Annotated in this window: 48 protein-coding genes (1 of these 48 running past the window's edge); 12 read left to right on the forward strand and 36 right to left on the reverse strand. The window is 29.8% G+C overall.

Annotated elements, in window-relative coordinates; genetic code table 11:
* Window positions 1-196: 196 nt before the first annotated feature.
* Window positions 197-577: a PAS domain-containing protein gene (locus tag B5E75_RS01830; RefSeq protein WP_087357093.1), complete on the reverse strand. Its 381-nt coding sequence runs from the start codon at window positions 575-577 to the stop codon at window positions 197-199.
* Window positions 561-1712: an MFS transporter gene (locus B5E75_RS01835; RefSeq protein ID WP_162607616.1), complete on the reverse strand. Its 1152-nt coding sequence runs from the start codon at window positions 1710-1712 to the stop codon at window positions 561-563. The genes B5E75_RS01830 and B5E75_RS01835 overlap by 17 nt, the downstream gene beginning before the upstream one ends.
* A 215-nt stretch (window positions 1713-1927) precedes the next feature.
* On the opposite strand from B5E75_RS01835, the gene B5E75_RS01840 reads away from it, so the two are divergent.
* Both B5E75_RS01840 and B5E75_RS01845 read left to right on the forward strand, forming a co-directional pair.
* Complete coding sequence (locus B5E75_RS01840) at window positions 1928-4606, forward strand: PD-(D/E)XK nuclease family protein (protein WP_087357095.1); 2679 nt, start codon at window positions 1928-1930, stop codon at window positions 4604-4606.
* Complete coding sequence (locus B5E75_RS01845) at window positions 4596-8204, forward strand: UvrD-helicase domain-containing protein (RefSeq protein WP_087357096.1); 3609 nt, start codon at window positions 4596-4598, stop codon at window positions 8202-8204. Before B5E75_RS01840 ends, B5E75_RS01845 begins: the two co-directional genes overlap by 11 nt.
* A gap of 21 nt (window positions 8205-8225) precedes the next feature.
* Here B5E75_RS01845 and B5E75_RS01850 read toward each other — a convergent pair whose 3' ends face one another.
* The 5 genes from B5E75_RS01850 to B5E75_RS01870 form a co-directional block, all read right to left on the reverse strand.
* Entirely contained in the window at window positions 8226-8603 is a 378-nt protein-coding gene (locus tag B5E75_RS01850) for a hypothetical protein (RefSeq protein ID WP_087357097.1), read from the reverse strand.
* 623 nt (window positions 8604-9226) lie between these two features.
* A complete protein-coding gene (locus B5E75_RS14510; RefSeq protein WP_162607617.1) occupies window positions 9227-9400 on the reverse strand; it encodes a hypothetical protein in 174 nt (57 codons plus the stop codon).
* Window positions 9401-9629: 229 nt separating this feature from the next.
* Window positions 9630-9929, reverse strand: coding sequence for a hypothetical protein (locus B5E75_RS01860; protein WP_087357099.1), 300 nt, complete (start codon window positions 9927-9929; stop codon window positions 9630-9632).
* Window positions 9930-10059: 130 nt separating this feature from the next.
* Window positions 10060-11916: a sensor histidine kinase gene (locus B5E75_RS01865; protein ID WP_087357100.1), complete on the reverse strand. Its 1857-nt coding sequence runs from the start codon at window positions 11914-11916 to the stop codon at window positions 10060-10062.
* On the reverse strand, window positions 11900-12583 hold the full coding sequence (locus tag B5E75_RS01870) for a response regulator transcription factor (protein ID WP_087357101.1): 684 nt from the start codon (window positions 12581-12583) through the stop codon (window positions 11900-11902). Before B5E75_RS01870 ends, B5E75_RS01865 begins: the two co-directional genes overlap by 17 nt.
* A 147-nt stretch (window positions 12584-12730) precedes the next feature.
* Here B5E75_RS01870 and B5E75_RS01875 point away from each other — a divergent pair, with 147 nt between their 5' ends.
* Window positions 12731-14143, forward strand: coding sequence for a uracil-xanthine permease family protein (locus B5E75_RS01875; RefSeq protein WP_087357102.1), 1413 nt, complete (start codon window positions 12731-12733; stop codon window positions 14141-14143).
* Between the two features lie 32 nt (window positions 14144-14175).
* Here the strand turns inward: B5E75_RS01875 and B5E75_RS01880 are convergent, their stop codons facing one another.
* From B5E75_RS01880 to B5E75_RS01890, 3 genes are all read right to left on the reverse strand, one after another.
* Window positions 14176-15909 carry a HAMP domain-containing sensor histidine kinase gene (locus B5E75_RS01880; protein ID WP_162607618.1) on the reverse strand — a complete coding sequence of 578 codons (1734 nt, stop codon included), beginning with the start codon at window positions 15907-15909 and terminating at the stop codon, window positions 14176-14178.
* On the reverse strand, window positions 15893-16576 hold the full coding sequence (locus tag B5E75_RS01885; protein ID WP_087357104.1) for a response regulator transcription factor: 684 nt from the start codon (window positions 16574-16576) through the stop codon (window positions 15893-15895). Before B5E75_RS01885 ends, B5E75_RS01880 begins: the two co-directional genes overlap by 17 nt.
* Before the next feature lie 108 nt (window positions 16577-16684).
* Window positions 16685-17257: a flavodoxin family protein gene (locus B5E75_RS01890; RefSeq protein ID WP_087357105.1), complete on the reverse strand. Its 573-nt coding sequence runs from the start codon at window positions 17255-17257 to the stop codon at window positions 16685-16687.
* A 97-nt stretch (window positions 17258-17354) separates the two neighbouring features.
* Here B5E75_RS01890 and B5E75_RS01895 point away from each other — a divergent pair, with 97 nt between their 5' ends.
* Window positions 17355-18245, forward strand: a complete 891-nt coding sequence (locus B5E75_RS01895) for a LysR family transcriptional regulator (protein ID WP_087296900.1) — start codon at window positions 17355-17357, stop codon at window positions 18243-18245.
* Between the two features lie 55 nt (window positions 18246-18300).
* Here B5E75_RS01895 and B5E75_RS01900 read toward each other — a convergent pair whose 3' ends face one another.
* From B5E75_RS01900 to B5E75_RS02005, 22 genes are all read right to left on the reverse strand, one after another.
* On the reverse strand, window positions 18301-19047 hold the full coding sequence (locus tag B5E75_RS01900) for an alpha/beta hydrolase (protein WP_087357106.1): 747 nt from the start codon (window positions 19045-19047) through the stop codon (window positions 18301-18303).
* A 20-nt stretch (window positions 19048-19067) separates the two neighbouring features.
* On the reverse strand, window positions 19068-19871 hold the full coding sequence (locus tag B5E75_RS01905; RefSeq protein ID WP_087357107.1) for a Cof-type HAD-IIB family hydrolase: 804 nt from the start codon (window positions 19869-19871) through the stop codon (window positions 19068-19070).
* A gap of 80 nt (window positions 19872-19951) precedes the next feature.
* On the reverse strand, window positions 19952-20635 hold the full coding sequence (locus B5E75_RS01910; RefSeq protein ID WP_275086198.1) for a NifB/NifX family molybdenum-iron cluster-binding protein: 684 nt from the start codon (window positions 20633-20635) through the stop codon (window positions 19952-19954).
* Between the two features lie 91 nt (window positions 20636-20726).
* On the reverse strand, window positions 20727-21770 hold the full coding sequence (locus tag B5E75_RS01915; RefSeq protein ID WP_087357108.1) for an MORN repeat-containing protein: 1044 nt from the start codon (window positions 21768-21770) through the stop codon (window positions 20727-20729).
* A 110-nt stretch (window positions 21771-21880) separates the two neighbouring features.
* Entirely contained in the window at window positions 21881-22969 is a 1089-nt protein-coding gene (locus B5E75_RS01920) for a transglutaminase domain-containing protein (RefSeq protein WP_087357109.1), read from the reverse strand.
* Between the two features lie 8 nt (window positions 22970-22977).
* A complete protein-coding gene (locus B5E75_RS01925; RefSeq protein WP_087357110.1) occupies window positions 22978-23409 on the reverse strand; it encodes an immunity protein YezG family protein in 432 nt (143 codons plus the stop codon).
* 2 nt (window positions 23410-23411) lie between these two features.
* The gene (locus tag B5E75_RS01930; RefSeq protein ID WP_087357111.1) at window positions 23412-23924 is read right to left on the reverse strand and encodes a DNA/RNA non-specific endonuclease; all 513 of its coding nucleotides are present in this window, start codon (window positions 23922-23924) and stop codon (window positions 23412-23414) included.
* A 6-nt stretch (window positions 23925-23930) separates the two neighbouring features.
* Window positions 23931-27353, reverse strand: coding sequence for an ATP-binding protein (locus B5E75_RS01935; RefSeq protein ID WP_087357112.1), 3423 nt, complete (start codon window positions 27351-27353; stop codon window positions 23931-23933).
* Between the two features lie 12 nt (window positions 27354-27365).
* Window positions 27366-27584, reverse strand: a complete 219-nt coding sequence (locus tag B5E75_RS01940) for a hypothetical protein (RefSeq protein WP_087357113.1) — start codon at window positions 27582-27584, stop codon at window positions 27366-27368.
* Window positions 27585-27593: 9 nt separating this feature from the next.
* Entirely contained in the window at window positions 27594-27884 is a 291-nt protein-coding gene (locus B5E75_RS01945) for a hypothetical protein (protein ID WP_087357114.1), read from the reverse strand.
* Window positions 27885-27901: 17 nt separating this feature from the next.
* A complete protein-coding gene (locus tag B5E75_RS01950) occupies window positions 27902-30595 on the reverse strand; it encodes a GAP1-M domain-containing protein (RefSeq protein WP_087357115.1) in 2694 nt (897 codons plus the stop codon).
* Window positions 30596-30604: 9 nt separating this feature from the next.
* Window positions 30605-31705 (reverse strand): TRAFAC clade GTPase domain-containing protein, encoded by a 1101-nt coding sequence (locus B5E75_RS01955; protein WP_087357116.1) that lies wholly within the window; start codon window positions 31703-31705, stop codon window positions 30605-30607.
* 19 nt (window positions 31706-31724) lie between these two features.
* Window positions 31725-34808 carry a hypothetical protein gene (locus tag B5E75_RS01960; RefSeq protein WP_087357117.1) on the reverse strand — a complete coding sequence of 1028 codons (3084 nt, stop codon included), beginning with the start codon at window positions 34806-34808 and terminating at the stop codon, window positions 31725-31727.
* 11 nt (window positions 34809-34819) lie between these two features.
* A complete protein-coding gene (locus B5E75_RS01965) occupies window positions 34820-36994 on the reverse strand; it encodes an Hsp70 family protein (RefSeq protein ID WP_087357118.1) in 2175 nt (724 codons plus the stop codon).
* 63 nt (window positions 36995-37057) lie between these two features.
* Window positions 37058-38746, reverse strand: coding sequence for an Hsp70 family protein (locus tag B5E75_RS01970; protein WP_087357119.1), 1689 nt, complete (start codon window positions 38744-38746; stop codon window positions 37058-37060).
* A 2-nt stretch (window positions 38747-38748) separates the two neighbouring features.
* Entirely contained in the window at window positions 38749-39690 is a 942-nt protein-coding gene (locus B5E75_RS01975) for a hypothetical protein (RefSeq protein ID WP_087357120.1), read from the reverse strand.
* A gap of 11 nt (window positions 39691-39701) precedes the next feature.
* A complete protein-coding gene (locus B5E75_RS01980; protein ID WP_087357121.1) occupies window positions 39702-41345 on the reverse strand; it encodes a TRAFAC clade GTPase domain-containing protein in 1644 nt (547 codons plus the stop codon).
* A gap of 1268 nt (window positions 41346-42613) precedes the next feature.
* Window positions 42614-43270 carry an RloB family protein gene (locus B5E75_RS01985; protein ID WP_087357122.1) on the reverse strand — a complete coding sequence of 219 codons (657 nt, stop codon included), beginning with the start codon at window positions 43268-43270 and terminating at the stop codon, window positions 42614-42616.
* Between the two features lies 1 nt (window position 43271).
* Window positions 43272-44597, reverse strand: a complete 1326-nt coding sequence (locus tag B5E75_RS01990) for an AAA family ATPase (protein ID WP_087357123.1) — start codon at window positions 44595-44597, stop codon at window positions 43272-43274.
* Between the two features lie 679 nt (window positions 44598-45276).
* On the reverse strand, window positions 45277-46971 hold the full coding sequence (locus B5E75_RS01995) for a phospho-sugar mutase (RefSeq protein ID WP_087357124.1): 1695 nt from the start codon (window positions 46969-46971) through the stop codon (window positions 45277-45279).
* Window positions 46972-47123: 152 nt separating this feature from the next.
* Window positions 47124-47672, reverse strand: coding sequence for a DUF4351 domain-containing protein (locus B5E75_RS02000; RefSeq protein WP_087357125.1), 549 nt, complete (start codon window positions 47670-47672; stop codon window positions 47124-47126).
* 18 nt (window positions 47673-47690) lie between these two features.
* Complete coding sequence (locus tag B5E75_RS02005) at window positions 47691-48035, reverse strand: hypothetical protein (protein ID WP_087357126.1); 345 nt, start codon at window positions 48033-48035, stop codon at window positions 47691-47693.
* A gap of 231 nt (window positions 48036-48266) precedes the next feature.
* On the opposite strand from B5E75_RS02005, the gene B5E75_RS02010 reads away from it, so the two are divergent.
* Window positions 48267-48989, forward strand: coding sequence for a metallophosphoesterase family protein (locus B5E75_RS02010; RefSeq protein ID WP_087357127.1), 723 nt, complete (start codon window positions 48267-48269; stop codon window positions 48987-48989).
* A gap of 11 nt (window positions 48990-49000) precedes the next feature.
* On the opposite strand, the gene ybaK is transcribed toward B5E75_RS02010, so the two are convergent.
* Complete coding sequence (gene ybaK, locus B5E75_RS02015) at window positions 49001-49471, reverse strand: Cys-tRNA(Pro) deacylase (protein WP_241146603.1); 471 nt, start codon at window positions 49469-49471, stop codon at window positions 49001-49003.
* A gap of 95 nt (window positions 49472-49566) precedes the next feature.
* On the opposite strand from ybaK, the gene B5E75_RS02020 reads away from it, so the two are divergent.
* The 5 genes from B5E75_RS02020 to B5E75_RS02040 all read left to right on the forward strand — a co-directional run bounded on the left by B5E75_RS02020 (window position 49567) and on the right by B5E75_RS02040 (window position 54357).
* Window positions 49567-50157, forward strand: a complete 591-nt coding sequence (locus tag B5E75_RS02020) for a hydrolase (RefSeq protein WP_087357129.1) — start codon at window positions 49567-49569, stop codon at window positions 50155-50157.
* A gap of 103 nt (window positions 50158-50260) precedes the next feature.
* Window positions 50261-50950, forward strand: a complete 690-nt coding sequence (locus tag B5E75_RS02025; protein WP_241146604.1) for a TVP38/TMEM64 family protein — start codon at window positions 50261-50263, stop codon at window positions 50948-50950.
* A gap of 75 nt (window positions 50951-51025) precedes the next feature.
* Window positions 51026-51739 (forward strand): response regulator transcription factor, encoded by a 714-nt coding sequence (locus tag B5E75_RS02030; protein WP_087357130.1) that lies wholly within the window; start codon window positions 51026-51028, stop codon window positions 51737-51739.
* Entirely contained in the window at window positions 51736-53847 is a 2112-nt protein-coding gene (locus B5E75_RS02035) for a sensor histidine kinase (RefSeq protein WP_087357131.1), read from the forward strand. The genes B5E75_RS02030 and B5E75_RS02035 overlap by 4 nt, the downstream gene beginning before the upstream one ends.
* Window positions 53848-53937: 90 nt before the next feature.
* Window positions 53938-54357 (forward strand): DUF2871 domain-containing protein, encoded by a 420-nt coding sequence (locus B5E75_RS02040; RefSeq protein WP_087357132.1) that lies wholly within the window; start codon window positions 53938-53940, stop codon window positions 54355-54357.
* 10 nt (window positions 54358-54367) lie between these two features.
* Here B5E75_RS02040 and B5E75_RS02045 read toward each other — a convergent pair whose 3' ends face one another.
* Window positions 54368-55375, reverse strand: coding sequence for a YeiH family protein (locus tag B5E75_RS02045; protein WP_087357133.1), 1008 nt, complete (start codon window positions 55373-55375; stop codon window positions 54368-54370).
* Between the two features lie 108 nt (window positions 55376-55483).
* On the opposite strand from B5E75_RS02045, the gene B5E75_RS02050 reads away from it, so the two are divergent.
* Window positions 55484-56350: a LysR family transcriptional regulator gene (locus B5E75_RS02050; RefSeq protein WP_087357134.1), complete on the forward strand. Its 867-nt coding sequence runs from the start codon at window positions 55484-55486 to the stop codon at window positions 56348-56350.
* A gap of 11 nt (window positions 56351-56361) precedes the next feature.
* On the forward strand, window positions 56362-56640 hold the full coding sequence (locus B5E75_RS02055; protein ID WP_087357135.1) for a DUF1294 domain-containing protein: 279 nt from the start codon (window positions 56362-56364) through the stop codon (window positions 56638-56640).
* Here B5E75_RS02055 and B5E75_RS02060 read toward each other — a convergent pair.
* Both B5E75_RS02060 and B5E75_RS02065 read right to left on the reverse strand, forming a co-directional pair.
* Entirely contained in the window at window positions 56595-57164 is a 570-nt protein-coding gene (locus tag B5E75_RS02060; RefSeq protein ID WP_087357136.1) for a GrpB family protein, read from the reverse strand. The genes B5E75_RS02055 and B5E75_RS02060 overlap by 46 nt on opposite strands.
* A gap of 71 nt (window positions 57165-57235) precedes the next feature.
* Window positions 57236-57671 carry the 3' portion of an RDD family protein gene (locus tag B5E75_RS02065; protein WP_087357137.1) on the reverse strand. The gene runs 155 nt beyond the window's last position, so 436 of the gene's 591 nt are visible here — the last part of the coding sequence; the start codon falls outside the window, past its right edge; the stop codon is at window positions 57236-57238.

Here is a 57671-nt window from a genome sequence, read left to right on the forward strand (position 1 = left end):
CAACTTATCTTGTTGAAGTTCAGCAAGAAGATGTTCAAGTTTTCAATGAACAGATTGTCATAGAAATGAGTTCAGGAACTTCAATGGGATATTTTAAAGAAGCAAAATTAGAAGAAATAAACCTATAATCAAATAGACAATCTTTTTTGCTTTTAACATTTTCATCCCTCTTTATCTACATCATACTTAACAATTCTTATATACGATTTTTCCAATATTGCACTACTGAAACTTCAGGATGTTCATGATCCCAATGAGCTTCATGTCTTTCAAAATAACCAATAACTTGTCCCTTGACTCTTACAGGTACAAAAAACTCTCTTTCTCCAGTTTTCTGATTGAGTGTTTCAAACATTTCATCTTCCCCTTGATCAGCTCTTTGTAGAAAAGCTTCAATCTTTTGACGAGAATTTTCATTATGACAACAAAATAAACTTTGTCCAACTTGTACACGTCCAGCATATCTTTCTTTAGCCACTTTATTCATATATCGTACAATATGATGGCGGTCAACAAAAACAACCTCGTAAGCGTAGGCATCTAAAATACCAGCTAAAATATCAAATGTGATTTCCATTTTTCTTTTCTCCTTTCATATGCTTCCAATAACATAACAAACTAACCAGACTAAACAAAGCCCCTAACAACATAACCCACTCAATTTTTTGATTTCCGGCAACTCCAAAACTCATATTTGTAAAAACACCAACCATATTCATAATCATCGAATAAATAGAAAGCATAGTGACTCTTAAATGACTCTCAACCATGTGATTCATTATAGATTGTGACAAGGGTGTATACAACGCTTCTACAAAAGTTAGTATAAACACACCTGCAATGGATAACCATGCAATATGATAAAATCCCATCACTAGACACGATAAGAAACAAAGACTTATTAATCCCATCATTAATTGTTTTTCTTGAATATATTGAGCAAGTTTTCCAAGTATTGCACTACAAAACGGAATAAAATTCATTAATATAGCTAACCAGCCAAAATAAATCATAGGAATATGACTTGCTTTCCATTGGATTTGATTATAAAAAACACTTATTGTATGTGTTGTTTCTAATATAAAAGCAGTAGAAATCAAAAATAATATGATTCTCTTTTGTTTCCATAAATCTGAAAATAAACTTCTCAAATGATGTGAATTTCCTTGCTTTTCTACCGGTATATCATTCAAGAAAAAAGATAAACCAAAAGCTATCAAATAAGGAAAAATGGTCAAAAACGCTGCTTTTTCTACATCTTGAATCCACAATGAAAAAGTCAGTGATGCTATCATCATACCAGCAACACCACAGGCATGATAATAACCAAAGATACGTGGATTCTCCATTTTTCCAGTTGATAAATATAAAAATGCACTGTCACAACCCGAAAGTCCAGAAACTGTTAATGCAAGTAAAATTCTTTCTAATAAAAACATCCAAAAGCTATAAGCCTGATAAAAGATGATTTTAGATACAAAATACAATCCATAACATGATATAAGTGTTTTCTTATAGCCAAAACGATCACCTATATATCCCATAGGGATTTCTAATATAAAAACAAAAATTGAAAAAAAGCTTTCAATCAGTCCCATTTCCACTAAAGACAAACCATGACTCTGTCTATATAAAGTGGCTATAGAACCATAAAAAACCATTCCTTGCAGCCATTCAATCGTAAACAAGAGATAGATATTTCTTTTATTCATAAATAAAATAGTCCTTTCTTCATATGATAAAAACATCTACATAAAAATGTAGAAAAATATAAATTTCATTTTGTTTTTATCAAATTAAAAAAAGCACCATCTCTATCCCTCCATATATTTTATTATAGTATAATCCAACATATCAAAGCAACAATTTTGCCATTTCAAAGACAACATTCTTTTTTTCATGTATAATAGAAAACGAGGTGAAAACAATGCAAATCATAACGGGTTTAAATCAACATTATAAACGCAATCATATCATTCAAAAATATGTTCAAAAAGCCAATCAACATCCTTTTCATCAATATATTTATATATGTGACAATCCCCATGTCATTGAACAATATTTTTTTCAATATACTCATTGCTTAGTCAATATTCAAATCATGACATGGAAGCAATATTTAAAACAACTTCAAGTGCAATACCATCTGACAAAACACCATCTTGTTTCTTCCATTGAAGCGACTTATCATTTAAGACGTATCTTAAAAGAAGAAAGTTTTCATTGTTTTGATATGGGTCATCCCCTTCCTTTTATTAAGGAACTCTTTCCACTCATCAAAGATTATGAACGTTATCAGATAAATTATCCAACAATAAATCATGAAAAAATTGATGATTTTATGCATATCTATCATTCATTTCTACAATCATTAGATAATGAAACACACCTGACAATAGAGAGTATCTTTAATCATGTAAATTTTACACATCATGATACTTTAATCATTGAAGCCGACTCCCTTTATATGACACAGTCCCAAAAACTGATTGAACGTCTATCCAAAACATGTGAAGTTATCTGTTTATATACTTATCAAGATGATGAACGTTTATTCAACTTACCCTATCAATCTTTCTGTCAAGACAGTCATATCATTGATCAGCCCAATATCTTGACTGACCATCTTTTTGATTATGAGCCTGTGCCTCAGCAGGACAATCATCATATGTATACATTTGTGGCAGGAACACCTTATCAGGAAATTCAACGTGTTGTTTATACTATTTATCAAAAAGTTGTAGATGAAAAGAAACACTTTCGTGATTTTACAATCATTTATCCTCAACAAAGCTACCGAGATGATTTACTTTATGTGTTAGATTCCCTACATATTCCTCATTCATTACCACATCAAAAACAACGTCAATATGAACATAGCTATCAATGTATTTTACAACAACTCCAACAATCTTCAAGTTCCTGCTTTCATGATATAGCGATGGAATTATTAACTTTAAATCTTGATGCTGATTATATCCATTATTTCAATGAAATTTCTGAATTAAAGGGACATATAACACCTGAAGAATTCAAAGAATTCTTTCAAATGACATTTCCTCAAACTATTCAAAGTTCAGAGAAAAAACAAGATGAAGTTCATGTCTGTATGATTGGTGAAGAAAGCTATTTTCCTCAAACCCACCTTTTTATATTAGGAATGAACGAAACCATTCTTCCTCAAAGTATAAAAGATACAGCCTTATTATTAGATGAAGATATTGAATTATTAAGAAAGCAGCAAATGTCTTCCCCTCTCACAACAAGTGAATTATTAGGAATTCATCAAAATCATATTTTGAAACTTCTTTCTACTCCTTATGATACATTAACCATTTCCTACCCTATGACATCTTTAACTGGAGAAACACTTTTACCATCTTCCCTCTATAAACAATTAACGAATATGTTTACTTTTCAAAAACTTCCTGCCTTAGAGTTTTTACCTATCGAAGACTTTTATGTACAGGGAGGACAAAGTTCTGATAAATATATCTTAAACAAGCATATTGCTCAATATCAGGCAACAAAAAATCAGCCTGTACAACTCCCTATAGATTTGGCACAAAATCTATATAGTTCCTATCTTTCTGTCAGTCAAATTGAAACATATAATAAATGTCCTTTTCTCTATTTTATTCAATATGGTTTAGGTGTTTTTCCACCACAGGAACAAAAATTAATGCCTAATGAATTAGGTTCGTTGATTCACTATGTTCTTTCTATGACGATTGATCAAGAAAAAGATATAAATCATCTTGTTGATCAATATATTCATGATCATGACATTCTCCAACAAAAAATCAGCCAGCAGCCATTAAATCAATTCTTTATTGAACAATTAACAGATGATTTACATATGACTTTAAAAGTTTTAAAATACTTTTTAAAAACTGGACATTTTCAAGTGGAATATAAGGAAAAGAAAGTTCAAGACCAGATTCATGATATTGCTTTTAAAGGGTTTGTTGACCGTATTGACACTTATGATCATTATGTTTCTATCATTGATTATAAGTCCAGTGCCAAAAATATAGATTTGAATCTTGCGATGCAGGGATTTCAAATTCAAATGCTTATCTATCTTGACATGGTCACAAAAATGACTCAAAAAGATCCCGGTGCTGTTTTATACTTCAATACCAAAAAACGTATTTTAAGTGTGCAACAAAATATGAATAAACCTATTGAAGAAGATGAATGGATGAAACAGTATCGCTATGGTGGTTATGTTATTGATGATGGAAGTCACCAAAGCTTATTAAATTTAGATCCCACTTTTGATAAACGTTCATCACTTATTCCTGTCACCTATGTCAAAAGTAAAGATGAGTATAAAGGACAGATATTAACGATAGAACAGCTACATATCTTATTTGATAAAATCAGTGAGCATATCTATGAACTGTATCAACATATGATGGAAGGACATATTGAAATTGCACCTAAGGGTAGTGATCAAAAAGCAACACATACCCTTGTTAATCCTTGTTTTTACTGCCCATATCATAGTGTTTGTAGCTTTGATGTCTTTTATAATGATTATCAGCTTGTTGAATTTTTAGATGTTGATTCCATACTTGGAGGTGAAGAAGATGCCATTTAATGCTGGTCAGTTAAAAGCAATCCAACAAAGAAATTCTTCAATATTAGTCAGTGCTCCCGCTGGAAGTGGAAAGACGAAGATTCTTGTCAGTCGTATTATCGAACTTTTAAAAGAAGGTTATGAAATTTCAGATTTTTTAGTTGTGACATTTACACAGGCTGCTGGTCATGAAATGAAGCAGCGATTAACTGAAGAACTCAATACGCTTGTATCTTCTCCTATTGATGAAAAATTAAAAACCCACTTACAAAAACAATTATTTGATCTTCCCCATGCTTATATTACGAATTTTCATGGTTTTTGTAATTTATTACTGATGAAATATGGTTATTTAATTGGCATTATGCCCGGTTTTGAAATCAATAGTGATCCGACAATGATCAAAAAAGAAGTCTTACAGGAATGTTTGAATCAATGGGTTCAAGACCAGCATATTCGTGATTTCCTGACACTTTATTTTCCCGGATATTCTTTAGATGATTTTCAAACATTACTCTTATCTATTGATAATATTTCACATTCCATTGATCATTTTTATGACTTTATTGATCAGATGAAAACTTCTTATTATGACAATTTGTCTTCTTTAGAAGATTGGCCTTTATTCCCTTATTTAAAAAATATTTTTTATGATGAATTAACCATGGCCATGAATAAATTAATTGAATTACAGATTTTCTGCGAAGACAATCAGCTCATCGACTTTTATGAAAGACCCGATGAACAAACAGAAAGAAATCAATTGTTAAAAGTGCCTTTTGAAGCCTACTATGATTATATAGATGAACGTCTACAGGCATTATCACATTCTATGACTTATGATACATTTGTATCTTTAATGAATGCCTCTATAGATAAATCTTATAATATGTCATGGAAAGAGGTTGATCCTCAAGTCAAAAAAGAATTTACGAAGATGAAAAGTGCTGTTTTATCTTCCTACCAAAAAGCCTGTCAGTCTTATTTAGAAGAAGATAGTCAAGACTTTATCAAAAAATTACAGATCAGCTCTCAAGTGATAGATATGTTGCTTTGTAAAGGTCAACTTCTAGACCAATTTCAACAGGCTTATCAACAAAGAAAAAAAGAACTTAATCAATTAGATTTTGCAGATTTGGAAAATTATACACATCAGTTACTTTTACCTGAATATGGTGTTGTTGATATTTTGTATCATCGTTTAAAAGAAATTATGATTGATGAATATCAGGATACCAATCAAATACAGGAGTCTTTAATTGCTTTAATTGCTCAATATCAAGAGCCATCCATTCCATTATTTATGGTTGGAGATATGAAACAATCTATTTATCGTTTTAGACAGGCTGATCCTCAAATCTTTTTAGATAAATATAATCGTTTTTCTTTATCAGATGAAGAATGTCTACAAAGTCAAACAAGAAGAATTGACCTTGTCTTTAATTATCGTTCTTCAAAGATTGTTTTAGATTCTATTAACTATATTTTTAATCAAATCATGGATAGTCAAATTGGTGGTTTAGAATACTATTTAGATGACAGTGCCCGTTTAAACTATGATTATGATGGAAAAGAAGGTGGTCATCAAAAAGAAGCACGAGAACGATTCTTTAAAGATGATATGAAAAAAACAGAAATATTAATTGATATTTATGATCCTGCATCATCTTTGGATAAAGATCAGTATGAAGCACATATGGTAGCACAAAAAATATTGAAATTAAAAGAATCAATGACTTTAGATGGTCGTTCTGTATCTTATAAAGATATGGTTGTTCTCATGCGTTCCACTGTTTCTTTCTTAACTTTTAAAAAGGTTTTTGACCAATATCACATTCCTAATCATATTGTATTATCACAAGGATTCTTAAATGCCAACGAAATAGAAAACATGTTAACATTTTTAAAGGCTATTGATAATCCCTATCATGATATTGCCTTATTAAGCGTCATTACACAGCCTTATACATGTTCTTATATTCCATTAGATAAAATTGCTCAGTTAAAGATTGACTACCCAGATCAATCTCTTTACGAAAGATTACAGCTTTGTGATGATGAACAGATTCAAAATTTCTTATCTATTTTTGAAGAATTAAGACGTTTTGCTTACGAAAATTCACCTTATGATATTTTAAGAAAGATATATGAATTGACAGATTATCCATTATTTGTTTGTCAGTTAATCAATGGTGAACAAAGAAAAGCCAATCTCCAGCTTTTATTAGAACTTGCGAAAAACGCTCAACAACAATATCCTTATCTTCATGATTTTATGGAAATGATGGAACAATCTTCAGATGTCGCTCCAGCTATTGTTGCATCGCAAAATGATGATTATGTTGAATTTATGACAATACATAAATCTAAAGGTCTTGAATTCCCTATTGTCTTTGTTTGTCAGACACATAAACAATTCAATACACAAGACAGTAAAGAACGTTTTATGATTGATAAACAGTTAGGAATTGCGATTAAGCCTAGAGTATATGTTTCAAACGAACAATTTGGGCAAATGACTGTCGAATATGATAATTGTTATCGTAATATGATTGCCAGACATCAGTTAGATGAATCAATTAATGAAGAAATGCGTATTTTATATGTCGCTTTAACACGTGCTTCACAAAAACTGATACTAACGGGTGTTTTAAAAAGTATAGATGAAATTAGAGATACGATGAACAAACTCATTATCAATGAACATCCCGATATTTATCATAAAAAAGGAGCCGAACATGTTTTACTTTATAATCGTATACGTAAAACAAATAATTATCTATCTTGGATATTAGCAGCTGTATGTCGCCATCCTCAAATTCTTCATCAATGTCTGGATATACCAGAATTAGCTGATTTAGCACAAAAGCTGCAAAAATATCATTTTGAAAAGTATCTGACTTTTGATTCTACAGAACACGCTATGTTTTCATTATCACTGACAACAGATCAGGAACTTGAAAAGAATATCATTTTGACAGCTCATCAGAAAAACAATCTTGATAATCAAACACAGCAATATTATCAAAATTTTCAATATCCTTATGATACAACCAACCCATTAACACTTGCTGTGACAAAACTTCCTCATGTTCATGACAATGATTATTCTATTATAGCTGATGAAAGTGAGAATATAACACTGAGTGCCAGTGACAAAGGAACACTCGTTCACTTGCTTTTAAGTTATCTGACTTTTGAACATGATGACATTAAAACATTGATACAACAGCTTTATGATGAAGCTTTAATTGATGAAACCGGTCGAGATATTTTATATGATTATCAAAAACAGATACAAGGATTTATTGATAGTCCATATTACCAAATGATTCAACAGGCAAGTCATATTTATAAAGAAAAACCATTTTCTTACTATGACGAAACACTCCAACAAATCATTCATGGTATTTTTGACCTTGTCTTTGTATATCATGATAAAATCTATGTTTTGGATTATAAGACAGATCGTATCAAGAAAGAAAGCACTAATCAACAACTGATTCAAAAACATCAAGTACAATTAGATTATTATAAAAAAGTTTTAAAAGATATGTATCATCAAGATGTTCAAGCCATTGTTTATTATTTACATATTGGACGTGGTGTTGAATTTTAAAGGGTCTGAATTTCAGACCCTTTAAAAATATCTTCTTCTTTTGTTTTTAAATGAATATTTGTATGTCATTGTATAACGGGGATGATTTTGGTAAAGCATATATAATCCTACACATTCTAAAGGAATAGACAATGCTAAAATGTTTGTTAAATCTGGTAAAATCAATAAATGTGGATTTAACATACCAAGCAAAAAACTAACAATAAAGATAAAGATTGTAAAAATCTTACCCAACTTCATTAAAACCGTTCCCTCAGCTTTTTTAAGATTCAAAAATTCTATTCCTATCAATAATCCTACTACAAAAGCTATCAAAGCCTTTTCAATCAATGCACTTTGCATAAAACCAACACAAACCAATATGATATAAGGTATCATCATTCCTAAAATTTTATTCATAAATAACATCCCGTCCTTTTTTATCATTATAATTGACATATCTTGTCGTTTCAAGTCAAAGATTGGAAAATATATAATACTGTTAAACAGACAAGGATAATTGACTGATTTCATTCACATTGAATCATTCATTTTTCATTGATATAATATGTATAGATATTACAATTTAATGGAGGAAATCAAGTATGAAAGATTCAAGTCTTATCACAATCATTGGTTTTATAATGTATATCATCTTATCTATAATAGATAAGTTTATATATACTGTTCCCAATATCATTTACATCCCTATTGGCATTTTAAGCATCATCTTTGTTTTAATGGGGTCTTTTATCAATCTAAAAAGTAAGTGAAAATAGAAAAGCGGTGGTTATTTCAATCAGCCGCTTTTGTATACTCAAATCAAGATTAACATCATTGTTTAAACAATCTATCTATATTTCATTTTCAATACAACATACTTTATTTTTCAACTCATGATAACTCATATTTTCAATAATATAATGAAAGACACTCTCAATTTGTATTTCACTACATGACTCAATCCAAAGACTATCTTGATGATATTTTTCCTCAATAAGTTTCTTAGCACTTTCTAATTTTCCTCGCTTTATACCTTCTTCTCAGTTTCGCATCATTCTACTTTCAATAAGCAATCTTTCTTGTTCAATCCCATAACTTTTAATCATTTCTTCATCACTTTGAATAAATTTTTGATGCATATTCATAACTTCTTCAACCAAACTATTTAACTCACTATAAGAATGTGGTTGATTATGTGTAAATAAATAATCCAATTGTTCCATTATATGTAATGGCTTTAAATTCCTCCTTCAATAACTGTAAATGCAACAATATTGTTTTGACTTTTCCACCATTATAAGTTAATTGTCTATGAATATCACCTTTTTATATCACATGATAATAATGAGAAAAAAACTTTATAGGTTTTCCTGTATAAAAAATGAGCTGATATACATTTTTAAGATAGATATAATTCAGTCCCATCTGTTCTTGATAATTAATTCATCTTTCACTATATCTTAAAAAACGAATTTCATCTTCTAACTGAATGTCATAATTATTCATTTCAAAATCATATAAACGTCCATGATCATCTTCCACAACAACATCAAGAATTAATTTCTTATTTTGATAAGAACTTTTAAAAGTTTTACTATTTCTAACATATGTCTTTTGAATCGTGTTGTCCCCTGATACATACTGGCATAAAAAACATCTGAGTCTAGAAATATAAATCAAAAGATAGTGAAAGAAATAATCGTATTTAAACTGATAAATCTTTTGTTGACATTGATTGCACATATATAGAATCCTCCTTGTTATTACCCTTCTACTTCTATATACGCAAAAATCATGTCATTTTTCTTTTTTATTTTTCAATTTTCTACATTTATTATAACATTTATATATAAATTCACAATAAGCAAATATATTATATCTCATTATCTTTGATATGAATTTGAAATTGCACACCCTTTTCACTATTGATCACACAATATGAAAATCCATGTAAGTCTAATATAGCTCGACATATTGCCAATCCTAATCCCGTGCCATGACGATCTCCAGACACATATGTATCCCATATTTTAGTTATTTGCTCATCACTTAAATGATGACCTTCATTTTCAAATTTCAAGATTCCATTTTCATAATTCAGATAAATATGTCCATCTTGAGGTGTATGTTTGATAGCGTTACTCATGAAATTTTGAAAAACAATCTTGAGTTCTTTGAAATCTCCTTGAATATGTGGAAATTCATCTTCCAGCACAACATGAATATGTTTCTTTTTTAGAATAGGCGCAAATGTTTCTACAATTGACATTAATAAATCCTCTAAATCAATATCTTCTTTATATAATTCCACTTTACCAGATTCTAATCTTGATAAATCTAGCATAGCCATAATCAATTGATTAATATGCTCTATTTCTTGATGAATCGCACTTAGATATTGTTGTTTCTTAAGATCATCTTTCCCTGCTTCAATTAATTCTATGTAACCATTAATAATACTTAATGGGGTTTTAATTTCATGAGTAAAATTCGCAATAAACTCTTTTCTCATACCTTCTAATTTTTTTACATATTCTATTTCATCATTTAACTGTTGAATTGTTGTTTTTAATTGTTGACTCATCTGATTAATATTATGTGATAATACACCTAATTCATCTTTAGCTTTTTCATTAAGCTGAATATCAAAATCATTATTTGCAATGGATAAAGTAGCTTGACTCATCTTTTTAATACGCCTTGTCAATATATATGAAATCAATAAAGATATCATTATACAAACAATAAAGGAAAAGATATAAATAATCATTTTAGAATAAATGACTTGATGTGTAATTCTACCTATCGCATTAAGCTCATATGTATAAAAAACAAGATAGCCATCTACATCTTGAACATCATAATCTCCAAATTCGCTATTTTCAATTGGTTTGGCATCCTTAGAAATTAACGGCATACAATGAATCGAGTATATAGTCCCCTCTTTTTCCTCTATACCACTTACACCTGATGAAAATGTTTCACACTGTTGTGGCAAAAATGAAGATACATAATCAAGAACAATCTCATCATGTTTTTGATAATTATCTTCATGAGTATTATCATATTCATCTATATAAAATCCCTGAGCAGATAAAAAGCAATTCGCACTCTCATATATTTCAAAATACATCGTATAAATCTTTTCATTATTTTGGCGATGATCCACGAAAATCCGATTATCAATAGATAAATAAGAAATATCATCAATCACCATAGAAATATTGAGATTATCTTGAAAATCATTTGTAGTAAATGCTATATTTACAGGAAGTTGATTATTTTCAACTTGTTTTCTAAGAATATTTTCTATTTGCTTTTGTTGATCTATAGGAATTTGAGAGAGATTGATTTGGAGATAAGTTGTTATTCCCTCATTTTCATTTCTTAATGTTAAAGATGGAGCATTTTTTTCACGTAGATTATAGACCATATCTGAATCTGGATTCAATACAAAAAGCGAGTCTATTTTATAACCATCTTCTGCTTCTAAAGTCTGCTCTATACCTTCATAAAATGAAGAATTTAAATCATTATATTTTTGATTATAAAGAATAGATAATTGTCGACTTAAAGCATCGATATTATATATATTATCATTTTGAATATAGATATGAGATTTTTCTCGGTGAAAATCAAGAGTCACATTTAAGACTTGAATTAATACAAAACTCATGAAAACTAAAATAAAAATCTTTTTTCCTAATGTCATTTTAAACATTGTCTTCATCACTTACCACCACCTTTAACATATATCCTGTTTTGATAACAGTTTGGATATAACACGCATATTTTCCTAGTTTTTTACGTAATTTTTTGATATATGTATCAACTGCTCTTCCATCTCCATAATAATCATATCCCCATATATGATCTAGAATCTGTTGACGTGTCAATAACTGATTCACATGCATACATAAATATTCTAACAATTCATATTCTTTATGTGCTAATGTGATTTTTTGTTGATCTATAATTAAAATACGATTGATACGATCTAATTGAAGATGTCCAACAGTTAATATATTTTCTTCTTTTTTCTGATCACGTTTAATCATGGCAATCACTTTAGCATGTAATAATGATAACTGAAAAGGTTTGATGATATAATCATCTGCTCCCAGTTGATATGCCAGTAACTGATTTTCTTCTTGTGATAAAGCACTCATAAAGATAACAGGTCTTTTTGTTGTTAATCTTAATTGTTTACAAACTTCATAACCATCAATACCAGGCATCATAATATCTAGTAAAATTAAATCAATCGTCTCATTAATCATACTTAATGCTTCATAGCCTTGTGTTGCTTCAACAACTTCAATACCTTTTAATGAAAAATAATCTTTGATAATTTGACGAATATGAAATTCATCTTCGATGATTAGTACTTTATACATCTTTTTCACCTCAGCTTCATCTTAACATGCTTTTGTGGAATTGAAGTGGAATCGAAAATATAAATGTTATAAGTCTTCACAAAAACGTGACATTTTATGACAAATTATGTTAAAATCATAACGTTTTAATAGATGAGGAGAGGAAAAATGAATAAAGAAGAAAAGGTAACGACTGTAAGTGATGAAAATATTTATAAACTCAATGGACGTGTTCCATTGAAAAAAGCTATTCCTTTTGGTTTACAACATGTTTTAGCGATGTTTGTTGCGAATCTGGCACCTGTAATTATCGTTTGTGGAGCAGCTGTTGTCAGAGGTTCTGGTGAGCATTTGACATCAGCTGAAATTACTTCTATTTTACAATGTGCAATGTTTGCGGCTGGAATTGGAACTTGTATGCAACTCTATCCAATATGGAAAATTGGTTCTAAATTACCTATTGTCATGGGAGTGAGTTTTACATTTTTAGGAAGTTTATTAGTCATATCAACAAATCCATCTTTAGGTTATGAAGGTATGATTGGCGCTGTTATTCTTGGTGGTATTTTTGAAGGGTTAGTTGGATTAAGTGCCAAATACTGGAAAAGATTTTTAACGCCTGTTGTTTCAGCTTGTGTTGTGATTGCGATTGGGCTATCACTGCTATCAGTAGGAATGGATTCTTGGGGTGGTGGTTCTGGTGTTGAAGACTTTGGTGCCTGGTACCATCTTCTTGTTGGAACTTTTACGCTTATTGTATGTTTAATATCACATTATCGTTTAAAAGGTATTTATAAAAATTTAAATATTCTTGTTGGTTTAATTTTTGGATATTTATTATCTGTTATTTTGACAGTCACAGGAATTGCGCCAATGGTGGACTTTTCTAATATTGCGGAAACGATTCATCAAATTGGATATTTCAGTATTCCAAAATTAGTATTCTTTACAGAACATATGCCTGTCTTTGATTTAGGGGCTTTCTTTACTATTGCGATTGTCTTTTTAGTTTCAGCTGCTGAAACGACTGGCGCAACAACAGCTGTCTGTAAAGGAGCTTTAAATCGTGATATTAAAATGGAAGAACTTCAAGGTTCATTAGCTGTAGATGGATTTTCAAGTGCTATTTCTGGATGTTTTGGTTGTCTCCCTTTAACATCTTTTAGTCAAAATGTTGGTTTAGTCACAATGACACAAGTCATCAACCGTTTTACTATTTTCATGGGAGCTTTAATCCTGATACTAGCATCGTTATTTCCACCTCTAGGGGCTTTCTTTCAATCATTACCTCAATCAGTTTTAGGTGGATGTACAGTGATGATGTTTGGTTCTATCATGTATGAAGGTATTAAAATGTTAAAAGATAATACTTTTGATGAACGTACAATGATCATTGTTTCACTTGCCTTTTGTATTGGGGTTGGTGTCACTCAAACTTCTGGAAATTTCTTTACATGTTTCCCATCAGTTGTTGGAGAAATCTTTAATGGAAATGCAGTTGCAGGAGTCTTTGTTGTATCATTATTATTAAGTTTAGTCTTACCTGAAAAGAAAAAGAAAAAAGGAAATGAGAATATGTAAAAAGCATATTCTTGTTTCCTTTTTATATACTATCAACAATCATACTTTGAATCTGAAAAATAAAACTCTACACCAGATTCAACATTTTGAACACCATAATCATAATGATGAAGCTGTAAAATAGCCTGACATATAGCTAAACCTAAACCACTGCCCTGATGATCATGTGTCACAAAAGTATACCAGATATCTGATAAGTGTTCTTCATCAATATGTGAACCTTCATTGATGATAGAAAATCCGTGATCAATCGTTATATAAATATGTCCTTGTTCTGGAGTATGTTTTAAAGCATTGGATAAAAAATTATGTATTACTGTTTCTAATAGCTTACGATCACCTTGAATCATAGGATGTAGAACTTTGATATCCACTTGAATATGCTTTTTCATCAATAAGACTTCATATTCATCAACAATTTCCGTTACACTATTTTCTAAATCAAATTCTTCTTGATGAAGCTCTACTTTTCCAGCTTCAAGTCTTGAAAGTGACAACATGGATTGAATCAGCTGATTGAGTCTTTCTGTTTCTCGATGAATGATTGATAAATATTTTTCTCTTTCTTCCTGACTTGTCGCTTCTTCAATTAATTCACTATAACCATTAATAATACCTAGGGGTGTTTTCATTTCATGCGTAAACTGATTCACAAAATCTTTTCTTAATCCTTCCAGCTTTTTAACATGTTCAATTTCCTGATTCAACTGTTCCATTGTGTTTTTTAACTGAGAAGACATACTTTGAATACTTTTCGCTAATGAACCAATTTCATCATGAGAACGGATATTGATTTCTTCATCAAATTGATTATTTTTAATTTTTAATGCTACTTTTTCTAATGCTTGAATAGGTCTGCTGATTGTCCATGACACCAATAGTGATATACATATGACAATACAAAATGCTCCTAAAAACAATCCCCAATTCTCTTCAAAATACTGTTGAACCATAAGGCTATCAATATGCGCCTGGTCTTCCATTCCAATAACTACTGCATATAAATCCTGGTCTTGGTCTTCCCAATCTGTGAGTCCTGTCATACCAATATAATAGTAATGTCCATGATAGCTTGTATAATAGGCCGTCATGTACCCATGGTGTTTAAGTTGAAGGACATGTTCAAGATCTTTTTGTTGGCTTAAAAACAATTGAGAATCATATTGACTTTGAATTGATTTTTCGCCATCTATACAAAACTGATTAACACTTGCTGATTGGATTTGATGCTGATCCAATTGACCATAACTGTCTTCACCCCATTGAAGATAAATCAATTGTTCATTGTCTACCACATATTTGACTTCAGCTTCACCAGGAATAGAATAACTATAATCAGTTAATTTTTGCATCAGATATGTCTTTAAACTTTGTCTTTGTGACAAAGATAAATCGGCAATAGATATGTAGATTGATGAATCATCATAGATATGAATATAATTATCTAAATAAGGACTTACAGAAAACCATTTGACAACTTTATCATCTTGTTGAATTAAACATTGATAAAGGTTATTGTTTTCACTGATATAATCAATAGAATTCATTTTTTTCATGACTTCATCATATTGAGGATAATGATCATATTCAATACCTAATTGTTGTTGGAGATTATCAAGATCATCAAAATCAATAATCTGTTGAAGAAGATAATGATTTGTAGAGTCAATACGATTTTGAATATTGATTTTGGTAGATACAGCTAAAATAATGATAAAAGCTAACATGATCAAAAGAAAAATCTTAACGCTAATCTTTGTTTTCATTTTCTTCACCATCCTTAAATAAATATCCAACCTTAAAAACTGTTTGAATATAATATTGATATTTTCCCAACTTTTTTCTTATTTTCTTGATATATGTATCTACGGCTCTCGCTTCTCCATAGTAATCATATCCCCATATGGCATCTAAAATTTGTTCTCTTTCTAATAAACGATAAGGATTTTTCGTTAAGTATTCTAATAATAAATATTCTTTATGAGTGAATTCTATTTGTTGACTATCAATGTAAACTTGATGATTGGTATAATCAATCTGTAAATGATGAAAAGTTTTGATATTGGATACTTGTGGATCTTGTCTTTTACAGATAGCTAAGCATTTTGCATACAAAATAGATGGTAAAAATGGTTTGGTTATATAATCATCCCCACCTAATTGATACGCTTGAAGCTGATTGTCTTCCTCACTTAAAGCACTTATAAAAATAATAGGACATTGATATTGATAGCGAATCTGTTGACAAACTTCATAACCATCAATACCAGGCATCATAATATCTAATAAAACAAGCTGAATTTGAGAATGCATAAGTGATAATCCCTGATGTCCATCACAGGCTTCAATAATCTGGATTTCTCGCTTTTCAAAATAAGTTTTAATGATATGCCTGATATCAAAATCATCTTCAATAAGCAATACCTGATACATACTCCCACCTTCTTTACTTTTATCATAAAAAGGACTTGTGTAAAATTTGTGTAAATCTTCTATTCTTATTTTATCATAAAAAGAAAAGACGTTTATATCAAAACGCCTTTATAAAGATAAACCTTTTTCATATGCTTCCTGTAATTTTAAAGGTGGAATATAGGGTTGATGTGATTCATCATGACAACCTCCAGCGAGAACAGATCCTAAACTTTTCCAGCCTAGTGCCTTTGTATAAAAAGAATAAAAAGATAATGCCTGTTCAAAAGTCCAAAAATGATTATCCCCAGCACTCATCAATAAGAATGTTTCTTTATATGGATATTCATCATTTTGAGAAATCGCATATAAACGATCAATAAAGCACTTTAATCTTCCTGAAATAGACCAGAAATAAAGGGGTGAAGCCAGTACCAATGTATCGGCCCATTCAAACATGGCATAATATTCCTGCATACTATCTTGAATGACACAGTGATGTTGATTGATCTGACAAGCACCACAGCCTTGACATCCCTGTAAATTTTTTGATAATACAATTCGTTTCACTTCATGCCCAGCCTGAATAGCTCCTTTTTCAAAAACCCTAGCCAACTGATCCGTATGTCCATTTATATTTCCACTTCCAACAACAATAAGTATTCGACGCATTCTTTTTCCCTCTTTTCCTATTTGTATCATATCACTCCCTCTCCCCTATAACAAATACTTATACTTTATATAGTTATATGCTTACTAAGCATATAGTGTTATAATATAGCTAAAGGAGTGAACGATTATGGAATTACGAGTTTTACAATATTTCCTAGCTATTGCCAGAGAAGAAACAATATCAGGAGCAGCGCAACAATTACATATCACACAACCCACTTTATCTCGTCAAATCAAAGAATTAGAAGATGAACTAGGGAAAACTTTATTTGTAAGAAGTAATAAAAAAATCACATTAACAGAAGAAGGCATGATACTCCGTCAACGTGCTGAAGAAATTGTGAATCTGGTAGATAAAACGGAACTGGAAATAATGTCTACTGATTCTCATTTAAAAGGTGAAATCTATATTGGTTCAGGTGAATCTCACGCTTTAAAAATCATTACTAAAGCTATCAAAAAGATACAGGCCCAATATCCTGATATTCAATTTCATATACATAGTGGTAATGCTCCTGATGTGATAGAAAAATTAGATAATGGTTTGATTGATTTTGCATTATTGACACCCAATTCTAAGATTAATGATTACAATCATATGTTATTGCCACTTTCACATCATTGGGGTGTCCTTATGTTGAAAGATGATCCATTAGCGCAAAAAGAAAGTATTACATTTGAAGATCTTCGAGATAAACCATTGATTGTATCTAAAGAACTACAACAGATATCAGATTTGGTTGAATGGTTACATAATGATATTGAACATCTTCATATTATTTCATCCTATACTTTGTTGTATAATGCTTCATTAATGGTAGAAGATGGACTCGGATACGCTATTTGTTTTGATAAACTTATCAATACAACTGGAGATTCTTCACTTTGTTTTAGACCACTTTCTCCACATATTGAAGTTCCTTATTATTTTATATGGAAAAAATATCAGATTCTCACAAGAGCATCCCAATATTTCTTAAATATTGTTCAAGACACAATTCAAGAATTGAGTCAATAAAAACATATAGCTATAAAGAAAAAATATGTGGAGCCAATCAATAGGCTCCACATAATTATTTCCACAACACATCAAAGTACAATTGATTTTGTTTTCCCCAAGTTGCTTCATTATGTCCACCATTTCTCACTATATGTATATAACTTTGAGCCTCGCGGCGGACAATTTCATCATTAAATAACTGAATGTTTTTTAAGAAATATTGAACATTGGAAACTTCACCTGTTCCAAAACTCCAATAAACACGTGTATCTTTATTCAAATCATGATGATTCATTTCTTCTTGTAGTTGATGGATACATAAAGAAAGTGCCGGAGATAAACAGGCTGCTTTAGAAAAGAGTTGATTATAATGGATGACAGTATAAAAGGCCATTAATCCACCCATAGAACTTCCCCCAATACCGGTACACTCTCTAAATGGTATTGTTCGATATTTTTGATCAATCATCGGTTTTAATTCATTCACAACCCAATCCATATAGATTTGACCTTTTCCAGTAATAGGACCAAAAAATCCATTTTCAACATCATATGGGCAATATTCATTTAGTCTTTCATGGCCTTTATGATTACATTCCATTCCTACAATAATAAATGGTTTATCATAATGGTCTAAAAAATCTGAAAGTCCCCATGATTTTCCATAAGTTGCATCCTGATCATTAAAGAGATTATGTCCATCATACATATACATAACAGGGTATCTTTCATGAGATTCATAATAATTATTTGGCAAATAAATATGCATAGTACGCCATAATTGAAATGGCTCTATATAAACATCAAACTTTTCTATCATTCTATTCTCCTCTTTACTTTTTAAATAATCTGTTGAGATATTAAAAATTGCGCAATACCATCTTCATTATTGGATGTTGTTATGTATTTTGCAACCTCTTTAATTTGTGGATTGGCATTTCCCATCGCCACACCAATATAATCTTTAATCATTTCATAGTCATTTAATTCATCACCAAAAGTTAAAATACTATCTAGTGGTAAATGTAAATCTTGACACAATTTTTGAATACCTTTTGATTTAGAAAGCTCTGGATTTAAAAACTCAAATAATATAGCTGTAGATTGAACACCTCGATAATGAGAATGTGAATTCATTTGATAATGCTGACTTATTTTTTGAATTTCTTCTTTTTCAGCCATAAATATCATTTTTTCTATCTGTTTATGATAATATGGTTTTAATCCATCAACAACAAGTGGTAATTTATTTTTTATTGCTATATTTTTAGCAAAATCATCTTCTTTTAAAACATGGAAAGATTCTTGATCATAAATCCCTGCATTAAAATGAAATTCTTTAAATTCATTGAATATCATTGGAATGTATTTTCCGTCCAATAAATAACATGAAAACATATTTTGAGTTCTCATATCAAAATAACAACCGCCATTAAATCCCATAATAATATCTACATACTCATCTATTTTCCAGTCTTTAATCAAATGTTTGACAGCATAAGGTGTACGTCCAGTTGCGATACCAAATAAAATATGTTTTTCTTTTAATTTTTTAATTGCTGCTATTGTTTTAGGTGTGACTATGCCATTATCATTCAGTAATGTTCCATCTATATCTACCAACACGAGCTTGATGTGATTCATAACTTATCCTCGCTTTCTTTATCTTGATTATAACATAAAAAAAAGAAATCCTGCTAAGTTTTGTTGTTAGCAGAATTATTTTAGTGACAATGATGCTGTCCTTGACATTCATGTTCATGATGATTGCATTCTGTTTCTGGATTATAATTCAAAGTTCCTTCAATGTAACTTTGAACCTGTGCCAAAGCATTACCACTTGCTCCTGGTAAAACTTTTATTCCAGCAGCATTGAGGTGATTTTTAGCACCTCCACCAATACCTCCACAAATCACAGTATCAACACCTAATTGTGATAAAACACCTGCTAATGCACTACATCCAGACGTAGAAGTATCAATCATCTGTGATGAATCAATTTTCCCATCTTTAATATCACAAACTAAAAAGCTAGGACAATGTCCAAAATGTTGAAATACTTCTCCTTCAACACATGTTACTGCAATTTTCATTTCTCTTTCTCCTTCACTATACTCTAATTGATAATGACCGCCATCTATTTCCATAGTATGACCTTCAATGATAAATCTGGAAATCTTATTTCTTGCACTATGATATAATGAAACAACACTACTTCTCGATATTTCCATCATTTGAGCACATTCCAATTGGCTATAACTCAAATAATCAATTAATCTTATTGTTTCATATTCCTCTAATGATAAAATAATTTTTAGACAATCTTTTTTTTCACTTGTAAATCTTCTATATTCGGGCATCTTTCCAATTTTCTTTACCCTATTTTGTCTTCCTATGATTATCACCATTCACATTATATAGTTATAATTGACATATGTCAATTATAATCAATTTTATGTCTTTATAAAATTAGCATAGTTCAAAAGTTATTGTATGTAATTACTTGTCTTTTTTATAATGGCCTGTTTTTCCATCCATATAATAAAAGATACCTTCTATCATTTCCCCATCAGCCCACTTTCCGCTAAGAATTGTGCCATTTGGATAATAATAAGTTCCCTCAATACATTGATCATTTTTCCATTTTCCTTTGAGTATTGTCCCATCTTTAAATATAGTTTTTCCTTCCCCATTACGTAAAACATCCCATTGTCCTTCGTAAATTGATTCATCAGTAAACACAATTTTCCCATAACCTTTAGGGTGACCATTTTCTATTTCACCATTATATATACCAGTACTAAACTCAATAGTTCCTTTACTTACACTATATTTTGCATTATATTCATCAAGATACATTTGTTGAGTAATCAAACGTGTTTTGTATAAAAAATAATTAGCCTGTGGATTTGCATAATCTCTCCATCCAATAATATATGCTGTCAATTCATCAACTTTATTATGTTGATAAGTACTTAACATAATACTATCAGGAAAATAATGTAACGCTAAATCTTTGATATTTTTCATAATATAAAAGTCTACTGCTCCAAATAAATGTAGAGTTTCATGGACAATAGTCGCCTCTAGACATGTAACATTTTTGACAAAAACCATTGCATATTCAATTTCATTTGGATATTCTTTTTGACATATATTTGCATATGAGGTACTTTTCTTATTCACAAAAAACAAAAAACTAACTTCATCATATAAATGATTGCATTTTAAAGATTCAGATTGCTTTAAATATTTTTGTTTATTTTGATTCATGTAATCATAAAACAATCTTGTACGAAATCCAGTCTTCAACAAAACCTTATCATTGTAATACTGTGACGTAACTTCAACATTAACCTGATAATATCTTGCATTATTCTTTATAATCGTTATTGCTTGTTGTACTTTCTCTTTGACTATATTTTTACTATAATTATCCCATTCACTTTCTTCATCATCCAGAAATATACAATATAACAAGATATTTCCTAATAAACATCTATTATTACCTAAATTTTTGCCATGCAACAAGAAATGTTCCATTATATATTCGCCACCTTTTTACCATACATTTTTAACAACAACTCATACATCAAAAAGATGAATACATAACTATAAATTTTATTTTCTTATGAACATTTAAATTAATTTCATCATTCAATTACATCTGGAAAAACAAACTGACTATCAATACCAGAATCAACTAAATCTTCACCATTATCAATAAGCCAATCTTCTATAAAATCATAATTAAAATGTCTACCAGTAGCTCTTGGAAAAAATTCTTGATCCCAATGATATCCATTCATTTGACTATCACACTTCATAAAACTACTTACGCATACTCCTTGTTCAATTCCACACGTTGCATCAACATGATAGTATTGATTATTAATCCTGACCAAATTCCATGCATGATCCATACTTGAATCTTCGTTTAATATACCATGAATAACCATACATTCAATATTTAAAGATTCCATTAATGTCTTAAAAGCATATGCTATACCAGAACAAATTCCTCTCCCTTCAACTAAAGGTCCATATGAAAGATGAGGTGCCGGATCTATCGTAATTGACTCTAAATCCATTGCTAAATTATTATATGCTCGATGATCATACGATGTATTTTGTTGCAAGTATGAAAAAGCTAAAAAAACTTTTACAAAAGGAGGTATAACGAGTCCTCCTGTTAAATCTTTTGCTATCTGATTTGCCTTAAATTCAGCTTGTCTTTTTTTCTGATTTAACTGATTAAGAGGTAAACAATATGTAAATTTTGTTGTTAGAGCAATATTATCTGATAATTGATCAAATGTTATTGAATTATTTTCAACTTTATATAAACCTTCATATCGAATATGAAAATTATGAAAAGAGTCTATAATACGCTGAGATAAATCACTATGCCCATCTGAAATAAAATATAGTTTTTCTGGATTAGAAAGTGATTTATAATTTAATAATGTATATGTACCATCATCAATGGTAATATCGTCCAATGAGTCAGGAGCATTTTGATTATAGTCTATAGTTACTGTATAATCAGCTATCATACTTAAACGACTATTTTTTGTATAAGAATAAGAATAGCTACTTATATAAAATAATAATCGTGGTTCTTGAATTAAAACTTCTTTTAATATTTTTTCAAAACTTATGGAAGATTTAAAAATTTGGAAGTTTGGTTTTTTATTGGATAAATAATAAATGACATTATTGACATTATCTTTTCTAGACATATACTTAATTAATATTCAAAATGTTCAGCTTGCCACATATTAATATAAAGTTCATTAAAATCATCAATATCATCATATTGAAAATGAACATCATAATGGCCATTCACATAAAAATCAAATGTCATTTCTCTCCAATCATCTCCACATTTTTTACAATAATCATGAATATCCTGTAGAATAAGGCTAACTTCATCTATGCTATCTTCTCTTAAATCATCTTCCGTTCCTTCCCAAAACTCTTTCAGCAAGTCTAAATAATCATCACCTGGTGAATATTGATAGTAAATTTGATAATTATCCATCAAGTGATCTTCTTTTATATAATAGAAAGAACCTAAAACAACATGATACCAATTTTCTGGTAATGCATTATTTAAGTGAAAAGCTAAATCTTTAAAATATTTATTCATTTTATCTTGATTTTCCTTTGTTGTTGCCATATCTATCCTCCGTTTCTAAAAGTTTTAGAATAATATTTAACATCACCATTTTCATTTTCTATACGATAAGAAATTCTAAAACGGTCCGGACGTTCACTCTCGCCTTTATAAATCATTTTTATATCAACATCAACTTTTTTTCCCTCAGAAATATCCTTTACCCAGCTTTCTTCCAAAGCTTTATATTCATTACGATTTAATCCTTTATCCATCGCAACTAAGTTATCTATTTTCCCAGATCCTTCAAATCGTGATGCAATAATATGTCCACCTTCATCATTTTCTTTACGATCTTCATGTCCTGCCTCTAATTGGTGATTCCCATATCTCTTTCCTTCTCCTAGATGCAACACACCAGATGCTTCTTTAATTCTACCTTTGGAATCTGTTTCATAATGATACCCATTTTTCTCATACTCATAGTTTTCTTTTAATCGATAAGTTGACTGAAAATGATCATCATTTTCTTTTGTTTCATCAACTTCATCTTCTAAATCTTCAATATTTCTTTTCATTTATCATCACCTAAAAAATTTTTGAGAATTTAAAATATCTATAGCTATTTGATATTTATCACTACCAGTCATAGACCAATATTTTTGACTATAAGAAAATAAAATATCATGAAAAATATCATTAAATAGTTCTGCTTGATAAGGATTTGATGGCCAACTATAATGTGATACAGGATCTACTTCTAGAGGCATAACTAAATATTGCCCAATCACCTCTTTAATATTTTTTCCCCATCTCAAAGCCTCATTGATATCTTTTTGTTTTGGAGTTGAAAATAAATCAAGGTGATCAACAATATTTAATGGAAAGATTTTAAAAACACTGGTTAATCTCAAAAAGTCAAACATAAAATCACGATAAACCCCTTTCAGTCGATTATGATTGTTCTTTTCAAACAAAGAGGCACTATTTTCAAAGAAAACAGATATATCTAAAATAATTTCTTGAATTTTATCTTCTGATAAAATATTTACCTGACCTTTTGCGGTTAATTCTTTCACCAAATCAATTGTATCATTTCTTAAATCATAATAATCTTTGTCATAAATTCGACTGAATAAAAATTGAACAACAGCTCCTTTAACCCTTATATAATTATTTCGATCATAAATGACATCTTGTCGTGTTCCTAGTACATGGTTATTCCAGATATTTCCCATTTTAGCAAGCAATGTATTAGTCCATCCGACATGATAAATAGCTGCAACACCAATATCTAATCTGCTTAATTCTTTTATTTGTTCTTCGTTTAAACTTAATGCAGCACCCATAGCTTCACAATCTTCCTTATTAGGCAATCTCATAACAATTTTAATGGCTGTATTTTTAATAGCTGTTTCATCAATAGCTGATGGTGATTGATCAATAATCATAAATCCTTCACCAAAACTTCGCATTTCTGCAATACATCCACATAGCATCTTAACTGATTGTCCTTGAACATTTCCTGATTCAATGTTTGTATCTTGTGAACAACGTTTTAAAATATTATGTGCTTCTTCTAATACTGTAATATGCTGAAGTGATGCATTTAATGTCTTACGTGTAGCTTTACGATACTCTTGTAATCTAATAATAAGAACACCCATAATGAGTGATTTTGTATCTTCTGAACCAATACTACTCAAATCAATAATTGTATTACTATCAAACAATACTTTATCAGCAATACCTATAGAATTTCCAAAAATCTGACCTTCAAAACCATTATTTAAAGAAGATACACGATTTAATAAAGCTCCTTTATAATCTCCTTTAGATTGTTTCGAGTATGGTGAATCATCAATAATCTGATTTAAGGCTATTTCTAAATCTTTAAATGTTGGATATTTGCTTCCCCTATCGACAATCCTTATTGAATATTCTAAATCCCAACCATGATCAATATAAACTTTTTCAAATGCCTGTTTTAATAATCCTGGCATAGCTCCATATAATGGCCAGCAAGCACATACTGTAGAACTCAAACGATCTAAATGTTCTCTAATATGAATATGAGGGTTAAATTCAAAAGGATTAATTTGTAATTTTCGATAAGCGCTATCTTCTGCAACAAAAATATTTATACTTTTTAATGCAGCAAATTCAACCTTATATTCTCCCTTAGCTGGCTCAATTACAAGAAATGGAATCTTTCGCTTAATCATTTCATATAATAAATTATAGGTTGTATTACTTTTACCAGATCCTGATGCTCCACAAATAAAACTATGCGAAGCAAAAGAGTCTAAATTAAGACACACTGGTGTATGCTCAATACTCCCCATATGATAAACGTTACCAAAATCGATTGGTCTTTTTATTTTTTGACGCCAATTTTCTGGAACATTACGTCCAAATTCTGCCGCACTATCAACTACAACTCCCGGAACGGAACGGTGCGGTATGCCTAACATAACTGGTAATTCTTTACCCGAAACCATTAATGCAGGAGTTAAACATTGTGCCGGAATAGATTGACCTTTCTCATCAATGAGCGAGATCATATTTCCATCATTATCTAATTTATACATTTCTAATTCAATTTCTGGGTGATAAAGATTTCCTAAGTATTCCAAAATTTTATCTCTATCAATTTGTCCGCCAGGTTTGCAAGCATTCCACTCATTAATATACGCATGACTTGCTCCTTTATTATCCCCTGCTAATAAAGAAAGTAATGTTGCTATAGCAATAGAAGCTGTTGAAGAATCTTCTGTAATAATATAACTTGCAGCATTCCACATTCCAAACAATTGGTTTGATTCAATTCTTTTAATCATAACATCAAGTTTTTCTAACATATCTACAACGGCCTTATTATCTCTAGTCACAGACACTGTACGTGTTGTACCATGTGTCCTGCCCAAAGCCTCTGATTCATTTGAATTATCACCATCAGTAGTAACATTTCCTTGACTATATCCCGTACTTATTCCTTCACTTTGAGCAAGAGTTGATGACCATGATGAACCATTAGAGAAACCAATACCATCCCATGAAGAAGAAAAACCACTATTTTTACCCTTTCCATGAGCTATACTAGATGTATGGTTTGTTCCATAAGAATTAGATATAGATTGACTTGTAGAATGACTGATTCCATTAGAAATTGTATAATTAATACTATCTGTTTCACTTTCAGCATAACTAGCTTGTTCTTTAGCATAAGGGGATAAAGATGTATATATATCTTCAAAACCACCCTTAGCCAAATCCATTGCCTCACTAGATATTTTTTGGGCTAATACAACAAGTGTATATTTCTTCCCATTCATTGTATCAATAAATTTCTCATAACCCTGTGAAGTCAAGAATCTACCCTTTTGTTGTTCTTCTTCCCTTCTTCCAGGAATCATACTCATTGCTTTAACTGTTGTGCTTCTTTTCTGCTTTAAATCTGTTGAAAAAGAATCTAATAACTTTTCTTTATCTAGATTATTTAATTTAGATAACTCACAACCAGGAAATTGCCCTTTAAAATTACTACATAGCAAATTACCAGCAACCGATTCATTATTTTCACTATTCACACATAAATATAATTGTGCATATTTACCGTCACTTTGAATGATAATTCCAACAGTTCCTCCAAAAGTATACATTGCTGAATAAACACTTACTAATTTTTCAAAATTATCTTCATCTTGATTATACATAATTTTCGTTACATTATAGATAGCAATATTCTTAAGACGATTTTTTTTATTAGCTTCTAATACACCAACTTTACTTTTGTATAAATCACCATATCCAGCAGGTTGAAGCATTTCCATATGACGACTATTTACAAAGACATCTAATAATTTTAATGAATCTTTTAATCCTTCCAAACGTTGTTTTGTCATTAATAATTGTTTTGCTTTTTCTTCTTTAGCATCTTTACTTTTTTTTGTTTGATAGCGCATGTTGGTCTTTTTATTTCCATTATAATCCGCTATATTTGGCATAAAATTCCCCCTTTACAAAGCTTCGTCAATCTCTAAATCTTCTTCATTGATATAGTCCCCTTCACGTTTACTATCAATATAATCAGATTGCTTTAAATCTTTCATATCGTATCTATCCTTAATATCTTCCATCTGTTGATTAAACTTTATTTTATCTTCATCACTCATTTCATCATAATGCATAGACTTTTTTTTCAATAATTGAAACTCATCAAATGATTTCTTCTTCATAATACTCCTTTATAAAACCATATCATCATCGTCATCCCTTTCAGGATCATCATCAATTTCTCCTTCTTTAGTAATATCTCTTTCTTGTTCTTCTTTATATTCATCATCGTCTTTTTTATCATCATCTTGATTATCATTATCATCCTTTTTATCATAACCTTCTTGATACTCTTGTCTGATTTCTTCTTCTTTAGCATCAAACTTTGCTTTATCTTCATCACTCATTTCATCATAATGGCGTTTTTCTTTTTGATCATTAATCATTTCGTCCATTTCTTCTTTAGATACTTTTTTTGCCATGACATTTCATCTCCTATCTATTTTTTCTTCTTAAAGAAACTACTAAATCCTTCTTTCACTTTATTAAAACTAAATCCTTTCATCTCACCAGCAATATCTTTAATATGTTCATTTAATTCAGATGCTTTTGCACGATTCTTACGATCACGAATAGTATCAATAACGTCTAACCACAAATCTTCTTTATAATATTCTGCTAATAATGAAATTCCTTCACTTTCCACATATTGACGAATCATTTTATCCATTTTTTGACTACAAAGAATATCAATACATATTTCAATAGCCGTACTATCCTTTTTTGTTCTTTTAGCAATAATATCAAAATATTTTTTTATTATTTCTTCTTGAACAAAAGAATCTGCATCAAACATGTAACATGCTTCAACAAAAGCTTCAGAATCCTCAATATATTTACCAATTCCTTCAATAAAAATTTGAATCCATTCTGTATCTTTTTCATCTACCACAATATGATTTTTTCTAACTTTGCTAATAAATGCTAATAAATGACTCTTTTTTAAATGCTGAACTTCTTCAGCCAATTGAGCTTTACTTAGATTCTTGGTAATCATATTTAAATCTCTACACCAATCTAAGCATTCTTCAATCATTTTTTTATCTTCTCTATTTTTAACAAAAGATGGCATAAATTGGTCAATACGACTCAACAAAGTTACTTGTAAACTCTTTGAAAATTGCTCATCTCTTACAAAACTAATCAAACGAGAAATTTCTTGATATTTATTTGATTGTGATGCTACAATTAAAAGATACTGATCAAAGAAAGAAATTCCTAATTTTTTATCATTGTCCATACTTACAAATAATAATTTAAATGCTTTCAGCAAAGCATCACTTGTTTTTCCTTGTTTTTCCATATAAGTAACTAATAACAATTCTACTGCTTTAGGTGAAATTCCTGCCAATAACATGTCTTGACATTGATTATATAAATTATTGTCAGAAATACGGCTTCCATATAGTGTAATCCAATTTTTAGTAATAGGAGTATTAAAACCAACAGTTGTTGCAAATTTCATTGTTAAAGCATTCATAACATCAGAATTATAATTTTGTACTAAATTCATAACTTTTTTATCATAGTCTTCTGATAAAATTAATTTATATAAATTAAACAATAATCCTGTCCATCCAGAATGTTCAACAAACAGTTCTTTATTTAATCCCTTATCTTTTAAATAATCGTTTAATAAGGATATGATTAAGTATCCATAATCAAAAGCAACTTCATCATCAATATATTCTAATTCCTTAAGTTTAGATATAGAACCTACTTTTTCTTCATCAAAATAATAATCACTTACGAACTTATACAAAACATTATCTTTTTTCACTGATTCCCAGAATTTTTTAGCTTGTTTAATATCAAAGCTATTTTTATTCATTATAAAGTCCACTATTTGATAAATCATCGAACTCACATTATTCATATATTTTGAGTGTTGAGATTGTAAGCTCGCATGAAAGATAAAATTAAGTAATTGATAATCATTTTTACTATCTTCTTGAAACCATTGATTTTTTGATTTATAAAGTTTATATAATTGTACACTGAGATTAATTTTCAATAGACTTTCTGGCTTCAAATAGTCATTCAATTGTTCAAGATAATGCATTAACTTTTGATATTCCCATTGATTAGGACAATTCTGATCTTTAAATAGATAATGATAAATTTCATAAATTTTATAAATGTCGTTAAAGTCATAGTGATCAAATGATTTTAAAATAGAATTAAAATCATTCATATTTTCATCGTAAGCACATACAAATTGTAAATAATCATGATTTAACTGTGTTGTATAAGAAATCTCTTTAGTTGTACCATCAATCACAATAAATGGAGAATTAGGAAGTGGTTTAAATCCAGATGCTGACATTGTCAAAGGAGAAATGCCAATAATATCATAAAGTAAATGCGGTGTCAGATTTTCATGATTAGGTGCATATCGTGCATAAGAGCCATCAGAATCTAAACAATACATAAAAGATCCTACGTTACTTTTCTCTATTTTCGCATTTGTATTAAAAGAAATTTTTTTACTCAATTCCAAAGGTAATGCATAGGTAATACAAGCTATCCACTTCAAAACGTTTAAAGCATCATCTTTGATAATTAAAACTTTTTTATGCGAAGAATCTGCTTGTTCAATAAGAAAACTGATTGCATTTTGAATAGTATCTTCTCTACCATCATGATAAAATTCTTTAATTTGTTCTTTTGTATATTTTGGTGATGGTTCTAATTCTTTTGATGGAAGGAAATCACAAGTTTCATTCATTTCATAATAATACTCAGATGGATAATCACAATAAGGATATAATGATTCATTCATATAATTGACTGGATAATCATTAACTTCACCAACATATAAATGTTTAATAAAATTACCTGCACGCTTATCTTCATGGGATAATCTTTGATGTTGAAAACCAAAAAAAGATACTTTACTATTAAGCTTCATATATTCAAATGAATCAATAAGTCCCTGTTTAGCTGTTGTTTTAGATTCATTTCTATTTTTTATATATGCCTTTGCAAGTAAACTAATCTCTTTACTATCCAAATGATCATAAATTTCTTTACTAAATGATCTTATTTTATAGCCACTACTTTTATCCTCTATTCCGTTTTTTTCTAATTGTCTACCGAAATTATTTCTAGTATATATAATTTGATCAAACATAGTAACCTCCTAATCTTTATCAATGATTTTTTCTTGAGCAAATATCCACATTAAAGGATCCAATACACGATGAGGTTCAACAGTATTTAATTGTTTTTCACCAATGGGAACATTACCAAAGCTACTAACTCCAAAAAAATGCGCATTTTTAAAGTTCATATCGATAGAATCTAGGAATGGACCTTCTCCGACTTGTTCTAAATATTGTCGAATTTCATCATTCACTAGATTTGCATCTCCTGTCTTAAACTTTCTTTCTCTGGTATGAGGACTTGGTTTTGTAATTTGTTGCTGCCCAAACTGATCTAAAAGAAGATCAATTTTTGTAAAACATATAGCTATAGGAATTTCAATTTTCCTTGTAACCTTTAAATTAGCAGCTTGTCGAATATATGATGCCATATCTTGAGCTAAATTGATAGATGCATCACTATCATCATCTTCTTCTACCTTTCCTTCTGGTAATGACCACTCTAAAACATCTTTATCTTGAACAGTTTGTTTAACCTTATATAAAGACATTGGATCAACAAGAAAAATAACATATTTTGATGCAGCAATATATGAAGCAACATCACTATCCATCATTTGTGTTTGATCTTCCCCAGCTCCATCAAAAATAGTCATACAATATGATTCAAGTCGAGACATTTTCCCTGGCTTTCTAATTCGCCATTGATAGGGTATAATTTCTCCAGAATTTGTTCCTTCAGAGGGCTTTAATTCCTTATAAATACTATTCTTTTCTTCCAAAAAACGATTATTTGTTGCACTATTCATAGCCGAAACATCAAAACCACAACGACTTGTTTTCAATTCTTGAATCATTGTTGTAATGTAATTCGTCTTTCCGGAACCAGATAATCCGACAATGGAAAAAGGTATATACTTTTTATATTGAAAAATATCATTTGGCAATTCATTAGAACATGCACCACATTTCAATACAACTCTTTTAACTGCACTCCCTTTACACTTAGGACATTTAGGCAACTTTCCATTTTTTACTCCTAGTGGCATAATGAGTTTACTATTACAACCTGTACATTCAAAATAGGCTGTTTTTGTAGTAACTTTCTCAAAACAATATGGACATAATATATCACTCATTTTTTTCTCCTCCTATCTATCATTTCTTTGTTGGAACATTTAAACTTTTTTCATTCAACACTTCTAATTCATATTCATCTTGATCTTCTTTATCAATAAACAATCTTAACTTTGCTTTGGCAGGTATACTATCTGGTATATCCAATAGTACTGATAACGATTTTGATGGTTGACTTTCTATTTTTTTTGCAACAATTACATTTTTTCCTGTATAATCTAAAGGAATCTTACCATCCGTAGTACCTACTAAATATAAAGTTGGACATTCAGTATTTTCACCATCAATGCGTAAAATAGCTCCTTTACGTCTAGGTGTAAAAGTACCTTTCCATTGAATTTCATAATATATTTTCTTTTTAGGACTATTATTAATATATAATTTTGAAGGCTCAGAAAAATAACTTTGATTTCCTTGAGATAATTCAGCAATCACTGTTATGTATAACTGATTTTCTGGTAGAGCATCAATGGGAATACAATGTTGACGTTCGTAACTTTCTAATGAAATCACTTTCATTTCATCTAAATTATCTTTTGTTAGATATGGTGGCTTACTTGATAAGTTATCTTTTATTTTACAAGCATAATATAATTTAATTATATTTTTAGCTAATGGTTCTTTCAAATGAATATTTAAACGATTATTTTTTACTTTCGTTTTTTGTTTATCAATCTCACACTTTTCAAAAGTCGATATATTGACATAATTACCTAATACAGCCTTACTTCCAGCAATAGTTGCTATTCCTAATTTATATCCTGTATTTTTTAATGGGGCAAATTGAATTTTAGAATCCAGACTATCTCCATAAGCAACTATTTTACCATATTTAGTCAATTCCGAAGTATTGATAATATCATTCGGTAAGCCAAATGATCCAACAAGATGAATAATTTGTATTTTATATGGTTTTGGTGTATTTGATTTTATATCAAGTATTATTTTTTGTTGTGTTGAATTATACTGTCCCTGACGAATTGTCACAGGATCTGGAATATCTTCACTAATAATATCTTTAGTTATTCCATTTGTATAAATCAACTTACCCTTCATCTGATAAATAATCTGAAAACGATATTGATATAAAACTCCATTTTCTAGATGACCATCCTCAAAAGAACTATAAACATTATTAGCTACACACTGTGTATTTCCTCCCGGTTGATTTGCAACAGCCCCACTTTTACTTTTCAAAACACGAACTCCTATTGCATTCTTTGGTAGTGTCCATGTAAAAATACATTTTCCCTTATCTAAGTAGAAATTCAACATATCTTCTCCCATATCAACAGTATATGTTATTGTTTGAGAAACAGGCTGAGACAAAACAGACATTCTTCTAACAAAAGCAGTATAATAATAAATAGAACCAGGATTAATTTTGCGATCAACATAAGTTAGAGTTCCTGCCGAACAAAAAATTTGTTCCCCATCATTTATATTTTTTGAAGGACTATCCTCTTTTCTTAAAATAACATACTCAACACCTATATCTGGTGAAGCGTGCCAACTTAATTGTACACCATTATTCTCCAAAGTAACCATGAAATGACTTACAGGCCTTGGAGCTGTTTGCATCACAAATTCTTTTGCATCAATAAAATCACTAACATCTCTTAAAATTCTTATACATGTATTAGCTGCTTCATACATGTTATTACTTTTTTGATTAAACATCTGTTTTGCTTTTTCTAAAGTGTCTTGTATCTTTTTTTCTTGAGCTTTTAAATTAAGCTTTGGATATTGCGATTTGATTTGACTAAGATAACTATTTGCCTTATTATATTCATTCTTATTTATATATTCCTGAAGTTGATTTAATGGCTTTTCATACATTTGATTTAATTTTTTAATTTGTTCATCTAATGATTTTAATTGATTATTTTTAGGATCTGCAACTTGTGCCTTATGGTAATATTCTACTGCCAGTGCAATATCAGAATCTTGTATTGCCTGTTTTGCATTTTGATAATAAGAATCAAAATATTGGTACTCTAATAAATCAAAGTGACATTTTGTACATTTTCGAATTGATGTAGGAATAAGTTTACCACAATTTGGACATTTTCTATAATACATTTCACCACATACAGGGCATTTTGCTTGCATTGCTTCTTTAACTGATTGAAAAGTTGCAGGTGATTGGCAATTGCCACAATAAACATGTATCAAAGCTTTTTCTGGTTCATAAGGATCACGCATTAATCCCAAAGTCTGATTATATATAGTAAGTGCTAAATCATAATCAGGAAATTTTGTCTGAATTCTTTTGATAACAACATCAGCAAAACTTTCATCTTTTTTCATACTATCAGGAACATTTTTAGCAATTGCAAAAAATTCATCTAGTTCCATTAATTTTCTCGAGTTATCATAACGCATTCGTGTTTCATCATTGGCAAATGCATCATTTTTGGCTTTAGAAAACAAAGTACGAGCTTCCGGAACGTTTTGTTTTATAGAATAAACCTTATCACCATCAGTTGCAATACTTAACAAATCTCCTGTTTTCTTATTATAATAATTCATATTTGGTTCATTATTATAACAAGCTAGTAAGTCATATAAACTATTCACTTTTTTTGTCAACCATGGATATTTTTTAGCTACATCTGGTTTATTCATTTCTGCTAATAATTTATTAATTTCTCCCATTTGATCTCTTAAAAAATATTTATTAAAATCTAATGTATTAGCTTTCATTTTAATATCAAAATGATGATTTTTAAATATTTTAGAGACTTCTTGAATTTTTAGTCCTGATTTTTCAGATATACTTCTTAAACGAGCATTCATAATAGGAATTGGGCCTTCTTTATCAGTACTTAGAATCCTCGCTAAATTATCAATTTCACTTTTTCTTTTCTCAATCATTGCTTGAGCTTCTTGTTTTCTTAATTCAACATTAAACATGACTTTTCTCATTTCTGATTCTAATGCCATTTCTTCTTTTATTTTATTTTTTTCAATTAAATCGGTTTCAATAGAAAATAATTGATTTTTTTCTTTTATCCATTTTTTGATAGCCTCTTCAATTACTTGTTCATTTTTTTCATTAAAATCTAAACCATTAAGTAATTCAAAAAAGTTTTGTCTCACCACAAATCATCCCCCTATTCATCTACAGCATCCCATGTATCAACACTACTATACTCTCTATTTATTTTTCCTTTTGTATGTGATGAATCATGAATTGTTTGTGCAATATTACCAAATGATTGACGTAGCTGTTTTTCATTAATTTTTAATGCTTTTTCAGAAATAGATGAAATTTTTCTTAAAAATTCTAAATTTGATTCTCCTATTCCAATAGCAATAATTTCAATTTGATTTTTTTTACAAATCTCAGCAGTAACAGTGGGTTCTGGTTCCATTCCATACCAGTCTCCATCTGTTAAAACAATTATAATTTTTCGACCTTTTACAGATTCAAAGATTTTTTGAGCTGCTGGAAAAGGATCTGCTGAAGTTCCGCAACCTCCAATACCACTATCCAAACTATCTGTACTTTTATTAATTTTATGTCTATTTTCTGTTAAAGATTGAATAGGAGTAATACTTGATGAAAAAGCCAAAATACCAAATGATACATTTTTCCCTTTTAACTTATGTACAAAATCTTTAATAGATAATTTTGCTTCATCAATACGGCTTCCTGCCATTGAGCCAGAAGTATCAATAACAAATAGTACAGATACTTTTTCTTGCGTTATTTTTTCCTGCGGAATTGGTTGCCCAAATCTAGAAATATCTTTATCAATCGGTTCCTCTCTTATAGGTAAATCATATTGATCATCTTCTTGTCTAGCTTGAACATGAACTAACCCGCTTGCATCATAACTATATTGAATACGAATGATAGTTGGTCCATCTTCTTTATGTTTAATTCCTGATATAACATATTTATTCAATATTTCACATTCTAGAATTGGTTTAGTCCCTTGTAATAAGTAAATATCAACTTCATTTTTACGATTAGGATATGTGTAATATTGAAATTTCTTTGCACATTTAACAGGAATTTCTTGATTTGCCGGGATAATATTTTGATTTTCATAATGTGTTCCCTCTGCATTTACTGCTATTATCCCTAAAGCATGTGCCTGAACATCTTTTACTCGTATCGCTGAAGCATGAGTTAATGATTGTTCTTTTTTAACCAAACCTGCTTTAAATCGTGTTGGCGTAGATTTTAATTCACCAGCTTGTAATTTTTCATATTTAGGAATAGGTAAGATTGTTTGAATAGCTGCACCTAAAGCAACAGCTTCATCAGGATTAACTTGTGTTAAAGGTCTATGCCCACTTACTTTCTCAAGATATTTAGAAACTTGAGGCATTCTTGTTGATCCTCCAACTAGTAAAATATCAGTCACTTGATGCCAGTCCATTTGACTTTCTTTTAGAATTGTTTCACATAAAGTGACTGTTTGATCTAATAACGAATGTGTCAGATTTTCAAAATCTTCAACTGTGATAATTGTTTCATAAATCCCATAGTGAGGTACTCGTAACTTTATCTTTACTTGCTTTGCTTTCGTTAAATCTTTTTTTATTTTTTCCACATTTCCACTTAGCTCATTCATAAATTGATTATCTTTTTTTACATCTTCCCCAGTTTCAGAATAGATTAATTGAATCAAGTAATGGACTAATGCACGATCCCAATCTTTTCCACCTAAAATATGATTACCCATTGTTTTTAAACAATGAATTTCATTATGATTTCCCATTTGTAATAAAGTAACATCAAATGTTCCACCACCTAAATCATAAACCATAATAACTGCATTTTCTCGCCAATGATTTACCCCATAATTTAGAGCAGCTGCCGTTGGTTCATTAATCAACATTCTTACTTTCAAACCAGCTTTTTTTGCCGCATTTAAAGTTGCTTGTCTTTCTTTATGAAAGAAATATGCTGGCACAGTGATTACCGCTTCTTCAATAGTATCATTTAAAATCTTTTCTGTATCTTCTTTTAATGCTTTTAAAAGCATAGCTGAAAGTTCTTCAGCACTATATCCTTTTCCTTTGTAAAAAGCATAAGGCTGATTATCTCCCATTCCTCTTTTAAATGCTGTAACACAACCAACATCGCCTTCATCAAATGCTTCTTTCGCTTCATCTCCAATAATAATTTCACCATCATCACAAAATTGAATAACTGACGGTGTAATATGATTGCCATATTGGTTCTTAACAATTTTAGGCATTTGAGTTGTTTTATCATATATAGCCACAGCAGAAAAAGTTGTTCCTAAATCAATCCCTATTTTAACACTCATCTTATCCTCTCCTCTATATTTTATAAAAACGATAGGATATTGTAACCCTATCGTTTTTATAAATTACTCACCTGTAATTGAAACTCTATTTAAATTTTTAGCCATTTGTTCCATTTCTTCTTGGCTAATTCCATTATCATAATGAATGACTTCTTCTTTTGTCACACTTAAATCCGTAGATAATGTCACTTTAATAATAATTCCAACTGGTTGTACTGTAAATTCTACATAAACAACAGTTCCTTTTGGATCATTACCATTTAAATTGAGAACAAGTTCTCCTAATTTTTTTACTTCTAAAGATGGATCTGTATCTTGTGGTACATCTTCTCCAGTTTGAGGATCTGGTATAAAACATGGTTTTTCAGTATCTTCTACAGAATGACTTTCATAAACTGGGAATACAATCATTTTTTGATTATCTACCATTGTAACATACTGTTTTTCAATAGTTTGGTTAATTTCTTGACCTTCTTTCACTAAATTGTCAATTAAATAATCATTACCAAAATAGATAGCAGGACCGAATGATCGAGGTGCAACATCAACAATGATGCTTTGATTCGTTTGGGTTGTGACACGATTTGTATTTTCTTCCCCATCCTCATGATGAATAGGTGAAACATCAATATCTTCTCCATTATCCTCAGAAACCTCACTAACAATCATATCTGCGTAAATTGCAGCTCCTTTAGCAACTGCTCTATCAGGATCTTCCACTTGTACTAAACCTGGGAATCTTTCTTCAACCACTCGTTTAATCATAGGCATATTTGTAGATCCACCAACCAATAACACTGTATCAATTTTTGGTTCTTCTCCAATCACCTTTTTTGCTTTTTCTAAAGTTCCCTCAACATAACTCATAGTCTGATCTACTAAAGACTTTGTCAATTCTTCAAATTCTTCTCTTGTTACATTAATTTTAACCATTTGGCCTTCAACAGAAACTTTAACAACTGCCTTTTCAGCTTGAGTTAATTTTTTCTTTGTTATTTCAACTTTAGAACGAATGCTTTGAATTGTTTCAACATCTAAATCTGAAGTAGATAACCCTAATTCATCACATACTTGATTTTTAATTTTTTCAAATAATTTATCATCCCAATCTTTACCACCTAAAGCATCATTTCCACCAGTTGCAATAATTTTAATTTGACGTTCATCTTTTCCATCCTCATTAGGAATAACTGACATATGAACAAGTGTAACATCAAATGTTCCACCACCTAAATCATAAACCAAAATATTTGTTTCTTCTTGAAATAATCTTGAACAATAATTAAGTGCAGCTGCTGTTGGTTCATTAATTAAATTCAATACATTTAAACCAGCAATTTCTCCTGCTTTTTTTGTTAAATCTCTTTCTTTAAAACCAAAATAAGCTGGACAAGTAATAATAACGTCTTTAACTTCTTCTCCCTGTTCTTCAGCCATTTCCTTAACACGTTTTAAAATAAGAGCTGATAATTCAACTGGTGTAAATTCTTTTCCATGAATCACATGTGCTCCATATTTATCTTCCTTACCAATTTCTCTTTTTATAAACTGAACAACATTCTCTCCATCAGTTTCAACATACTCCTTAGCACTTTGACCAATGATAATATTATCAAGTGTTTCAAAATAGATTGCTGATGCTAAAGTATCTGATGCGTCAGTGATATTAGAAATCACCTGAGGATTTCCATTCACATCCAATTTTGCAATACAAGAATAAGTAGTACCTAAGTCAATTCCATAAACAGCCATTTTTAATTCTCCCCTTCTTCATCTAATTTATTTTCATTAACTTTAATATCATTTGATTTCTCTAATTCTTTTTCATCACTAATTTCTTGAGTCATTTCTATATTTTCTATTTCTTCACTCTGTAAATTCTCTTTTGCTAATGACTCATCATATTTATAAATTGAAACATATTCAGGATATAACACCTTTTTACCTTTAGATATACTTGGATTAAAAGATGTAATAACCTTTCGATGTAAGTTTTTATCACCCGTTAATACCAATGGTTGTTTAATTTTTGTAGTCTTCACTAATCTTTCCGTGCCAGGTTCACTACGTTGTATATCACAACCATACTCATAAAGAATATCTTCAATACTCTCAAATAAATAAGAAACTTGTTTTTGATATTTCTCATCAATTCCTTGAACATTAAGAAGTTGATAATATTCTCCATAAACTGAAGCAATACTTTTTAATAAAGGGTCTAATCTTTCTCCTAAAAGTTCTTTTTTTAATAATTCATTTTCATTATTCATATTAACACGAACTTGCTGTTGAAACTCAGCATTTTGTCTTAAATATTGGACTAATAAATCATTATTTCGATTTTGACTCTTTGTTAAATTTTTCAGCATATCTTGCATATCTAGTGAACTATCTTTACTTTCTTCACCATTTTCTTTTGCCTGCAATAACTGAAGAATAGAATCTAATTTATTTAAAACAGCCTCCTGATTATAAGATTGATGTAATAAAGTTTTTAATTCTGATAAAATGTCTGATTGATCAAACATTGATTCAACCACAATTTCTTCAGTTTCATTATTTTGTGAACTTTCTTTTTGAGTTTCTTCATCATTCACTTTTTCATCCTGTGATTGATTAACTAATTCTTCATTCAATGATTCTTCATCAGACAAAATATTATCTAGATTATCCATTCGCCAATCTTTTTCTATCATATGTCTCCCTCCTATATTTGTTCAATAGTACGATAATATTCATTATCCGTACTCTTTATAATCCAATCAAAACATTCATTAACTCCAAATGGTGTAAATTCTTCTCCATCCGGTTCATGTCCAATAGCACTTGCAACAAAAAAAGATATATTTTTAAACTGATGTTCCAATAATTGCAAAGCATTGTCCATACCATACTCAATCATAAATTGTTTAATCTGTTCATTACGATATTGATCATATGTCATGGCTTTTTCATCCTCTCCTAATCCATTCACATATTTTTTATACATTATCTTAATATGGGCAGTACTAATTTTCTTTCTAACAATAGGTGCGTCAGCTTTACAAATCACAACAGCGACTGGCAAGTGACTCGCTCGATTTCCTTTAATAATACCAACTTGAAGTAAATAATTAATAAAATTATTCACAACTTCATCAGGTTCCATCTCCGAATAATTATTAACATTTTCACCACTAACCTCGGCTTCATTACGAATAACTTCAACTGAAAATGGATCAATCAATAAAATAGTTCCATTACAATATTTATATTGTTGCTGAGTAATTTCATAATCACTAATTTCAGGGCGAAACATTTCCCCTGCAATATCATAAACAGCAAATTTTCTATCTGTTCCTAAATTTTTTCCTTTAACAATTAATTCATACATAGTTGCATTTGTTTCTGAGGTTGTTTCAGGTAATATTGTACCATTATAATATTCTGATAATTCATCAAATTTCTCCTTAGATGTTAAAGGTATCTCATATTCAATTTGATTATTGGCATTTAGCTTTTTAAAATACTCTTTATAAAAAGCTGATAAAAAGACAGTTTTACCAGAGCTACTTCCACCAGTCAATTGGATAATTACTGATTTTGTTGCATCAGAAGACAATGACTCATCACAATGCGGACAATGCGCTATTAATTTTGAACGTCCATTAAAAAAGGTACATGGTAGTTTTTCCCCACACTTACATTTATGAGTGAAAATCCCATAAGTATTTGGAACTAATTTCAAATGTCGTTCACCACAATTAGGACATTCATAAGTAGGCAGAGTAAATTGTTGTTTACAGTGTTGACAGTCCAAGTGAATCCCTTTGATTAATCGATATGAACGATCGCAGATGTATGTTAGCATAAAAATAATATAGACAAGAGCCATGACTAATAATGTAATACCACCTTGTATAGCAATACATAATAAAGTAAATATTAATGCAATAATTGCAGATACTATAGCAATTGGTATAATCAAAACAATTGCTATAATTTTTGAAATGAATGAATCACTCAAATCATCAAAAAAATCATAAACGCTATAACACAAATCTTTAACTTCACTATAACTGCTAGATATTCCACCTTTAATAGTTCCATATAATTGCTGATACCCAGGTCCAAAAAAATAACTCTTTTGAGCAGGTTCCCCCTCATCTTTATAACCATAGTTTTTAAAATCCAGATTTTGCTTTAAATTTTTAAAATATTCTTTAGCTACCTTAAAAGCACCATAAATCGCTAAAACACCCCCAACAGCAAGCAAAATCTTAGAAACTATTGGTAATGCAAACTCCAAGAAAGGAATAACAACATAAACAATAATCACATAAAGAATAACTATAGCAATAATATACTCCATAAATTCTCCCCCCTATTTCATTCTCCCCAAACACTATAAAAAGCCACCATTTCTAGTTTAGATTTTAATAGCGCTTTCATTTTTAAAAACAAAAAATTCCATTTATTAATTGTATAGAAGTAACATTTTTAACATATTTCATTAAAATATGGAAAAATAATGTAACTCATAATATAATAATATCATATTTTTGTTTAAATCAAAAGAAAAAGTTACCATCGTGTATATTTTTGTTGGATGATTACAATAAGAATACATATACTCATACTTCATTACCATTTTCATATGAAAATCTTCTTTATAAGAGTCAAATACTATTGCAAAATCCCTATAAAGTGATAATAGATACTATCCGGATAAAAACTTCATTATAAAACAATACCATAGATTATATTCCAATAGATCAACTTAACAGTACAATAAAACAGCTGAATTTCTACTCCATAAATAGAATAAAGTACGTACCAAAAAATTAAAGTTTAAAAGATATACCTTAATTAATTTATGGCACAAACATTTCAAAGAAATATCTTCAAATACAACAAATGTGAAAATAGCAACATGCAAAGTTAAAACATAAAATAACTTATTTATTTTGAAGTAACAATGAACCGAGATACTCAACAAACCATATTTTTTACTTACAATCTTCATTCGTTTTATAATTGTAATTGTTACATAAAACTAAAATCATACAAGCTAAAAACACAGTAATTTTACCGTGTGCTTGTATTCTACATTAAACCAACAGACATGTTCTGGAATACAGAGGCAATATACGAAGTATTCGAAGATTTAGATATATGTCATAGAATTGTATATGGAATCAAATCAGTATTTGAAGACTACAATAAAAGTGCATCTTAGATGCATTTTTTTGTTATCTCCCCCCCAGCAAATAATATGAATAATTAGAACAATTTAATTTGAATATTATAGTTTTTTCACCTTGTATCCTAACCAAATAAATTGAAGAACTTTTTGCCATTTAATTTGGCATTCAACACCTCTTTGTATTTAAAACCTCCATAGAGCTATATGACCCTGTTGTATGACTCCCTATATAGCCATTTTTTCAACAGTCTTATAATCATTTTTAGCTTCATCTCTGTCTGTATAACCAAAATAGCTATCAACTGTATCATTTCTTATCTTTCCTTTATATCTAGAATTTTTAGGTGGTGGTTTTCCATATTCAAAAATCTAGTCTTTGTTATCTTCATAATAAAAAGACACGGTCATTTTACCGTGTTAAAATTTCTTCCTTTCTATATTAAATTGCAGTCTTTTAATATTTTTTCAACAACTTCCCATACCATCAAAGAAGGATTTTCTCTATAAAAACTATAACCTTTATATCTTTGCAACTGATATCCATTAGCCTGATTAGATTGCATAATACGTTTTGATCGTTCTATAGCTTTTTTTACATTATCAATGCTCAATTGTTTTAAACAACTATTAAAATGATCTTTATGCTTGTAATCATCCATGCTTAAAAAATGCTTGTTATACGCTCTATTAATTGAATTAATATATTGCTTCCTATCAGTTTTTGGACCATTACAATCCATTTTATGTAATATGATCCATAAATCAAATGTAAAATTACTATAGCCAAATTTATAAACTATATTCTTTCCTATACCGGAAGCCTTTTTCAAATTATCAATAGTCTGCTTAAATTGCTGAACATGAAATTCATCATTACTTTCATAATCTGATAAATGCCAAATTTCTGTTTTGCTTGCAATAGTCATTTTTTTCGCACGTCTATATGGATCTTTTTCCACTTTGCAATCAATTGCCACTTTATAGCGAGATTCATCCAATTCATTAATACGATCTCTTAGCCACTCAAGATACCACTTTTCAGTTTCACCTTCGACACTGAAATAATATTTATTAGTATATTTTTTTACCATATCAATCCTCTCCTTTTTTAGAAATCAATTCTCTAAATACAGGAGAAAAATCTATATCAGAGATTGCACCATATCGTGAAATAAAGTAATTTTTCATATAATCTTCATTTTTTCTAACACCACTAGTACCTGAAGTTCCAAAATCTGATAAAGAATATAAATCACTTTTAAAATTATCTTCATCTCTTTCAACAAACTTTATTTCATCTCTTCTAAACAGATTAGAATTCAAAAAGATAGGATTATGTGTATCAAAAATCAACTGCGCATGATGAATATTGATCTCATCGTCATGAAATATATTAATAATATTCATTAAAGCCATAGGATGAATGGAAGCATCAAATTCATCTATAACTAATGTTCCACCTGTATACATAGCTTTTATAACCAGAGGAAATAAATTAATAAATCTTATCGTTCCATATGACTCAAACGTCTTAGCATTGATGATAACTTTCTTATTTGAATTTTGATCATCTAAAACAGAACATAGTTTTGTTTTCTGATCTTCATCTGAAACCATATAACCTACAGCATTTGAATTTAAACCAAATATTTTAGCTGCTTCATTAGTCGTTTTTTCAACATAGAATCCTGGAGAATCTGTATCTTCAAATCTACGAATTAACTCGATAGCGTTTGCCTTATATATAACCATGAATTTATTTTTAAACCAGTTTTGTATCAATTCAACCAGCTTTCTGGAAATAATTAACTTAAAACCATTCATTAAAAATAGTTCAGTGTCATTAAGACTATTAAGGGCTACTTCGTACAATTTGTTAGATTCTTTAGAATTCATATCTAGCAATTCAGATATCTTTTTAGAATAATTGAACTCAAGCTTATCAAAACTACGATCAAATATCTCCATTCCATTAACGTTCAATATTTCTCGTTCAATATTTCTTTTAAAATCTTTTTCTAAAAAGAAACCAACGTTCATTGAAAATGAATACTCTATATGATACCCTTCTTCAGTAAATGAAATGAAAAACTTAACAGGTTTTCTTTCTGTAAGTTTATTATTAGGAATCAACTCTAAATAATTAGCTGCTTCATTTGGATAAGACTCATTAACATTTAATATATTTCCTCTAAGCACTATAGATCTCATAGTATCCATAGCACCTATGATATTCGTTTTTCCAGAAGCATTTGGTCCATAAATAACAGATGAACATATTGCATTGATTTTCTTCTTACCAATGGCTTCTTCAAATACACTATAATCTAATCCCTTTTGTTTAGGTGCAGGGATCATTGAAAAAGAAACTTCATCCTGAAAAGATTTATAATTTTCAACCCTAAAATCTAAAAGCATATTTTCACCTTCCTTCACTTTTTCATTAACATTTTAACATAAAGATGATTTTTATTAAATGATTTTGCAAAAAAATCGCAAAATCATTTAATTTATTAATTATTATATGCCTAAAATTGTGAAAATATACATATTTTATTCATTTTTCTCTTTTTTATCTATTATCTCTTGCAAACTATTCAACATTTCAGCATTGCTGATAGAAAGCTACCGCAATAGAGTCAATGCTAACGAAAAGCTATGATAAAATACTTGAAGAAGATGACGTATTAGAAAAATTTATAGAGTATCTTGATAGTATAATTCAAATGATTGGAAATCATTCATCGCAAAACAAGTCAAATAGATAACGTAGTCCTTGAATGACAAAAATACTATAACAATTAAAAAGGCATTGATAAAATCAATATTTTTTATTATTGGTCGATAGTATTAGAAGACTTTTTTCTTAATCAAATTAAAAAGAAAGCCTTTAAAATTTTTGTGTAATCAAAAAATTGAACGACTTTCTTTTTAATATAGTTTACTCAACTTTTATCTTTTATTTGATTATTATAATTTCAACTTAAACAAACTTAAATAATATGCATAAATAATGTTTTTAAGCGGAAAACAAACGGAAATTACAGCACCTCATCAAAAAAACGTTGATTTTATCAACGTTTTTTGTCTTTTTGTATTATTCACCGATAATATTCATCATATCTTTTTGGAATACTTCTGTTTTAGCAGTTGCATCATCAACAGTTGCACCTTTAATTGAGAAATAGAATTTACATTTTGGTTCAGTTCCACTAGGTCTAGCAGCAATCCAAGAACCATCTTCTAAATAATATTTCAATACATTTGATTTTGGTAAATCAATTGTTGTTTCATTTCCATTTTCAGTTCTTACACTTGTCTGATAATCTTCAACAGCAACAACTTTAACACCACCAATTTCAGTAGGTGCATCTTTTCTTAAATTATCCATAATTTCTTTAATTCTTGCAGCTCCAGCAGCTCCTGCTTTAGATAAAGCAATTTGACTTTCTTTAAATGCTCCATGTTTAGCATATAATTCATTTAATACATCAATTAAATCTTTACCTTGTTTTTTATAATAGTTACCAGCTTCTGCAGCAGTTAAGACAGCCTGTACAGCATCTTTATCTCTAACGAAATCTTTAACAACACATCCATAAGATTCTTCATAACCAAAGACAAATTGTTTTTCTCCAGTTTTTTCATATTTACGAATCTTATCTCCAATAAATTTAAATCCAGTCAATGTTTTTTCAACATCTACACCATAGCTTCTCGCTACTAATTCACCTAAATCAGAAGTAACAATGGTATTATACATAACTGCATTATCAGGTAATGTTCCTTTTTCTTTCATTTGACTTAAAATATATTCAAGATAAACAGCAGCAGACTGGTTACCACTCATCAAGACATATTTTCCATCATGTTTAGCAACGACACCTAATCTATCTCCATCAGGATCACAAATAACAACAACATCAGCATCAACTTCTTTAGCTTTAATAATAGCTAATTCATAAGCCATGTCTACTTCAGGGTTAGGAGATTTTGTATTTGTATAATCAGGATCTGGTGCACATTGTGCAAGTACTGGTACAACATCATATCCTAAACGTCCTAAACAAGTTCTAACAGGAATATTACTTGTTCCATGTTGTGGTGAGAAAACAATTTTAAATCCACTCTTATCCATACCAGGATTAATTTCAATACCCATAACAGCTTTATAATAAGCTTCATCTACTTCTTCACCAATCCATGTCATATATGGATAAGCTTCTTCATCACTACATACATGAATATCTAATTCATCTTCAACTTCATTGACATATTTAACAACTTCATCTGCCCATTCTGGAATTAGCTGACATCCTGTATCATCATAAACTTTATAACCATTATATTCTTTTGGGTTATGTGAAGCAGTAATCATGATTCCACCAGCACATTTTAAATATCTTACAGCAAAAGATAATTCTGGTGTAGGTCTTAAACTTTCAAAAATAAATGATTTAATACCATAAGTTGCTAAAACTTTAGCGCTTTCAATCGCAAAACGATAAGACATATGTCGGTTATCATATCCAATCGCAACGCCTCTTTCTTTCCCATTTTCTAAACCTGCGACATATTTTGCAAAACCAACATTTGCCTTACGAATTGTATAGATATTCATTCTATTTGTTCCTGGTCCCAAAATCCCTCTCATACCAGCAGTTCCAAATTCAACATTTGTATAGAATGCATCTTCCTTTTCTTTTTCTCCCATATTTTGCAATTCCATTTTTGTTGCTCCATCCATAGCAGGATGATTTAACCATCTTTCATAATTTACTTTATAATCCATATTGTTTCACCTCTGCTTCTATTATAACAAATCTTAAAAACCTACGCTATAAAAACTCACTTTGAAAATAAAACATTTTTCATAGTATCTTTATGCATTTATCAAATATAATATTCTTCATGTAAACCCTATCATTACTTTAAAACTTTTCTTTATTTCCCTAATAAAATCTTTTTAATATCTTCCTCTTTTTCTATATCAAAAATATGTAACGTTAAAGAATTAAGTTGTTTCTTGTTGCTTCGTTTAATTGCTTTAATAGTATCTTTCGATAAATTTCCAAACTTTTGTGTAAGTAGTTTAATAAGTGTCGTCATGATTCCTTCATTTCGTCCTTTTCTTTCTGCCTTTCTGCTTATTCCTAATACATAGTCACTCATATTCGTTGCCCCTTTCTTTTTTTCAATCAACTGATAAATACGTTCATCATGAATCAGTGTTCCTAATAGACATGCCACTTCATGGCTGACTATAAACTTTTCTGGTACCTTCTTCTTTGCATAAAGAACCTTCAGTCCTGTAATCAGATCTTTATTGTCCTTGTTTTGAAATCTTGTTTCATCCAGCTTTACCATTTCTACCAGCGGATGAAATTCAACATTCATGTAACGTCTTAAGTGTCTGATACTTCGATTCATCATCTGCTTATAGCTTCTGGCGTAGTTCCATTTCCTTTCACCATAATAAATAGCTAAAGTCATGACACCATTGATTCTTTCCTAAATGTTCTTTTCATAGATATGATACTGTCTAAGATAGCTGAGATAATCATATTCCATGATTCTTTGAAACATCCTTTTATCTGCATAGGACTGATGTTCCAGTCCAATGATGCATTGCTCTCCATTCAGGCTCACCAGAAGCAGATGATCTCTTGTACGCTTGATTGTTTGTCCATTAGACAAAAAAACACCACTGCTGCTGGAATCAAGGATGATGATATCCTGAGTATCCATTATCATTTGTCCGTCAAAGAGAACAACATTCAAAAAATCAGCCAGACGTTCATGATTGAGAAAATAGTTGTAAATGCGTATGTCAAAAAGATTCTTGAAATCCATCATAAAATAACCCTCCTATTATATATATACGCATTTTTTTGACAGATTTCTTTTTTTACTTTCAATTTTTTTATCTTTATAGACATTATATCATATAAATTGCTTAAAGCATATAATATTATTTCTATCTTTTCCATAAATAAAAGTATTTGTTCCCTTTCATCTGCATATTTTTATAAAGTTTTATGCTAGAATGATAGAAAGATATATTTTTAAAGAAAGTGAGGAAAACATATGTCAAGAATTTTTATAACCGGTGATACACATGGTTCGTATGATATGACAAAATTATCAAGACGACATTTTCAAGAAGGAAAAACACTGACAAAAAATGATTATGTTATTATTTGTGGTGATTTTGGATGTGTATGGGGTGGTGAATTAGAAAAATCGGACAAATGGTGGCAAAACTGGTTAGATGAACAACCATGGACGACACTCTGGATAGATGGCAACCACGAAAATCATGATTTACTTCAAACTTATCCTGTTGAACAATGGCATGGGGGTCGTATCCATAAAATCAATAACAGTATTTACCACCTTATGCGTGGTGAAGTTTTTACTATAAACGATAAAACAATTTTCACATTTGGTGGTGGTTATTCTACTGATCGTGCTTATAGAAAAGAGGGTGTTTCTTGGTGGAAAGGTGAATTACCAACTCATGAAGAAGTCAATTATGCCTTACAATCATTAGAAAAATACAATAATCATGTAGATATCATTTTAACTCATGATGCCCCTCGTGACATCAAAGAATATTTAGGATTTTATAATCTTTGTGATATGAGTGTTTATGGAGAAGAATATGAAGACATTCATAGCACCTTATATTTTTTTAAAAAGAATATTGTATTCCAAGATTGGTATTTAGGACATTATCATATAGATAAAGATATAGGCAATATGCATATTTTATATAATGAAATTATTGAGATAACTGATAAAGAATAACAGAAACCCTGTTATTCTTTTCTTATGACATCTACACACTGTCCATTGACATAAGCTATTAAATTTTTAGGATTTAAAATCACTTGAATTCCTCTTTTACCAGCACTTACAGCGACCTTGTCTAATAATAATATGTCTTCTTGAAAATAAGTAGGAAACTTCTTCTTCATGCCAATAGGCGAACATCCTCCACGTATATAACCTGTTAATGGCAACAAATCTTTTTGACGAATCATTTCCACACTTTTATGCCCACTCGCTTTAGCCAATTTTTTAAGATCAATTTCTTCCATGACTGGTATACAACATACCAGATAATCATTTCCTGAATGTAATACAAGTGTTTTATAGATTTCCTCTGGTTTTAAATCAACTTGCTCAATGATATGTTTACCAGACAAATCATTTTCATCATAATCATATTCTTTCGTTTTATAATAAATATGCTGATAATCAAGCAATCTTAATACATTTGTTTTCATTTTCATCAACCCCTTACTATCATTTATTATACAATAAAACATCATAGCGAAAAACAGACAATTTTGTTATACTAAAACAAAGAGGATGTGAAAATATGACAAATAAAGAAAGATTTATTGAAATCTATAAAACAAAGATTCATCGTGATGGAAGTGAAAAATTATTAGAATTTCTTATGTCTAAAAATTCAGATTTTTTTGAAGCTCCAGCCAGCACTCGCTTTCATGGAAGTTATGAAGGTGGATTATTAGAACATAGCTTAAATGTTTATGATTGCCTATTAGATTACTTATCAAGGGAACGCGTACAAAAAACATATCATCTCAATTACAGTGAAGAATCAATTGCGATTGTTGCTTTACTACATGATTTGTGTAAAATTAATTGTTATAAGAAGGGAATACGTAACGTTAAAGAAAATGGACAATGGACACAGGTTCCTACCTTTGAATATCATGACACTCTCCCCTATGGTCATGGTGAAAAAAGCGTTTATATGATTAGTGGCTATATGCGTTTAAAAAGAGAGGAAGCTTTTGCGATTCGATATCATATGGGTTTTGCGGGGAATGAAGACGCTAGAAATGTTGGAGCAGCATTTGAAATGTTCCCACTTGCCTTTGCGTTATCCACCGCGGATATGGAAGCAACTTACTTTATGGAAAGTCAGTCATCATATTTGTAAAACAAGCACTGCTTGTTTTTTTCTTTAGAAATTCTTTTCTTTTTTTACAGTTTCTATTTTCATTTTTTCGTTCATACTATCATTGACAATAGGAGTGATAGATATGATTCATCAAATACAACAACACAAAAAAGAATTACTATTTATTTTCAAATGTATTTTGATTATGGGTATTCTCTGTTTCTTTTTATATCAACCCATGATGCAAATATTTGAAAATCCACAACTGTTAAGAAAACAACTTCAAAACTATGGTTTATGGGGACAAATCTTTTTGACATGTATTATGATATTACAAGTCATCTTTGTTTTCCTTCCTGGAGAAATAGTAGAAATCATGGCAGGTTTTATATATGATCCTATTCATGGATTAATGCTCTGTTTAATAGGTTGTGCTATAGGTTCTTTTCTTATTTTTACTTTTGTCAAAAAATGGGGACAACCTTTTATAGAACATTTTATAAGTAGAGAAGATATGAAACAAGTCCATTTCTTACATAATCCTCAAAAACGTAATACACTTTGTTTTCTCATCTTTTTTATACCCGGAACCCCTAAAGATTTATTAACTTATCTTATACCTTTAACAGAAATGAAAAGATCAACATTTTTATTCATCACAACCATTGCAAGAATTCCATCCATCATTACTTCTACTATCGGTGGTCATGCTTTAGGTATTGAAGATTATATGTTTTCAATCATTGTTTTTACAGTTACAGGAATCATTTCATTGATAGATCTATTCATTTACAATAAACTCAATAAAAAGACATTATCCTATCATCTTTAGAATTTCTTTCGTTTTATCCTCTACTTTTCTTTGATAATTTCAAGTATAATGTATGGAAGTAAGGGGGATTATAAAATGATTGATAATATATTGATTGTAGAGGATGAAATTGAAATAGCTGATGCGATTGAAATTTATTTAAAGTCACAAAATTATCATGTTTTTAAAGCACATAATGGTGTTGAAGGTTTAAAAATCATAGAACAAGAAATAATCCATTTAGCTATTGTAGATATTATGATGCCTATTATGGATGGTATCCAAATGACCATGAAAGTGAGAGAAAAGCATGATTTTCCTATTATCATGTTATCAGCTAAATCTGAAGATATTGATAAAGTCACTGGTTTAAATATTGGTGCTGATGATTATATGACAAAACCATTTGTTCCAATGGAGTTATTAGCAAGGGTTTCATCACAATTAAGACGTTATCACAAATATTTAGAAGCCACATCAACTCAAAAGAATCAAAACATTTATACAGTTGGTGGTTTAGAACTTAATTTAGATACCAAAACTGTCAGTGTTGACAATCAACCAATCAAAGTCACTCCTATTGAATTTAAAATCTTAGAATTACTGATGGCTTATCCCGGTAAAGTTTTTTCAGCCGAAAACATTTATGAAAGTGTCTGGAAAGAAGACGCTATTAATACTGATACTGTGATGGTCCATGTTCGTAATTTAAGAGAAAAAATTGAAATTGATCCTAAACATCCTCAGTATTTAAAAGTTGTCTGGGGTGTTGGATATAAAATTGAAAAACAAGGCAGGGATGAACAATGAAAATAAAACAACATATTGCAAGTTTCATACTTTTAATCATTCTTTTCATTACTAGTATTGGAACTTATTTATGCTATCCTCTTATCAATCAGGCTATCCAAAAATCTAATTTTGAAAAAACGGATATTTCAGATTATGTCACATCTCATCTGGTTGAGTACAGTTATGCATCTGACTTTTTATTAAAGCAAAATCAAGATCCTTCAATTTCACTTCTTGATTACTACCAATCACCTCCAGATAACTTCAATGAGTCTTATTATGATTTTCAATATCAGATAGAAAATAAACTCGATGAATTTTATCAAAAAGAAGATATTTTCTTTCATATTATCAACAACCAAACACAGCAACAATTTTCTAATACCAAAGATTCCATTGCTCAAATATCTACAAATAAAAATCTACAAAAGAAATATCAATGGTATATGCAAGTCCAATTCAATGAAAAAGGTATACCAAGCATCATTTCTACAAGTGATAATGAATATAACATCTATTCATTAGATTCTCTTTTTTCTTACACACAAACTTATTTTGATGAAAACACACAAAAAGATGTCACTTTGCATTATCATCCTTTACAAAACATCACAATCACTTTAGCTGTCAGTGATCAATTGCATATGACAAGCCCTATTGGTTCTTATTTGTTGAATACATCTCGTAGTCAATTACATCTTTATTCATTTCCTTATATTTTTACAGCTATCTTCATTTGTAGTATTGTCACTTTATGTATTCCTATGAAATATCTTCTACAGAATCGCTTCTTGACTTTTGTCATGCGTATTAAATTCGCATTTCTAGCTATTATATGGATAACATTAGCCACAATCATGTATCTTGGCACTGCTATCATACTCTCTGGAACAATTCAAGATCAATTTCCGTACTTTTTCCAACAATTTGGCATTGAAGCTATGGAACCTTATTTAACACCTCTCGTCAATATTATTTATTTCTTCATTTTCTATTTACTCTTTGTGATTTTTGCTTATTTCATTAAATATCTTTTCCACAAAGGTTTGAAAGCTTATTTTAAAGAGAACACGTGTACCGGTTGGATCATCACGCAAGGATATGGATCAATGAATAAGGTCATTCAATTTGATTTAGAAGATTCTATCAACAAAACTGTTTTAAAGATTGTTTTATTTAATATGCTCATTATTGCTGGATGCTCTTTATTCTTTGTGTTTGGTATCTTCTTTGCGGTTGTTTATTCTATCATTATCTTTATTTTAATCAGAAAGAAATTTATTGATATTCAAACAGACTATCATACACTCTTACAAGCAACAAAACAGCTTTCTCAAGGGGATTTTGATGTTCAAATCAATCAAGATATTGGTATTTTTAATCCTTTAAAAGATGAATTTGTACACATTAAACATGGTTTTGAAAAAGCCGTTGAAAAAGAAGTGAAATCACAAAAAATGAAAACAGAACTTATTTCAAATGTATCTCATGATTTAAAAACACCTTTAACTTCTATTATTACTTATATTGACTTATTAAAAAATGAAGATCTTCAATCCCATAATCAAAAACATTATTTAGAGATATTAGAAAGAAATGCATTAAGATTAAAGAATTTAATTGAAGATTTATTTGAAGTCAGTAAAGCCAATAGTGGAGATATTAAATTAGATTTAGTGGATATAGATATTATATCATTAATTAAACAGGCACAACTAGAATGTCAAGATAAATTAGAAGAAAAAGAACTTATTATCAAATGGAATATAGCCCAAGAAAAAATCATGTGCCATTTGGATAGTTCCAAAACTTATCGTATCTTTGAAAACTTGTTTATGAATATCAGTAAATATGCTTTAGCACATACCAGAGTCTATATTGATATTATAGAAAAAGATAAGCACGTTTCTATTATCTTTAAAAATATATCTGAAGCAGAAATGACTTTTAATGAAAATGAAATTGTGGAGCGTTTTGTACAGGGTGATAAATCTAGAAACAGTCATGGTTCTGGTTTAGGTTTAGCCATTGTGAAAAGTTTTACTGAAATACAGGGTGGTCAGTTCCATGTAGAACTTGATGGTGATTTATTTAAAACTGTTATTACTTTTTTACAATCTCAATAGAAGTTTTCGATTAGAAAACTTCTTTTCTTATGCATCAGATTTGACAAACATCTTCACTATCATTAAGATAGATAGACAGGAGGATAGACTATGAAAAAATTAATCAATACAGCCATGATCTATATGATTCTAGCACTTGTGATGGGTGTCTTTTATAGAGAGTTCACAAAATTTTATCAATTTACCGGAATAACAACATTAAGTGTGACACATACACATTTGTTTATTTTAGGTGTTTTTCTATTGCTGATATTAGCTCTCTTTCTAAAAGATGATATCCATTTATATCAAAGTTCTTTATTTCAAAAATTCTTTATTTTATATAACATCTCTTTACCATTTTTTATTGTCATGTTAGTAACAAGAGGAATTGTAGAAGTTCTTAATATTCCATTATCTCATTCAATGGACGCTATGATTGCTGGTATCGCTGGGTTATCCCATATTTTACTTACTGTTTCATTAATTTTATACTTTATAATCTTAAGAAAAAAAATCTATTCAAAATAGATTTTTTTCTTTACCCCAATAATAACGCAATAAAAATCAATGCTAATATAACCTGTGATGTTCCTGTTAAACATCCATAAAGCATAGCTTTTGGTCCTTCTTTCATTAAATCAGCAAATTTCACACGCATTCCTATGGCTGCTAAAGCAATAATTTCAAATTGAGTACTTATCATTTTGGCTGCAGCAGAAAGAATAACAGGTACAAATCCACTACTATTAATAAGACTCAATATAAAAAATCCAATAACAAACCATGGTACTTTTGCTTTTACCTTTGATGCTTTGCCTTCTTTTTTAGCAAACAATGGCTGATTCTCATCAAGATTCATTCTGGCATATGTTAAAGCAACGACAACCACAAAAATGATTCTGACGATCTTAAAAATTGTTGCAAACTCTACAACTTCTTGATTGACTAAAGATGCTGAAGCAATCACTTGACCAATGGATTGTAGTGTCCCACCAATCATAGCTGAAGTATGCAAGGTTTCATGATGATATAACAAACCAGTGACAATTGGTAACACAACCATTAAGATGGTTCCAGTCACATTCACAATCGTAATAGAAATTCCCTTATCTTTACTATCTGCTTCCACAATAGGAGATACCGTACCAATGGCTGAAGATCCACATACAGCATTTCCAGCACACATTAATAAGGAAAATTTCTTGGTGAATTTTAATCTTCTTCCTATCAAATAACATATAGCAATCGTACATGTCATCTGCAATGCAATAAATACAACACCTTGAAAACCAATCCCCATAATATCTGTTAATTGCAGTGTCAATCCCGTTAAAACAATTGAATATTCTAACAATCGACTCTCAGAAAACTTTGTTCCAACATTAAAAATATCTTTGTTTAAAAATGTATTTCCGGCAATCATCCCGATACCTATCGCAAATAAAGCAGCACCAATACTTGGAAAAAATTTAGCAATCTGTTGAGCAATCAAACCAATGATGACACAAACAATAAATCCGGGTAATATTTCTTTTATCTTATTCATTTCTTTCTTCTCCTTCAACGAAGCTATATTACCATATTTTACCTATAAATAATAATTATAATATTTTATTTATCATAAGAATATATTATAATAAATAAGGTGATTTGTATGATTGATGATAAAATGAGAACATTTATTGAAGTTGTAGAATGTCAAAGTTATACACAGGCAGCCGCCCATTTGCATATAACCCAACCTGCTGTGACACAACATATCAAGGCATTGGAAGAACATTATCAACAAAAGTTTATTGACCGTACACATAAATCTTTTCATCTGACAAAAATGGGAGAATTACTCTATCACTATGCCAAAACACAAATGCATAATGAAAAACTCTTTGAAAAGCAATTACATGATATCCGTCCTTCCTTAATCATAGGTTCAACACTATCTATTGCTGATTACTATATTCCTCATATGATTGCTAAAAAAATAATATTAAAGAATTATCATTGTGAAATTGTGGTAGCCAATACACAGACACTGATTCAAAAATTAATTAATGGTGAAGTGGAATGTGCTTTTGTGGAAGGTCAGTTTGATACAACATTATTTGATTATCATTTACTTAAAAAAGAACGATTTATCGCTGTCGCAAGTCCTTATCATCCCTTAGCACACCAAACTATCACTTTTGAACAGCTTTTCCCTTATCCATTATTTATAAGAGAAAAAGGTTCAGGCACACGTGATATATTAGAAAACTATCTTCATCAGACAATCTATTCTCTGTCAAGTTTTTCACAGCTTGTTGAAGTCGGAAGTTTATCTATGATAAAAACAATGTTAATGGATACTCAAGCAATAACTTTTGTTTATGCCGGTGTTGTAGAAAAGGAAATAAAAAATAAACAGCTCATTGAGCTGCACATTGATCATTTTGATATCTTTCGTCCCATGCATTTTATTTATCTTCAATCCCATATTCATAAAAAATATTACCAACAGCTATTTCATATGTTAACACAATAAAGGAGATTTATATGATTTATTTATTATTAATGACAATATTGGGCTGTATAGTCATGAAAATAGACAAATATAAAGCGATTCATCATCGTTATCGCATCAGTGAAAAACTGATTTTTATCATTGCTATGATTGGTGGAAGTTTAGGTGTTTGGATGGGCATGTATCTTTTCCATCACAAAACAAAACATTGGTATTTTGTTATAGGAATTCCACTTATCATTTTTATTCAATTCATCATAGCTTATCAATTTGACTGTTTTTCTTTTCTTGCAGCATCCATAATTTGTTGAACAACATCACTTTTCGCATCAGCATAATTTTGAACATATTTCCACTTCTTTTTTGCTAATGTTTTTTTCGTATTTGCATAAAGTTCTCTCGCTTCTTGATGTGCTCTTAAATAATTTCTAAAAAGAAGATATTTTTCAATCTCTTTTGAACCTTGAGAAAAAACATGTAAATGAATATCCGTGTCCGGTCCTAGAAACATATGATGATTTTCAAAATCTGGTTCTTTTATTCTTAAAATATAACCATGTGACACCAAATCAACTACATAATCTTCTTCCTTTCCAGCATCTTCAACAACAAGTAAAATATCAATAATTGGTTTAGCAATCAAGCCCGGAACTGAAGTTGAACCAATATGCTCAATCATTAATGCTTTGTCTTTTAAAATTGTTGAAATTCTTTGCTTCTCCCTTTCAAATAAAATAGACCAATTTTCATCATAAGGCTTTAAAACAATTGTCTGGTTGTGCTCCACCTTTCCACTTACAACCACTTTTTGAATATACTCATCACTTAATTTCATTTGAATCACTCCTTATTCATATCATTGTACACTCTTTTGAATCAAATAAAAATAAGATTCGTCTTTGAATCTTATTTTTCACTTACAACCACTGTTTTAGCAATCTTATCATGAAAAGCCTGTGATAATGGCTGGAAATAGGCATAAACAATCGAAGCAATCGTCAACCCATAAGCAATATATTTTAAAGGATCAACAAGTGCAGTCAATCCAAATAAAGGCAACATACGTCTGATATAAGTCGCAATAATGATAATTCCCCCTTCTAAAAAAGTTGAACCAATTAATTCTCTTATCATAATAGAAAAAGGTTTTACAGGACTTCCATCAACTTGTACAATTTTAATCTTACAAATCTTTTTACCAATCGTTTGTCCTTTCCAAAATATAGGTATAAGAACATAATAAATGATTCCAACAACAATACCAAACACACCTAAAAAGAGTCCTATCTCAAAATCATAGTTTTCAAGTTGAAACATAGATGCCTTTAAATAATCACCACCT

Source organism: Massiliimicrobium timonense (assembly GCF_002160865.1).
Lineage (GTDB): Bacteria > Bacillota_I > Bacilli_A > Erysipelotrichales > Coprobacillaceae > Allocoprobacillus.

Bases quoted from the DNA above. Each gene is read 5' to 3' on its own strand.
- B5E75_RS01920 (WP_087357109.1), bottom strand. From the start codon at position 22,969: ATGTCTAGAAAAGATAATGTCAATAATGTCATTTATTATTTATCCAAT.
- B5E75_RS01970 (WP_087357119.1), bottom strand. From the start codon at position 38,746: ATGGCTGTTTATGGAATTGACTTAGGTACTACTTATTCTTGTATTGCA.
- B5E75_RS01940 (WP_087357113.1), bottom strand. From the start codon at position 27,584: ATGAAGAAGAAATCATTTGATGAGTTTCAATTATTGAAAAAAAAGTCT.
- B5E75_RS01830 (WP_087357093.1), bottom strand. From the start codon at position 577: ATGGAAATCACATTTGATATTTTAGCTGGTATTTTAGATGCCTACGCT.
- B5E75_RS02020 (WP_087357129.1), top strand. From the start codon at position 49,567: ATGACAAATAAAGAAAGATTTATTGAAATCTATAAAACAAAGATTCAT.
- B5E75_RS02035 (WP_087357131.1), top strand. From the start codon at position 51,736: ATGAAAATAAAACAACATATTGCAAGTTTCATACTTTTAATCATTCTT.
- B5E75_RS02010 (WP_087357127.1), top strand. From the start codon at position 48,267: ATGTCAAGAATTTTTATAACCGGTGATACACATGGTTCGTATGATATG.
- ybaK (WP_241146603.1), bottom strand. From the start codon at position 49,471: ATGAAAACAAATGTATTAAGATTGCTTGATTATCAGCATATTTATTAT.
- B5E75_RS01850 (WP_087357097.1), bottom strand. From the start codon at position 8,603: ATGAATAAAATTTTAGGAATGATGATACCTTATATCATATTGGTTTGT.
- B5E75_RS01950 (WP_087357115.1), bottom strand. From the start codon at position 30,595: ATGTTTGATCAAATTATATATACTAGAAATAATTTCGGTAGACAATTA.
- B5E75_RS01860 (WP_087357099.1), bottom strand. From the start codon at position 9,929: ATGTGCAATCAATGTCAACAAAAGATTTATCAGTTTAAATACGATTAT.
- B5E75_RS01975 (WP_087357120.1), bottom strand. From the start codon at position 39,690: ATGATAGAAAAAGATTGGCGAATGGATAATCTAGATAATATTTTGTCT.
- B5E75_RS01985 (WP_087357122.1), bottom strand. From the start codon at position 43,270: ATGGTAAAAAAATATACTAATAAATATTATTTCAGTGTCGAAGGTGAA.
- B5E75_RS01925 (WP_087357110.1), bottom strand. From the start codon at position 23,409: ATGGCAACAACAAAGGAAAATCAAGATAAAATGAATAAATATTTTAAA.
- B5E75_RS01995 (WP_087357124.1), bottom strand. From the start codon at position 46,971: ATGGATTATAAAGTAAATTATGAAAGATGGTTAAATCATCCTGCTATG.
- B5E75_RS01880 (WP_162607618.1), bottom strand. From the start codon at position 15,909: ATGAAAACAAAGATTAGCGTTAAGATTTTTCTTTTGATCATGTTAGCT.
- B5E75_RS01945 (WP_087357114.1), bottom strand. From the start codon at position 27,884: ATGGCAAAAAAAGTATCTAAAGAAGAAATGGACGAAATGATTAATGAT.
- B5E75_RS01915 (WP_087357108.1), bottom strand. From the start codon at position 21,770: ATGGAACATTTCTTGTTGCATGGCAAAAATTTAGGTAATAATAGATGT.
- B5E75_RS02060 (WP_087357136.1), bottom strand. From the start codon at position 57,164: ATGAAATTAAGTGATGAGTATATTCAAAAAGTGGTTGTAAGTGGAAAG.
- B5E75_RS02050 (WP_087357134.1), top strand. From the start codon at position 55,484: ATGATTGATGATAAAATGAGAACATTTATTGAAGTTGTAGAATGTCAA.
- B5E75_RS01835 (WP_162607616.1), bottom strand. From the start codon at position 1,712: ATGAATAAAAGAAATATCTATCTCTTGTTTACGATTGAATGGCTGCAA.
- B5E75_RS01900 (WP_087357106.1), bottom strand. From the start codon at position 19,047: ATGATAGAAAAGTTTGATGTTTATATAGAGCCATTTCAATTATGGCGT.
- B5E75_RS01895 (WP_087296900.1), top strand. From the start codon at position 17,355: ATGGAATTACGAGTTTTACAATATTTCCTAGCTATTGCCAGAGAAGAA.
- B5E75_RS02055 (WP_087357135.1), top strand. From the start codon at position 56,362: ATGATTTATTTATTATTAATGACAATATTGGGCTGTATAGTCATGAAA.
- B5E75_RS01955 (WP_087357116.1), bottom strand. From the start codon at position 31,705: ATGAGTGATATATTATGTCCATATTGTTTTGAGAAAGTTACTACAAAA.
- B5E75_RS01980 (WP_087357121.1), bottom strand. From the start codon at position 41,345: ATGGAGTATATTATTGCTATAGTTATTCTTTATGTGATTATTGTTTAT.
- B5E75_RS01875 (WP_087357102.1), top strand. From the start codon at position 12,731: ATGAATAAAGAAGAAAAGGTAACGACTGTAAGTGATGAAAATATTTAT.
- B5E75_RS02005 (WP_087357126.1), bottom strand. From the start codon at position 48,035: ATGATGGATTTCAAGAATCTTTTTGACATACGCATTTACAACTATTTT.
- B5E75_RS01930 (WP_087357111.1), bottom strand. From the start codon at position 23,924: ATGAAAAGAAATATTGAAGATTTAGAAGATGAAGTTGATGAAACAAAA.
- B5E75_RS01910 (WP_275086198.1), bottom strand. From the start codon at position 20,635: ATGGTGATAATCATAGGAAGACAAAATAGGGTAAAGAAAATTGGAAAG.
- B5E75_RS02000 (WP_087357125.1), bottom strand. From the start codon at position 47,672: ATGACTTTAGCTATTTATTATGGTGAAAGGAAATGGAACTACGCCAGA.
- B5E75_RS02030 (WP_087357130.1), top strand. From the start codon at position 51,026: ATGATTGATAATATATTGATTGTAGAGGATGAAATTGAAATAGCTGAT.
- B5E75_RS02040 (WP_087357132.1), top strand. From the start codon at position 53,938: ATGAAAAAATTAATCAATACAGCCATGATCTATATGATTCTAGCACTT.
- B5E75_RS01870 (WP_087357101.1), bottom strand. From the start codon at position 12,583: ATGTATAAAGTACTAATCATCGAAGATGAATTTCATATTCGTCAAATT.
- B5E75_RS01965 (WP_087357118.1), bottom strand. From the start codon at position 36,994: ATGAGTGTTAAAATAGGGATTGATTTAGGAACAACTTTTTCTGCTGTG.
- B5E75_RS01840 (WP_087357095.1), top strand. From the start codon at position 1,928: ATGCAAATCATAACGGGTTTAAATCAACATTATAAACGCAATCATATC.
- B5E75_RS01890 (WP_087357105.1), bottom strand. From the start codon at position 17,257: ATGATACAAATAGGAAAAGAGGGAAAAAGAATGCGTCGAATACTTATT.
- B5E75_RS02025 (WP_241146604.1), top strand. From the start codon at position 50,261: ATGATTCATCAAATACAACAACACAAAAAAGAATTACTATTTATTTTC.
- B5E75_RS01865 (WP_087357100.1), bottom strand. From the start codon at position 11,916: ATGAAGACAATGTTTAAAATGACATTAGGAAAAAAGATTTTTATTTTA.
- B5E75_RS01885 (WP_087357104.1), bottom strand. From the start codon at position 16,576: ATGTATCAGGTATTGCTTATTGAAGATGATTTTGATATCAGGCATATC.
- B5E75_RS01990 (WP_087357123.1), bottom strand. From the start codon at position 44,597: ATGCTTTTAGATTTTAGGGTTGAAAATTATAAATCTTTTCAGGATGAA.
- B5E75_RS01935 (WP_087357112.1), bottom strand. From the start codon at position 27,353: ATGCCAAATATAGCGGATTATAATGGAAATAAAAAGACCAACATGCGC.
- B5E75_RS02045 (WP_087357133.1), bottom strand. From the start codon at position 55,375: ATGAATAAGATAAAAGAAATATTACCCGGATTTATTGTTTGTGTCATC.
- B5E75_RS01905 (WP_087357107.1), bottom strand. From the start codon at position 19,871: ATGAATCACATCAAGCTCGTGTTGGTAGATATAGATGGAACATTACTG.
- B5E75_RS01845 (WP_087357096.1), top strand. From the start codon at position 4,596: ATGCCATTTAATGCTGGTCAGTTAAAAGCAATCCAACAAAGAAATTCT.